The sequence below is a fragment of the Streptomyces sp. NPDC024698 genome, assembly GCF_055559015.1.
Genome location: NZ_JBVHLK010000004.1, coordinates 506863 through 563566, shown reverse-complemented (window position 1 = coordinate 563566; position 56704 = coordinate 506863). Strand labels below are relative to the sequence as shown.

Here is a 56704-nt window from a genome sequence, read left to right as displayed (position 1 = left end):
ACGGGAACATCACGGCCGACGACGACGCGGCGGCCGAGCTCGCCCGGTACGAGAAGGAGCGGCCCACCTCGCTGGTGCGCGACGCGCAGAACATCCTGCTGATCGGGTCCGACTCGCGCTCGGGTGCCGGGAACAGGAAGTACGGCCGGGACTCGGGGACGGAACGGTCGGACACCACGATCCTGCTGCACCTCTCGGCGAACCGGCGCAGCGCGACCGCCATGTCGCTGCCCCGCGACCTGATGGTGGACGTGCCGGGCTGCCGGCGCCCCGACGGGACCCGCACCCGCCCCATGCTCGCCATGTTCAACTACGCCTTCGAGGTGGGCGGTTCGGCCTGCACGATCCGGACGGTCGAAAAGCTCACGGACATCCGCGTCGACCATCACATGGTGGTGGACTTCCACGGATTCAAGGACATGGTCGACGCCGTCGACGGGGTCGAGGTGTGTCTGAGGAAGCCGATCCACGACAAGGCGGCGAAGCTGAACCTGCCCGCGGGCAAGGTCGTGCTGAACGGCGAACAGGCGCTCGGCTACGTACGGGCCCGCAAGAGCATCGGCAACGGCAGCGACACCGACCGCATGGACCGCCAGCAGAGGTTCCTCGGCGCGCTGATCAGCAAGGTGCGCAGCGACGACGTCCTGCTCAACCCGGCGAAGCTGTACCCGGTGCTGGACGCGGCCACCTCGTCGCTGACCACCGACCCGGACCTGGCGAGCCTGCGCGGTCTCTACGACCTGGTCCGCGGCATGCGCGACATCCCCACGGAGAACATCCGGTTCCTGACCGTGCCCCGGACGTCGTACGTCCTCGACCCCAACCGGGACCAGCTCGTCGAGCCCGACGCGGCCCGGCTCTTCGCGCGGCTGCGCGCGGACGAGCCGGTCGCGGTCGCGAAACGGCCGAGGGCGGCCCGGAGCCGGTCCCCGCATTCCGTAAGCCTGTACGGGAACACGGTGTACGGGAACTCCTCGCACGACTACGAAGAGGAGTCGAACAGCGACGGAATGTCGACGGGAATAGGGGTTGCCCTCCTCTCCGGCACTCCTGATCCGGCTCCGACTTTCCGCGGCAACACCGCCGCACAGGACGCCTGCGGGTAAAGCGCGGGCCAAGGCGGGGAACAGGCGAGCTAAGAAGTCTCTGAGAATGGGGCGGATTGCCCGGTTGTAGGGACGTCGAATTTGTCACGGCCGTCGCTCCGCGCTGAACTGGGCGGATAGTGTGAGCGATCCGGTGCACCCGGCCACGAGGTCCGTCCTGGGGGTCGCGCACTGTTTGACCGAGACCCGAGCGCCTTTTGAGGGGGAAAGGGCGCCGCGTGGCCCCGACGGAGGATTCAGACAACCGTGGACGCGCAAGGCCGTGGGCGGGCGGACGACATCGACCCCGCAGACCAGTGGGTACTCAACCCGAGCACTGGCGAATACGAACTGCGACTGCCCCCTTCCGGAGCGCAATCGGGAGTGCCGCGACCGCGGAGGGGCGCACCCTCCGCGGCGACGCGGACCCGGAGCGCGCCGGGCAGGGACCGCGCGGCACCGGGGCGGGAACGTGACGCACCGGGGCGGGACCGTGACGCGCCCAGGCGCGACCGTGATCCGTCCGGCCCCGACGTACCGGGGCCGCGCCGGCGGCGGGCCGAGCCGCCGGAGCCCCTTCCCGGGCGCAGGCGCGGACGCAAGGGCCCGCCCAAGAAGTCGAAGGCGAAGAAGATACTGCTGTGGACCGGCGGCACCATGGCGCTGGTCCTGGTGGCCGTCTCCGGCGCCGCGTACGCCTACCTCAAGCACCTCGAGGGCAACGTCACCACGACGGACGTCGGCAGTTCGGGCAAGAGCGGCTTCAGCAAGGACGAGGCCTTCAACCTGCTCATCATCGGCACCGACAAGCGCACCGGTGCGGGCAACACGGGTTACGGCGACAAGAACAGCCTCGGGCACGCCGACACGAACATCCTGCTGCACGTCTCCAAGGACCGGACGAACGCGACCGCGCTGAGCATCCCGCGCGACCTCATCGTCGACATCCCGGAGTGCAGGACCAAGAAGTCGGACGGCACCGAGGAGATCATCAAGGGCACGGACAACGTCCGCTTCAACACGAGCCTCGGCCAGGACGACCGCAATCCGGGCTGCACGATGGACACGGTCAAGGCGGTCACCGGCATCACGGTGGACCACTTCATGATGGCCGACTTCAACGCGGTGAAGACGCTGACCACGGCGGTCGGCGGTGTCGAGGTCTGTCTCGCCAAGAACGTCGACGACGCCAACTCGCACCTCAAGCTCTCCGCCGGCAAGCACGTGATCGAGGGCGAGCAGGCCCTCGCCTTCGTCCGCACCCGGCACAGCTTCGGCAACGCGGGCGACCTCGACCGCATCAAGGTGCAGCAGCAGTTCATCGGCTCCCTGATGCGCAAGATGAGTTCGAGCGACACCCTCACCAGCCCCACCAAGCTGGTCAAGCTGGCCGAGGCCGCCACCAAGGCGCTCACCGTGGACACCGGCATCGGCAGCGTCAGCACGCTCAAGGACATGGCCCTTGAGCTGAAGAAGGTGCCGCCGAAGAACATCACCTTCACCACGGTTCCGGTGATAGACAATCCGGCGGAGAAGGTGCACGCCACCGTCGTGGTCAACCCGACGACGGCCCAGCCGGTGTTCGACGCGATCAAGAACGACGTCTCCTTCAGCGCCGTGAAGCAGAAGGAGAAGAAGGAGAAGGCCGCGGTGGCCGCCCGGCTCAAGGGCTCCCGTTCCGCCGCGTCCGACATCCGCGTCGACATCTACAACGGCGGCGCCGAGGCCGGCTCCGCACAGGAAACTCTCAACTGGTTGCAGAATGATGAGGGCGTGCTCAAGTCCAGCCAACTGGGCAACGCCGACGCACCGCTGAGCAGGACGACCCTCGAGTACGCTCCCGACCAGGCCGACCAGGCACGCAAGCTGGCGGATCTCATGGGGCTGTCCGGTTCGGCGTTGAAGCCCGGCAAGAGCGAGAAGAACTCACAGGGGCTGCCCGCGATCGTGCTGACCCTGGGCAAGGACTTCAAGGGCGCAGGGGTGCCCTTGACCGCTCCGACGAAGGCGCCGGACGTGGAGAAGTCCACTGCGGACAAAACGGTGTGCGCGAAGTGACCTAACGGGTCCGTCAAGCGTCCTACAGGGCGCGAGCGGTGTCCGGCCGGGTGAAGCCCGGCCGGACGTCCGACGGACCCGTTTGTCAGGCGCAGGGTGGGGAGAGGCTGAGAGATGGCGCAAAGCAGTGTGCGCGGGGAGGGAGCACGGCCACGTGTCCCACGAGTCGGCGAACTGGGCTGGGACGACAGCATGTACGACGACGGCGGCCGTTCCGTTCAGACCGCGGACGACGACCGCACGCGGCCGAAGGGCGACGGCGCACAGCCGGCCGACGGCACCCCGCCGCTCGATCCGCAGGGGCGCGGCCCGCACGGCGGGGACGAGGACGGACACCACGGGACCAAGGACCGTCCCCGGCGCAGACGCCGAATACTTCGCTGGTCGGCGATGGTGCTGTCGGTCCTGATACTCGGCACCGCCGGAGCCGGCTATCTCTACTACCGGCACCTGAACAGCAACCTCAAACAGGGTGACCTGAACATCGGCGACGCGAAGGACCGCGCCGCGAAGACGAAACCGAACGCCGCGGGCCAGACCCCGCTGAACATTCTCCTGATCGGCTCGGACGCCCGGAACTCCACCGAGAACCAGAAGCTCGGCGGCGCGAAGGACACCTTCGACACCCCGCCCCGCGCGGACGTCCAGATGCTGCTGCACCTGTCCGCCGACCGCACCAACATGTCGGTCGTGAGCATGCCGCGCGACACCCTGCTGCGCATCCCCAACTGCACCGACCCGACGACCGGGAAGACCTACGCCGCGAGCACCTCGCTCACGATGACGAACGACTCGCTGGGCCGCGGCGGCCCCGGCTGCACGGTCGCCACCTGGGAGAAGACGACCGACATCCACATCGACCACTTCATCATGGTCGACTTCGCGGGTGTGGTCTCGATGGCCGACGCGATCGGCGGCGTCCCCGTCTGCGTGGACGCCAACATCTACTCGCACACCTCCACCGGCCACGGCTCCGGGCTGAAGCTGGAGCAGGGCACGACGTCCGTCAAGGGCAAGCAGGCCCTGCAATGGCTGCGAACCCGGTACGGCTTCGAGGACGGCAGCGACATCGGCCGGACCAAGGCCCAGCACCAGTACATGAACTCGATGGTGCGCCAGCTGCGGGAGAACGCCACCCTGAGCAACCCGGACAAGCTGCGCAACCTCGCCGAGACGGCCACCAGCGCGCTGACCGTCGACCGGGGCCTGGGCTCGGTGACCAAGCTCTACGACCTCAGCAAAGAGCTGAAGAAGGTCCCGACCAAGCGCATCACCATGACCACCATGCCGTGGGTGTACTCCAGCGACGGCAACCGGGTGCTGCCCAAGCCGACGGACGCCGACAAGGTCTGGCGGCTGCTGCGCGAGGACATCGCGCTGGACGGCAAGGACAAGAAGAAGCCCGCCGAGAAGACCACCTCGGACCCGGCCGCCGCGGACGACCGGATCGCCGTACAGGTGCAGAACGGCACCCGCACCGACGCACTGGCTCCGGTGCCCGGACGCGCGAGCGCGGTCAGCACGCTGCTCGTCGGCAAGGGGTTCACCCAGTCCAAGGCCGACCCCTCGACGGTGACCACCGAGGCCAGCACGGTGATCCGCTATCCGAGCGCCGATCTGGAGGGTGACGCCCTGCGGGTCGCCAAGGCCCTCGGGATGTCGACGCACGCGGTGGAGAAGTCGGCGGACGTCTCCGGGGTCACGCTGATCGTCGGCGCCGACTGGCGCGAGGGCACCACGTACAAGGCACCCGCGGACGACGACACGACGCCCGAGTCCGCGAAGCTCGACAAGGGTTCGGACACCGGCGCCTGCATGCACGTGGACCCGAACTACACCTGGTCGTAGAACCGGCCGGCGGACAACGGAAGTCGGGCCCCTCTCGCGTGCGAGAGGGGCCCGACTCCGTTACGGACAGGGTCAGTTGGCGCCGCTGAGCACCGCGGGACGCCGGGACGCGATGACCTTGCGGGCCAGCGCCTTCGGGCTGGTGAGGAAGCCCCAGCCCCACGACATGTGCATCGTCGCGAGGGCCACGGGGATCTGGAGCCGGGCCTTCGCCGGCAGCCCCTTGCCCGCGGGCAGCGAGCCGAGCCCGATCGCCGCGAGATAGCCGGCCGGGACGATGAGGCCCCAGGGCGTCAGCGCCGCGCCGACGACCAGGCCCGCCGCGATCGCGCAGACGGCGGCCGGCGGGGCGAGGTAGCGCAGGTTGATGGAGCCCTCGTGGTAGCGGGCGACGACGTGCCGCCAGCGGCCGTAGTCCTTGTACTGCTTGGCGAGCGCCCTGACGGTCGGGCGCGGCCGGTAGGACACCCGCAGCTCGGGCGAGAACCAGATGAGGCCGCCGGCCTCACGGATACGGAAGTTCAGCTCCCAGTCCTGGGCGCGGATGAACTCCTCGTTGTAACCGCCCTGCCGCTCCAGCGCCTCGCGCCGGAACACCCCGAGATACACGGTGTCGGCCGGTCCGGCCTCGCCACCCGTGTGGAAGGCCGCGTTGCCCACGCCGATCTTCGACGTCATGGCGGCGGCGACGGCGTGCTCCCAGTCGTTCTCGCCCTCGGCGTGCATGATGCCGCCGACGTTCTGCGCGCCGGTCTCCCCGAGGAGCCGTACGGCGGTGGCGATGTAGTTCGGGGAGAGGATGCCGTGCCCGTCGACCCGTACGACCACGGGGTGCCGGGACGCCTTGATCGCGGCGTTCAGCGCCGCGGGCGTACGGCCGGTCGGGTTCGGCACCGTATGGACCCTCGGGTCCTCACGGACGAGTTCGGCGGCGATCTCGTCCGTCCGGTCCGTTGAGGGACCGATGGCGATCACGACCTCCATCTCGCCGTCGTACTCCTGCGCCAGGATCGCTTGGACGGCCCCGCGCAGATGCCGCTCCTCGTTGAGGACGGGCATGATCACAGAAACGGCGGGGGACCGCACGTCAGACTTCTCGCTCATCGGAGCTCACGTTACCGCGAACGGGGGACACGGTCGCGCGCCGCCCGGCGTAAGGACCGGGCCGCAGATCGTATGGGCCTACCGTGCTCACGGATCCCCACGCCCAGCGGAACGCGGCTCCGTCCGGCCCGCGGAACGCTTCCCTCCCCCGTCCCGCCCAGTGGAGGTGTTCCCTTGCCCACGCCGCCCCGCTCCCCCGTCCGCCCCCAGCGCCCCCCACGGCCGTCCCCCGCGCGGCGGCCCGCCCGGCGCTCCGACGGGCGCCCCGTACGCCCCGTACGGCGCAGGAGGCCACGCTGGGCCGTACGGGCGCTGACCACCGTCTCCGTGGTCGTCCTCGCCTCGGCGGGCATCGGGCACGCGGTGCTCAGCGGCCTGGACGCGGGCATCGCCCGGGTCGACCCGTTCAAGGACATGAAGAACCGGCCCGAGGCCGGGCACGGCATGAACCTGCTGCTCGTCGGGACCGACGGCCGGGAGAAGATCACCGAGGCGGAGCGGCGGAGGTTCCGGCTCGGCGGGGCGCCCTGTCACTGCACCGACACCGTCATGATCGTGCACATCTCCGAGGACCGGGACCGGGCCAGCATCGTCAGCCTGCCGCGCGACTCCTACGCCGAGGCGCCCGCGCACACCGACGAGGTCACCGGACAGCGGCACGGCCCCCATCCGCTCAAGCTGAACGCGGCCTACGCGGAGGGCGGCCCGACCCTGACCGTGCGGACCGTGGAGAACATGACCCATGTGAAGATCGACCACTATCTGGAGGTCGACTTCACCAGCTTCATGAAGACGGTCGACGTGCTCGGCGGCGTACGGATCTGCACCGCGCAGCCGCTGAAGGACCGGTACACCGGCCTCGACCTGGCGGCCGGCCCGCATCTGCTGGGCGGCGGACAGGCGCTCCAGTACGTACGCTCCCGGCACACCGACGGCTCCTCCGACCTCGGCCGGATGAAGCGCCAGCAGCGCTTCCTGGCGGCGCTCGTCTCCCGCGCCACGTCGTCCGGAGTGCTGCTGAATCCGATGAAGTTCCGTGACGTGACCCGGGCCGTGCTGGGCTCCGTGCGGGCCGACAAGGGGTTCGGCACGGACGAGCTGCTGGACCTCGGCCGGGCGATGCGGAACTTCTCCCCGTCCTCGTCCGAGTTCACGACCGTGCCGATCGGACAGATGGCCTATGCCGTCAAGGGGATCGGATCGACCCTGAAATGGGACGAGCCGAAGGCGCGGGAGCTCTTCGCCGCGCTGCGCGAGGACAAGCCGCTCGCGAGGCCCCACGCCCCGCGGGCCCAGGCCGTCCGGGTCGCGGTGGCCCCGCAGCGGATCCAGGTCCAGATCGAGAACGGGACCGCCACGACGGGGCTGGGCAAGCGGGTCGACGGCGCGCTCGCCGCCGCCGGGTTCAGGACGACGGGTCGGCCCACGACGGCTCCCGACACCACGGCCCGGCACACCGTCGTCGCCTACGACCCCCGCTGGGACCGTTCGGCGAAGTCCCTCGCGGCCGCACTGCCCGGCGCCGAGCTGCGCGCGGTCCCCGGACAGGGCCCGCTCCTGAAGGTGATCGCCGGCGCCGATTTCAAGCAGGTGACACGGGTACGGGCCGAGGATCCCGTCAGGAACGAGCCGGGCGTGGTCACGGGGGACCAGGTCGTGTGCCCCTGACCGTGCCCCCGGCTCCGGGCGGCCGCGGGTGGCTCCGGGCCGCCGCGTGCCTCAGTCGTCGAGGCCTTCCGCCGCCCGCTTCTCGCGGAGGTCCATGATCGCCCGGCGGCGGGCCAGCCGGTGGGTGCGGCGGATCTGCGCCTCCTGGAAGCGGCGCTCGTCCCGCTCGGTCTCGGTGACGACCGGCGGCACCTGGCGGGGCTTGCCGTCGCCGTCGACGGCGGCGAAGACGAGATAGGCCGAGCCGACCTGCTGCGGCGGCGTGGACTCGTTCCAACGCTCGGCCAGGACCCGTACGCCGACCTCCATCGAGGTCCGTCCGGTCCAGTTGACCTGCGCCTTCACATGGACCAGGTCACCCACGCGGACGGGTTCGAGGAAGGCCATCTCGTCCATCGAGGCGGTGACGGCGGGCCCGCCGGAGTGCCGCCCCGCCACCGCGCCCGCCGCGTCGTCGACGAGCTTCATGATCACACCACCGTGCACCGAGCCCAGCAGGTTCGTGTCGTTGTGCGTCATGATGTGGCTGAGGGTGGTGCGGGACGCCGATGTCGGCTTGCCCGGGATGTCGTTTTCCGGGTGGGAGGCCTGGTCTGTCATGTCCTCCACCTTATGCCGAGCGGGCGGCCGTCTCTTTGCATCAGCTCTGCAACAGGCGTGACCCAGATCTCCCGGCTCTCTTGTAAGAGACCTGGTCGAGGGCGGCACACTGGTCCGCATGAATGAATGGCCCGAGGACAACCGCAGCAACGGCGGCAACCGCTACGGACGCGGCAGCGCGGGCTCGCAGCCCGAGAGCGCGCGCGTCATGCGACAGGTCCGTCGCGGCCCGTCCGCACCCCCTCCGGGCCAGGGCGCGCCGCCGTACGGCGGCGGGGTGCCCCGTCAGCCCTCGTACGTCGACGGGCAGGGCCACGAGGGTCAGGGCTACGACAACGGCTACGACTCCGGTTACAACACGGGCCAGGTGTACGGGAGCCCGGGCGGTCCCGGCGGCCCGCAGGGCCCCGGCGACGGCGGCGCGTACCCGCGGCGCCCCGCGCCGAACTGGCGCAAGCGGATCAAGTGGACCGCGATCACGCTGGTCACCGCGCTGGTCGTGGTCTCCGTCGGCACGTACTTCTGGGCGGACTCCAAGCTCCACCGTGACGTGGATCTCTCCAAGGTCATAGACCGGCCGGAGACCGGCTCGGGCACGAACTACCTGATCGTCGGTTCCGACAGCCGTGCCGGCCTGACGTCCGCGGACAAGAAGAAGCTGCACACGGGCTCCGCCGAGGGCAAGCGCACGGACTCGATGATGATCCTGCACACCGGCAGCAACGGCTCCACGCTGCTGTCGCTGCCGCGTGACTCGAACGTCACGATCCCGAAGTTCCAGGGCTCCGAGTCCGGCAAGATCAAGGGCCCGCTGGGCCAGAACAAGCTGAACGCCGCCTACGCCTACGACGGCCCCACGCTCCTGGTCAGGACCATCGAGTACAACACCGGTCTGCACATCGACCACTACGTGGAGATCGGCTTCGCCGGGTTCGCGGGCATCGTCGACGCGGTCGGCGGTGTCGACATGACCCTCGACCAGGGCTTCAAGGACAAGTACTCCGGCGCCGACTTCAAGGCGGGCAAGCAGACGCTGAACGGCGAGCAGGCCCTCGCCTTCGTCCGCACCCGGCACGCCTTCGCCGCCTCGGACCTTCAGCGCACCAAGAACCAGCAGAAGTTCCTGGCCGCCCTGGCCCACCAGGTCGCGACCCCCTCGACGGTCCTGAACCCGTTCAAGCTCTACCCGACGATGGGCGCGGGCCTCGACTCACTGGTCGTCGACAAGGACATGAGCCTGTGGGACCTGGCCGACATGTTCTGGGCCATGAAGGGCGTCACCAGCGGCGACGGCAAGTCCATGAACATGCCGATCTCCGGTTCCGTCGGCGGCAACCTCGTCTGGGACAAGGCGAAGATGAAGACGCTGGTGAACGAGCTCAAGAACGACGAGACGGTCACGGTCTCGGGCAACTGACCCGGTCCCGCACACCGTCGCCGGCGGCCCGACCGGGCATCGCCCGAGGCCGCCGGCCCCTGACCCACCGCCACCGCGAAGCGCGGCAGCGGTGGGTCAGTTGTGTGAGGGGCGCAGGGTGATGCGGCCCCGGGTGCGGGGACCGTCGAACTTCGAACGGTCGACGACGGGCCTGGGGGCGGGTTCCGCGGCCATGAGACGGATGGTGTCCCGGCCCGCCAGGGCGGTGCACCACTGGGCCAGATGCGGGCGCGTGCCCCGGGGCCCCGACGCCTCCTCCCACAGGTCCCGCACGGCGTCGGCCCGCCGGTCGTCGAGCACACCGGACAGCGGCCGCAGGGGCGTGCCGGGGGTCACGTAGGCGTCCTGGCTCACGACGCGGCCCACCACCAGGGCCGCCTTGTAGCGGTCGCTGTCCACCGTGGCGGTGCCCGCGGCGGCCAGCGGGTCGTGCCAGTCGGGGGTGTCCGCCTGTTCCAGGACCGGGGGCCGCCCGGCCATGCGCACTCCGTCGCAGTCCAGGAGGTACGGGGCGGGCGCGGGCCGGACGGTCCACAGCACGTTCGCATGGGACACGTCACCGACGACCAGACCCAGCGTGTGCAGCCAGTGGAGGAGTCCGAGGACGGCGACCACCAGCGCGAACCGCTCGGCCGGCGAGGGCTGGGCGACGCCCTGCCAGGCGGCCCTCGGCGGCCTGAGCAGATACGACAGGTCGGTCAGCCGGGCCTCGCCGCGCGAGGTCCGCCAGGTCAGGGCGTCCGGCGCCCGGCGCATCAGGAACCCGGTCGCCCGGCCGCCGTCCATGACCCGGCACAGCGGCCAGGCCGTCTCCCGGTCCAGACGCTCCCGGTCGGCCGGGGTGAGCCCCTGGCGCAGGGCCACGAGCGCCGCCAGTTCCCTGCCGTCGGCCTTCCCCGGCTCGCGGTAGCTCTTGTACAGCAGGCGGCCGGGACCGGCGACCTCGTACACCTCGCCCTGGCCGCCGTCGCCGACCCGGGTGCCGAGGGCGAGCGAGCCGAGCGCCACGTCGGCGCCGTCGTCGGCGCTCACGGCCCGGCCTCCCACAGGACGACGGCGGTGCGGTCGTCGTCGTACGACTTCACCCGGTACTGGAGCTGCCACAGGAAGTCGGCCGGTGCCGGCGCGGCCCCCCGGCCCCAGCCGGACGCCAGGAAGTCCCGCATCCCCGCCTCCCCGGCGAGCGGCGTGGACAGGCCGTCCGTGCACAGCACGAGGACGTCGCCGGGCAGGGCCGGGGCGAGCAGCAGGGCGCGGGCGCGGTGGCCGTGCGGCAGGGCGGCGGTGCGGGTGTCGATCATTCCGTCGCCGTCGTGCTCGGGGTCCGTCAGCGACAGGTTCCACTCCCCCGCGCGCAGCAGCGCCGTGCCGCCGTCGCCGACGGCAAGGAAGCCGCGGGTGCGCACGCGGGGATCGAGCGACACGAGCAGCGCGCGCAGGGTGGTGGCGTACGCGGCGGGGTCGTCGCCGCGTTCGCGGGCGCGGTGCGCGAGCAGGGTCGCCACCCGGCCCACGGCGGTGTCCACCAGTGCGGCGAACCCGGCCCTGTCGCCCGAGCGCAGGCTCTCGGAGAGCTCCTCGGCGACGCCGTCCAGCTCCATCGCCGCGAGACGGCAGGCCTCCTGGGAGCCGATGTGCGAGCGGGCCGCCGATCCCACGCCGTCGGCCACGGCGAGCAGCAGCAGCCCGTCCGTGCCGGGTGCCCCGAGGCGGACCACGGCCAGGGAGTCCTGGCGCGGCTCGCCCTGATAGCGGTGCGAGTCGCCGCGCACCGACGCCGCCCGGACCGTCAGGGGGCCGTATCCGGCGCCGTCCACCACCATGTCGGGGGTCAGCGCCGCGGTCGGGTCCTCGCGGACGGAGGGAAGCTCCCGGGGTTCCGGGGCGTACAGCGGGGGCTTGGGTCCCGAGTGGGGCGGGGCCCCGAGCACCGGGAGCGCCCCGATCCGCGGGGCGGGGTCGTCGGACACGGGAGCGGGACCGTTCGGCGAGGGCTGCCCCACCGGCCGCTGGTCCGGTCGCTGCTCCGGCCGCTGGGCGAAGCCGGGCTGGGGGTACGGAGCCGTCGGCGTCGGCTCGTACGGGGTGGGGGACGGGGGCGATGGTTGCGGGAGGGGCCCGTAGGACAGGGGCGGGTTCGGGCCGGTGGCCTGCGCGGTGGGCGGGTCGGCGACGGTGAGGGGCGCGGACTCGGGCTGGTCGTTGAAGAACTGGTCGACGCTCTGCCAGGTCGCGTCCAGCGGGTCGGGCTCGCGTGCGTCCGGCCAGCTGAACTCGGTTCTCCGCAGCTCGTGTCGACGTCCTCCGGGATGTCCGGCGTCCGGCTGTCCGGCGTGGGGGCCTGGCTGGTGCGAGGCCGATTGCTGGGGGCCGGGTTGATGCGAGGCCGATTGCTGGGGGCCGGGTTGATGCGAGGCCGGTTGATGCGAGGCCGGTTGCTGGGGGCCGGGGTGATGCGGGTTCGTCCGGGACGGTCCGGTGGCGTTCATGTCGTTCTCCATCGGCGCGACCTCACAGCTTGTCGAGAGAGACGATGGAGAAGCCGGGCACGGTGTCGTCCACGGCCAGCGTGAATCCGTTGCCGCCGTCCGCGCCGATGCTCCCGGCGGACCGGACGATCGAGCGGGTCAGGCTGGAGGCGAACTCGCGCAGCGCCTGCGCCGGCGACACCGACGAATCCTTCTGCATGAACGCCCGGAAGTTCGCGACCCGGGCGATCGTCGACTCCTGCGCCTCCCCGATGCCGAAGGCGATGATCTTCGGGCAGAACCGCGACTGGGTGACCTCCTTGTACGCCTGGTCCCAGTCCGGGTCCGTGGGAATGCCGTCGGAGAGGAAGAAGACCACGGGCCGGTACACCTCGTGGCCCTCCGCCTTCAGCCCCGCCACGTCGGCCTCGACACAGCGCAGCAGGGTGCGGAACGCGTCGCCGTACGAGGTGAGCCCGCCCGCGGCGAGCGCCGGGACGGAGTCGATGTCACTGAGGTCGACGAGCGGTTGGAGCACGGTGGCCGTGTCGGAGAAGCCGATCAGGCAGAAGCGTGTCTTGTCGGCGACGGTCGGGTTGGTGCTGATCTCGTGGTGCAGGTCCGGGAGCGCGCCGTTGATGGCGTCGATCGGCTCGCCGATCATCGACCCGGACTCGTCGCAGAGCAGGTAGAAGGGCAGGATCTGCAAGGTCTCGTACCTCCGGGTCAGTACGTGTAGAAGTAGATCTCGATGTCGGCGTGGCCCGGCAGGGCTCCGCCTTTCCAGAAGTCGCGGGTGGTCGCGGCGCGGAACATGTCCGGACGGGCCTTCCCCAGCAGGGAGTTGACCTCGTGGGCGTACGCGCCCCCGGCGCCCGGGTCCGTGTGGCGTCCGAAGGTCAGCACGAAGGCGGCCTGCCGGCCCCGGTAGCGCGCGGTCGCGGCGCGCAGTGCGCGCACGATGCCCGTGTCGTCGCCGGCGGCCGCGTCGACGGCCACCTTGACCGGGGTGCGGACCACCGCCCGCGGGCCGGTGTGCCGGGACTTCTTCCCGGCGGCCGGGGACGAGGAGGCGGGGCGCTTGTCGGCGGCCTGCGGATCGCCCTGGTCCCCCATGGCCACCAGGGCGAGGACGAGCAGCATGTCCGCGAACAGCCAGCCGGCCAGGTGCAGCGGCTGGAACCTTCCGCCGCGCTTCATCGGGCCTCGGTCAGCGACGGGGGAGGCAGCTGCGGGGGCTCACGACGGGGATCGGGCCGGTCCATGGGAACGCCGAACCGGTCCGTGGGGCCGTCCGCCCGCTCCACGCCCGTACCGAACCCGTCGGTGGGAGCGCCGGGGCGGTCCGCGGGGGCGTGGCCCGCGTCGGTGGAGGGCGCGTGGCCCGCGTCGGTGGAGGGCGCGTGGCCCGCGTCGGCGGATCGGCTGTGGCCGTGGGTCCGGCCTTGGGGCTGGCCCTGGGGCTGGCCCTGGGTGGGACCGCCCGCCGAACCGGCGCGGTCCGGTCGGCCCGTGGGGTCCATCAGAGCCGTGGGGTCCATCAGGGCCGTGGGCTCCGTCAGGCTCCCGTCGGGCCGGCCCGTCAGACCTCCACCGCTCGCCCTCCTGTCGGCACGCAACTCGGCGACCAGTCGCGCGAATTCCTCGGCCACCGCCCTCAACGCATCGCCCTGGGAACCCAGTTCACGTACGGCCTGCTGGGACTCCTCGACGGCGCGGGCCGTGTTCTCCGCCACCTCGCCGAACCGGCCCAGGAGTTGGGCCGAGATGTCCGAGGTCACCTCGATACCGGTGGCGTACGCCCGCTGGGACGCGGCCAGCACGGTCACGGAGTCCTCGACGCGGTCACCGGCGCCCCGCACGGCGAGCCGCACCTCGCCGTTCGCGTCGCGTACCTCGTCGAGCGCCTTGCCGACCCGGTCCCCGCCGGCACTGACGGCGGCCTCGACCCGGCCCACCGCGGCCTCCAGCGGCTTGACGGAGGTGTCGACGCCGGCCAGCGCGCGTTCGGCGCCCCGCACCGCGTCACCGACGGCCGAGGCCGCCGACGTCAGATCCTTCTGGACCCGGACCGCCTTGTCACCCAGCCGCCCGAGCGTCGCCGCGGCCTCGGTGAGCTCGGCCGCGAAGCGCTGCGGGGAACTCGACCGCCGTCCGTTCAGCACGAGTTGGGCGCGGGTCAGCGCCGGGACGAGCGCCGCCATCAGCTCCTCGGAGCCGCGGTCGGCGGCCTCCTCCCGGCGGGCGACGGCGGACCGCCGCAGGCCGTGCGTCAGGACGAGCGTGAAGAGCAGCGCGATGGCGACGGTGGCGCTCATCGCGACATGGCCGAACGTGAAGGCGCCGGTCAGGTGTCCCTCGAATCCGGACTGCCACAGCTGGAGGAAGGGCCGGGAGGCGGCCCCCGGGTCCGCGCCCGTCAGCGCCCCGTACGCGCTCGACGCCCGCGTCAGCCCGTACCAGGTGAGCATCAGCGGTACGAAGACCAGCGCGCCCAGCACCCCTTCGGCGTAGGACCACAGCGGGTGCTCGGCGCCCCGGACGCCGGTCGCCCGAAGGCTCTCGGGGCGGGCGTAGGCGGCGAGGAGATCGAGCTCGGACCACGGTTCGAGACCGGCGGGATCCTGGTCCCGCAGCGCCGCCGCGAGCGCGGTCAGCTCTTCCTTCCGGGTTCCGAGCGCCGGCCGCCGGGCAAGCTCCTCGACACTCTGCGCGATCACATGACGGTCCACCAGGGCGCCTGACGGCATGCCCACCCCCACAACACGACGGACGCGGAGGCGTGCCGGGGCGACCCTGGATCCCCACCCGTGTCATGTGCCGCCCTGCCCCCGCCGGTTCACACGCACCAGACGCGTGACCGAGGGCACAGAGGGTACTCCAGCGGACACGCTCCGCGCATAAACTCCCGGCACCCGCCACTCTCCACCGACGGCGGCGCGAGGGGGAACCGTTGAGCAACGACGACCGTCCACGGGCGACCATCCGCCTGACGCCCGCGCCGGGCACCCGGCCCGGGACCGGTGCCCTGCGCGCGGCCCCGCCGCCCCGCGAGGTGCCGCGGCTTCCCGCCGCGCGCGCCGAGACGATGCTGACCAGGTCGGCGCCGCGGGCCCGTGTCACGGGGCGCGGGGTCCTCCAGGTGAACCTCAACCGGCCGCCGGGGACCGGCGCCGACCTCGACCTCGGCTGCATGGCCGCGTTCCGGGACGGCGGCCGCGCGGCCGTGCAGCCGCTGGGGAACAACTTCGGCTCGCTGACGGAGTGGCCGTACATGCAACTCGACCAGGACGACCGCACCGGGGCGTCCTCCGACGGGGAGACGGTCCGGGTGGACCTGGAGCGGCGCGAGCTGTTCCGGCAGCTGCTCTTCCACGTCTACGTGTACAGCGGCGCCGTGGATTTCCGGAGCCTGGGCGCCACGGCCACCGTGACGGCCCCTTCCGGCGGATTCCGTATCGCCCTCGACGCCTCCCCCGAGGGAGCGACGGGCTGCGCCATCGCCCTGGCCACGCCCGGGAAGGACGGCCTCACGGTCACCCGCGAGGTCCGCTGGTTCACCGGCACCCCGCGCCACTCGGTCCAGGAGCAGATGGACAGCGCCTACGGTTTCGGCCTCACATGGGTCCGGACGCGCAAGGACCGCCCCTGAAACGCGAGAGGTGAGAGGCGCCCCGGGCGCCTCTCACCTCTCCTGCCGCCTCCCGCCGGTCGATTCCCGGCGGGAGGCGTACTACGGCAGGTTCCTCGCCATGACGATGCGCTGGACCTGGTTCGTGCCTTCGTAGATCTGCGTGATCTTCGCATCGCGCATCATGCGCTCGACCGGGTAGTCGCGGGTGTAGCCGTAGCCGCCGAGGAGCTGGACGGCGTCGGTGGTGACCTCCATGGCCACGTCCGAGGCGAAGCACTTGGCGGCGGCGCCCTGGAAGGTGAGGTCCTTGTCGCCGCGCTCCGACTTGGCGGCGGCCGCGTACGTCAGCTGGCGGGCGGCCTCGATCTTCATGGCCATGTCGGCGAGCATGAACTGGATGCCCTGGAAGTCGGCGATCGACTTGCCGAACTGCTTGCGCTCCTTGACATAGCCCTTGGCGTAGTCGAGGGCGCCCTGGGCGACACCGAGGGCCTGGGCCGCGATGGTGATGCGGGTGTGGTCCAGGGTCTTCATGGCGGTCGCAAAGCCGGTGCCCTCCTCGCCGATCATGCGGTCGGCGGGGATACGGACGTTGTCGAGGTAGACCTCGCGGGTCGGGCTGCCCTTGATGCCGAGCTTGCGCTCCGGAGCACCGAAGGAGACGCCCTCGTCGGACTTCTCGACGACGAACGCGCTGATGCCCTTGGAGCGCTTCGTCGAGTCGGTCACCGCCATGACCGTGTAGTACTCGGAGACGCCCGCGTTGGTGATCCAGCGCTTCACGCCGTTCAGGACCCAGAAGTCCCCGTCACGGACGGCCTTCGTCTTCATGCCGGCCGCGTCGGATCCGGCGTCCGGCTCGGAGAGGCAGTACGAGAACATGCCGTCGCCCTTGGCGAGCGGGCTCAGGTACTTCTTCTTCAGGTCCTCGGAGCCGGAGAGGATCACCGGCAGCGAGCCCAGCTTGTTCACGGCGGGGATCAGCGAGGAGGACACGCAGACGCGGGCCACCTCCTCGATCACGATGACCGTCGCGAGGGCGTCGGCGCCGGCGCCGCCGAACTCCTCGGGGACGTGCACGGCGTGCAGGTCGTTCGCGACCAGGGCGTCCAGCGCCTCCTGCGGGAAGCGGGCTTCCTCGTCCACCGCGGCGGCGTACGGCGCGATCTTCGCCTCGGCCAGCGAGCGGATCGCGTCCCGGAGCATGTCGTGCTCCTCGGACGGGCGGTACAGGTCGAAATCAGCCGATCCGGCCAAGGTCTCTCACGCTCCAAAAGGTGCTGTGCTGGCGGCGCTAACTACCGTTAAGTAACACAATTTTAGAGTCCCGCTCGTGAGAACGGATACGTGAGCTTGGCGACAGGGGGAAAACCGCCGGTGAAAGCGCTCCCCGGTGCCCCGACTATGCTCGGGCGCGCACCTACGCGCCGCACACCTCAGGAGCACCCATGGCCCTCAAGATCACCGTGATCGGCACCGGCTACCTCGGCGCCACCCACGCCGCGGCCATGGCCGAGCTCGGCTTCGAGGTCCTCGGGCTCGACGTGGTGCCGGAGAAGATCGAGATGCTCCAGCGGGGCGAGGTCCCGATGTTCGAACCCGGTCTCGAAGAGCTGCTGCGCAAGCACGTGGCCGGGATCGAGGGTTCCACGGGCCGGCTCCGCTTCACCATGGACTGGGCCGAGGTCGGCGCCTTCGGCGATGTCCACTTCGTCTGTGTGAACACTCCGCAGAAGCACGGCGAGTACGCCTGCGACATGTCGTACGTGGACGCGGCGTTCGAGGCGCTGGCGCCCCATCTGCACGGTCCCGCCCTCGTCGTCGGCAAGTCCACCGTGCCGGTCGGCTCGGCGGAGCGGCTGGCCGCCCGGCTCGCCGAGCTCGCGCCCGCGGGCGCGGACGCCGAGCTGGCCTGGAACCCGGAGTTCCTGCGCGAGGGCTTCGCCGTGAACGACACCCTGCACCCCGACCGCATCGTGGTGGGCGTGCGCGGCGAGCGCTCCGAGAAGCTGCTGCGCGAGGTGTACGTGACGCCGGTCGCCGAGGGCACGCCGTTCGTCGTCACCGACTTCCCCACCGCCGAGCTGGTGAAGACGTCCGCGAACTCCTTCCTCGCCACCAAGATCTCCTTCATCAACGCGATGGCCGAGGTCTGCGAGGCCGCCGACGGTGACGTGGCCAAGCTGGCCGAGGCCATAGGGCACGACGAGCGGATCGGGAAGAAGTTCCTGCGGGCCGGGATCGGCTTCGGCGGCGGCTGTCTGCCCAAGGACATCCGCGCCTTCATGGCACGCGCCGGTGAGCTGGGCGCGGACCAGGCGCTGACCTTCCTGCGCGAGGTCGACACCATCAACATGCGGCGCCGTGGCCAGATGGTGGAGATGGCCCGTGAGGCGCTCGGTGGCGGTTCGTTCCTCGGCAAGCGGGTCGCCGTGCTCGGCGCGACGTTCAAGCCGGACTCGGACGACGTGCGCGACTCCCCGGCGCTGAACGTGGCCGGGCAGATCCATCTCCAGGGCGGTCAGGTCACCGTCTACGACCCGAAGGGCATGGAGAACGCCAAGCGGCTCTTCCCGACGCTCGGCTACGCGGACTCCGCCGTGCAGGCCGTACGGGGCGCCGATGTCGTCCTGCACCTGACGGAGTGGCGCGAGTTCCGCGAGCTGGACCCGACGGTGCTGGGCGAGGCGGTCACGTCCCGGGTGCTCCTCGACGGGCGCAACGCGCTGGACCCCGAGGTGTGGCGCAAGGCGGGCTGGACGTACCGGGCGATGGGCCGCCCCACCGCCTGAGGCCTCTTGCCCGGCCGGTCGCGGCCGGGGCCGTGGCGGGTGGCACCGCTCCGGCCGAGGCTCAGTCGGCCGGAGCGGCGCCGCTTGCATTCTGCACCACTTTGCTGTGCCACCGCCGGAGACCGCCGGACCGTGTCCGGCCTCCGGTCCCGCCGCCCGCAAGATCTTCCGCCGCGCGGGGCCTACTTGGCGCGGTAGCGGCGCATCTTGGCGCGCGCCCCGCACACCGACATCGAGCACCAGCGGCCGCGGCCGGCCGGTGAGCGGTCGTAGTACGCCCAGTGGCAGGCCGGGGCCTCACAGGCCTTGAGCCGCGGCCAGGTGCCCTCGATCAGCGACTCGGCGATCGCGGCGGCGACACGGAAGGCCAGGGGGGCTGGAGGGGCCGCGGGGTCCGGAGGGGCCGAAGGGACCCGGGGAGCCGGTGCGGCCGGGGAAGGCGAGAAGGCAGGGGAAGCCGGAGCGGAGGCCGGGGCGGAGGCCTTGGCCGGTTGCTCGTCGGCGGGGACCAGGCGTGCGGCGCCCGTGTGCTCGTCCAGCGTCACCCGCAGGGGCGCGCGGGCGAGCAGCTCCCCGAGCGGGGTCACCTCCCGGTGCGCCGGATGGCCCGCGTGCGCCAGGCACACCGCCCGCAGCGACTCGCGCAGCTCACGGGCCCCGTCCGCCTCGCCCGCCGTCAGCCCGAACCGCGCCAGGCCCTCCGGCGTGTCCAGGAGGTCGGCGCCCGACTCGATGTCCAGGGTGTTCACCAGCGCCTGGACGAGGGCCAGACCGCCGGGTGCGGGCGCTCGGTCATTCATGGTTGCGACGTTACCTCCTATGCGGGAGCATGCAGTAACCGTTACCCGCAAGAACCGTTTGCGGGTAACGCATCGGTACTGCCGGAGATCCCACGGAGGAAGTCATGGCTCTCGCCACACTGGACGTCGTCGTCCTGGACTGTCCCGACCCGCGCGCGCTCGCCGCGTTCTACGCGGGGGTGCTGGGCGGCACCATCACGGAGGAGACCGACTGGATCGACCTGGACCTGCCCGGCGGCCGCAAGCTCGCGTTCCAGGCCGCGCCCGGGTACGTACCGCCGCGCTGGCCCTCGCCCGACGGCTCGCAGCAGCTGCATCTGGACCTGAACGTCGAGGACCTGGACGTGGCGGAGAAGGGCGTGCTGGAGCTCGGCGCGACCCCGCTGGACACGGAGGACAGGTCGCGCTCGTTCCGGGTGTACGCGGACCCGGCCGGGCACCCGTTCTGCCTCTGCGCCTGCTGAAGGCACCGAGGCACCCGGCGGGACGGCGGGCCCGTACCGGGGGCCGGGGGGTTCGGGCGTCCCGCCGGACTCCTCAGCCGTCCAGTTGTTCCAGCGTCGCGTTCGACGGGGCCCGGCGGGCACGGAGGTCGCGGGAGACGTCCTCCGCGGCGCCCAGCACGCGCACGGCGTTCCGCCAGGTCAGCTTGGCCACGTCCGGGGACGACCAGCCGCGGTCCAGGAGCTCGGCGATCAGGTTCGGATAGCCGGACACGTCGTCGAGACCGGCCGGGGTGAACGCCGTGCCGTCGTAGTCGCCGCCGATGCCGAGGTGGTCGATGCCCGCGACCTCGCGCATGTGGTCGAGGTGGTCGGCGACCGTCGACACCGTCGCGATGGGGCGCGGGTGGTCCTCCTCGAAGGCACGGTGGACCTTCATGGCCTCGGCGGTGGTGTCGAGGTGGTGGAAGCCGTTCGCGCGCATGTTGTCGTCGGCCGCGGCCGTCCAGTCGACCGCCGCCTGGAGAACGAACTTCGGTACGAACGTCACCATCGCCACTCCCCCGTTGGCGGGCAGCCGCTCCAGCACGTCGTCCGGGATGTTGCGCGGGTGGTCGCACACGGCGCGGGCCGAGGAGTGGGAGAAGATCACCGGCGCGACGGAGGTGTCGAGCGCGTCGCGCATCGTCGTCGCGGCCACGTGCGAGAGGTCCACGAGCATGCCCTCGCGGTTCATCTCCCGTACGACCTCACGGCCGAAGGCGGACAGGCCGCCCACCACGGGGACGTCCGTCGCCGAGTCCGCCCAGGCGATGTTGTCGTTGTGGGTGAGGGTCATGTAGCGGACGCCGAGCGCGGACAGCCCGCGCAGGGCGGCGAGGGAGTTGTCGATCGAGTGACCGCCCTCGGCGCCCATGAGGGAGGCGATACGGCCCTCGGCGCGGGCCGCCTCCATGTCGGCGGCGGTCAGCGCGGCCCGCAGGTCGGCGGGATACCGGTCGATCAACTGCCGTACGCAGTCGATCTGTTCCAGCGTCGCGGTGAGGGCGCCGGGCAGGTCCGAGCGGACGTACACCGACCAGTACTGCGCGCCGACACCGCCCGCGCGCAGCCGGGCCAGGTCCGTGTGCAGGTGGGCGCTCTGGTCGGTGGCGATGTCACGGGCACCGAGGTCGTAGCGGACCTGCTCCCGCAGCGCGTAGGGCAGGTCGTTGTGTCCGTCGACGACAGGGAACTCGTCGAGCAGGGCGCGGGCACGGTCGATCGAGGGCAGGGAGGACGAGGGCATCCGCGTCACTTCCCGAAGCCGAAGCCGGCGCCGGCGCCCTCGGCCTTGGCGCGCAGCCGCTTGCCCTTCTCGGTGGCCTGGTCGTTCAGCTCCTGCTGGAACTCCCGCATCCGGGCGAGGAGTTCCTCGTCGTGGGCGGCGAGCATCCGGGCGGCCAGCAGACCGGCGTTGCGGGCGCCGCCGACGGAGACGGTCGCCACCGGCACACCGGCCGGCATCTGCACGATGGAGAGCAGCGAGTCCATGCCGTCGAGGTACTTGAGCGGGACGGGCACACCGATGACGGGCAGCGGGGTGACGGAGGCCAGCATCCCCGGAAGATGGGCCGCGCCGCCGGCGCCGGCGATGATCGCCTTGAGCCCGCGCTCCGCGGCATGCTCGCCGTACGCGATCATCTCGCGCGGCATGCGGTGCGCGGAGACGACGTCCACCTCGTAGGGGATCTCGAACTCGTCCAGCGCCTGCGCCGCGGCCTCCATGACCGGCCAGTCGGAGTCCGAACCCATGACGATGCCTACAACGGGGCTCATTCGGTGATCGTGCCTCTCAGGTAGCCGGCTGCGTGCCGGGCGCGATCGAGGACATCGTCCAGGTCGTCGCCGTAGGTGTTGACATGGCCGACCTTACGGCCGGGCTTCACGTCCTTGCCGTACATGTGGATCTTCAGCTGCGGGTCGCGGGCCATGCAGTGCAGGTACGCGGAGTACATGTCGGGGAAGTCGCCGCCGAGGACGTTCGCCATGACCGTCCAGCGGGCGCGCGGACGCGGGTCGCCGAGCGGGAGGTCGAGGACCGCGCGGACGTGGTTGGCGAACTGCGAGGTGACCGCGCCGTCCTGGGTCCAGTGGCCCGAGTTGTGCGGGCGCATGGCCAGTTCGTTGACGAGGATGCGTCCGTCGCGGGTCTCGAAGAGCTCGACGGCCAGGTGGCCGACGACTCCGAGTTCCTTGGCGACGCGCAGCGCCAGTTCCTGGGCCTGAAAGGCCAGCTCCTCGGCGATGCCGGGTGCCGGGGCGATCACGGTGTCGCAGACGCCGCCGACCTGCTGGGACTCGACGACGGGGTACGCGACGGCCTGGCCGTGCGGGGAGCGGACGACGTTCGCGGCGAGCTCGCGCGCGAAGTCGACCTTCTCCTCGGCGAGGACGGGAACGCCGGCACGGAACGGGTCGGCGGCCTCCTCCAGGGAGCGGACGAACCAGACGCCCTTGCCGTCGTAGCCGCCGCGGACGGTCTTGAGGATGACGGGGAAGCCGTCGCCCTCCTCGCCCTGCGCGAGGCCTTCCGCCGCGAACGCGGCCACGTCCGCGACGTCCGTCACGATGCGGTGCCGCGGGCACGGCACACCGAGCTGGTCGAGCTTCGCGCGCATGACGCCCTTGTCCTGGGCGTGCACGAGCGCGTCGGGGCCGGGCCGGACGGGGATGCCGTCCGCCTCCAGGGCCCGCAGGTGCTCGGTGGGGACGTGCTCGTGATCGAAGGTGATCACGTCGCAGCCCCGCGCGAAGTCGCGCAGCGTGTCGAGGTCGCGGTAGTCGCCGATGACGACTTCGCCGACGACCTGCGCCGCGGAATCCTGTGGAGTGTCACTGAGGAGCTTGAACTTGATGCCGAGCGGGATGCCCGCCTCGTGTGTCATACGAGCGAGCTGGCCACCGCCGACCATGCCGACTACCGGGAACGTCACGCTCCAAGAGTATCGGCCACGCCAGAGTGGCCGATTTGCGCGGTGATACGCCCCGATTTTCCCTGCCTCTGACCGCCTCTTTTCTTACCTGTGAGCACATGCACAAGCAGCGTGCGGGGGCGCTGGTTAGCATGGGCTGGTTGGCGCATTCCACCGCGCGTTCACCGGCGCGGCCGACCACGAGACCCACCGACAGGGGCTGGCGACACCATGGGCAGTGCTTCATCGGGGCCTCACGAGGGGCCCCGCAGCGCGGTTCGGCAGCGCTTCGACCTGCTCTTCCGTGAGGTCGCCAAGTTCGGCGCGGTGGGCGGTGCGGGGCTGCTCGTCAACCTGCTCGTGTTCAACCTCGTACGCCATCTCACGGGCCTCCAGGTCGTGAGGGCCAGCGTCATCGCGACGGTCGTGTCGATCGTCTTCAACTACGTCGGGTTCCGCTACTTCACCTACCGGGACCGTGACAAGGGCGGGCGCACCAAGGAACTGACGCTCTTCCTGCTGTTCAGCGTGGTGGGCCTGGTCATCGAGAACGGCGTGCTGTACGCGGCGACGTACGGCTTCGGCTGGGACAGCCCGCTCCAGAGCAACGTCTTCAAGTTCCTGGGCATCGGCATCGCGACGCTCTTCCGCTTCTGGTCCTACCGCACCTGGGTGTTCCAGGCGCTTCCGGCCCGCGAGGCGGTGGCCAGCGCCGAGGCGTTCCTGGGCGAGGTGCCCGAGCCGGGGACGCGCCGTCCGCGGGCCCGCGTGAACTGAGCCGCCCCGACCCGGCGTCTCTCCCCTACCTGACCGTGCGCTCCTCGTCGTCCTCGGGGAGCCGGGGCGAGCGCTTGAGCGGGGTGCGGGACAGGAACATGCCGAAGACGGGCGGCTGTGCCTGGAGCATGTCCAGACGCCCTCCGTCGGCCTCCGCGAGGTCGCGGGCGACGGCGAGACCGATGCCGGTGGAGTTGCGGCCGCTGATGGTGCGCTCGAAGATGCGGGCGCCGAGGTCGGTGGGGACGCCGGGGCCCTCGTCGGTGACCTCGATGACGGCCTGGTTGCCGGTCACGCGGGTGCGCAGCGCGACGGTGCCGCCGCCGTGCATGAGGGAGTTCTCGATCAGTGCCGCGAGGACCTGGGCGACCGCGCCCGGGGTGCCCACCGCCTGGAGATGGCGCTTGCCCGAGCTGACGATCGCGCGGCCGGCGCTGCGGTAGGCGGGCCGCCATTCCTCCAGCTGCTGCTTGATGACCTCGTCGAGGTCGAAGGAGACGGCGGAGCCGGTGCGCGGGTCCCGGGCGTTGGTGAGCAGGCGCTCGACCACGTCGGTGAGGCGCTCCACCTGCGTCAGCGCGATCGTCGCCTCCTCCTTGACCGTGTCGGGGTCGTCGGTGAGGGTGATCTCCTCCAGGCGCATGGACAGCGCCGTCAGCGGTGTCCGCAGCTGGTGGGAGGCGTCGGCGGCGAGGCGGCGCTCGGCGGTGAGCATGCGGCCGATGCGCTCGGCACTGCTGTCCAGCACGTCGGCGACCCGGTCGAGCTCGGGGACGCCGTAGCGCTTGTGGCGCGGTCGCGGGTCGCCCGAGCCCAGCCGTTCCGCCGTCTCGGCGAGGTCGGTGAGCGGGGAGGCGAGACGGTTGGCCTGGCGTACGGCGAGCAGGACGGCGGCGATGATCGCGAGCAGGGCGACGGCGCCGATGACCAGCAGGGTGCGGCCGACTTCCTTGGTCACCGAGGAGCGGGGCTCCTGGACGGTGACGGTCTCGCCCGACTCACCCCTGGCGGTGTACTGGATGACGTCGCCGGTGGGCTGGGTGCCGGCCTCGATGGGATCGCGGCCCGGAATCCTGATCACGGCGTAGCGCCGGTCGGTGACCTGGTTCTTGAACGTCTCGCCGGTGATGTTCTCGTCGCCGAGGATGCGGCTGTCCACGATGCTGGCCAGCCGCAGCGCCTCGGAGTCCACACGCTCCTGGGCGCTGTTGCTGATCGTACGGGTCTCGACGATGACGAGGGAGACCCCGAAGACGGCGATCACCACGAGGACGACGGCGAGGGTGGACTGGATCAGACGGCGACGCACGGGGCCCTCCGGGCAGATGGCTGTACGGGGACCAGTGTGCACGTTCGCCGCTCCGGCCCGGGCTCGCCGCCGGTCCGGCGGCGCGGGATTCCCCCCGCCGCCCGGACCGGTCGGGCCTCAGCCGCTCCCGTGAGTCCTCCGCCGCGCCGTGCTTCCCGGCGAGGCGGAGGCCGCCGGCTCAGCTCTTCTCGAAGCGGAAGCCGACGCCTCGTACCGTCGCGATGTAGCGGGGGTTGGCCGCGTCGTCGCCGAGCTTCTTGCGGAGCCAGGAGATGTGCATGTCGAGGGTCTTGGTGGAGGACCACCACGTGGTGTCCCAGACCTCGCGCATGAGCTGGTCGCGGGTGACGACACGGCCCGCGTCCCGGACCAGGACCCGCAGGAGGTCGAACTCCTTCGCCGTGAGCTGGAGTTCCTCGTCGCCCATCCAGGCACGGTGCGACTCGACGTCGATGCGTACGCCGTGGGTGGCGGGCGGCTGCTGGGGCTCGGCGGCGCCGCGCCTGAGCAGCGCCCGTACCCGGGCGAGGAGTTCCGCGAGCCGGAACGGCTTGGTGACGTAGTCGTCGGCGCCGGCGTCGAGGCCGACGACGGTGTCCACCTCGTCGGCGCGCGCGGTGAGGATGAGGATGGGCACGGTGTGGCCCTCGGCGCGAAGCCGGCGGGCGACTTCCAGGCCGTCCATGCCGGGCAGTCCGAGGTCCAGGACGACCAGGTCGACGCCGCCCTGCATTCCGGCGTCGAGCGCGGTGGGTCCGTCCTCGCGGACTTCGACCTCGTAACCCTCCCGGCGCAGGGCACGGGCCAGCGGCTCCGAGATGGACGCGTCGTCCTCGGCGAGCAGTACACGGGTCATGGGGTGATGGTAGTCCGCCATCAAGGGCGCCCGGGCAGTGATCCGCCTCCGTGATTCACACCCGCCGTCCGGGTGTTTCTTACCTGTGGGTTCGGGATGAGATCCTTACTGACACCTTCGAATGATCGTCCGCGGTTCCACGATCGCCTGTGATCCATATCTCAAGTCCTTCCATATGGGGCATTGTGATGTCGTATGGTGACCGGACGCCTGATGCACTCCTTCGGGACCTTTGGCTGGAACTTGATGCTGAAGGTCTCTTCTGTGTGCGGGCTGGTGTCAGCCAGCCTTGAAGGAAAGACCTGTGGCCGGGCCCGGACGCGCTGATGCGCGACGGGCGTGGATCCCGGTGGTCGCCGTCCATCGCTCCCGGACTCCGGGGCGGATTCCCCATGGGCGTGGGGAAGGACGCCGAGCCCCGCCGGTGCCGGCCGCCCCCCATGGGCGCGTACTTCCCCCGGACTCTCGGTTTCCACCTGAGCGAGGGGACCCCCCAACAGCGCGTCCCGACCAGCAAGGATCGACCATGGCGTCCAGCCTGACGAAGGACTCGGCGACTCCGGGAATCTCCGGTTCCTCCGAGAAGACCTTCTTCGGCCACCCCCGCGGACTGGCCACTCTCTTCATGACCGAGATGTGGGAGCGTTTCTCCTACTACGGGATGAAGGCACTGCTCCCGCTGTACCTGGTGGCACCGGGCGGTCTGCACCTCAGCGCGGCCACCGCGACCGCGATCTACTCGGTGTACCTCTCCCTCGTGTACCTGCTCGCCCTGCCGGGCGGCTGGTTCGCCGACCGTGTCCTCGGCCCCCGTAAGACGGTCGCCGTCGCGGGTGTGATCATCATGCTGGGCCACCTCACGCTGGCTCTCCCCTCCTCCGGCACCTTCTACGGCGGCCTCGGCCTCGTGGCGATCGGTTCCGGTCTGCTGAAGGCCAACATCTCCACGATGGTGGGCCACCTCTACGACGGCCCGGACGACGCGCGCCGCGACGGTGGCTTCACGCTGTTCTACGTCGGCATCAACCTCGGCGCCTTCGCCGCTCCGCTGATCATCGGCACCGTCGGCGAGAACGTGAACTGGCACCTGGGCTTCGCCCTCGCCGCGCTCGGCATGGCGCTGGGTCTCATCCAGTACCTGCTCGGCGGCCGTCACCTCAGCGCCCGCTCGCACGAGGTCCCCACGCCCCTGACCGCCGAGGAGAAGTCCTCGACCCTGCGCAAGTCCGCGCTGTGGGCCGCTGTCGCCGTCGTCTTCTACGCGATCGTCGGCTTCTCCGGCCACTACACGCTGAACTGGCTGCTGGTCCCGATCACGATCGCCGGTCTGCTCATCCCCGTCATGGTCATCGGACGCATCAAGCGGGACAAGTCCCTGGACCGTGCCGACCAGTCGAAGATGTCCGCGTACATCTGGTTCTTCGTCGCCGCGGCCGTCTTCTGGATGATCTACGACCAGGGCGGCTCGACGATGTCGATCTTCGCTGACGAGTCGGCGAAGAACACGATCTTCGGCTGGGAGTTCCCGGTCTCCTGGTACCAGTCGGTCAACCCGGTCATGATCATGGCGCTCGCCCCGGTCTTCGCCTGGGCGTGGCTGTGGATGAACAAGCGCGGCAAGGAGCCGAGCACGGCGACGAAGTTCGCCTCGGGCCTGATCCTGATCGGCGCCTCGTTCTTCCTCTTCCTGGCCCCGCTGACGATCGCCGAGGGCGGTCACAAGGCGGCCGCGATGTGGCTGGTGGCGATCTACTTCGTGCAGACCGTCGGTGAGCTGACGCTCTCCCCGGTCGGCCTCTCGGTCACCACGAAGATGGCTCCGGCGAAGTACGCCTCCCAGATGATGGGTGTCTGGTTCCTGGCCGTCACCGCCGGTGACGCCACGACCGGTCTGCTCTCCATCGCCAACGTCGACCTCAACAAGACGGGCATCGTCGCGCTGGAGGCCACGCTCGCCGTGATCGCCGGTGCCGCGGTGTGGATGTACCGCAAGAAGGTCAAGGCGCTCATGGGCGACGTCCACTGACGTCCGCTCCGGCATCCGGCGAAGGGCCGTCGCACCGTTCGGTGCGGCGGCCCTTCGCCGTTCCCGCGGCCGGCCCGTGGCCGCACCGCCTCGGTCACCGGCCGCGGCGGCCCGGCATGAACGTGAAGACCGCGCCGCCCAGCAGGACGACCGTGCCGGCCACCAGGGCGAGCGCCTCCAGGGCTCCGTGGCTGTCGGAGCCCGTCTCCGCGAGCCCGCCGGAGGACGTACCGGCGGAGCCGGAGCCGGACGAGGTGGACCCGCCGCCCGAGGCGCCGCTCGCCTGCTGTGCGGTGTCCAGGGTCAGCGAGACCTCGGACGTGGTCGGGGTGCAGGTCGTCGTCGTGCCCAGGGCCATCACCGTCAGCACGCCCGGGGACAGGGTCGACGATCCGGTGGCGCCCGGTTTGTAGGTGCCCGTCAGATCGGGGATCTCGATCGGGTCGCCGGACTTGATCGCCGCGGAGTTGGCCGGGCCCTCGACGTGCACGGTGCCCTTGTCGGCGCCGCCGAGCACGACCTCCATCGACGGCTTGACCGAGTTGGCGGGGATGTCGGCCGGGCTGTCCATCACGGACCCCTTGAACCGCACGGTGAGGTCGTAGCTCCCGCCGTTCCTCCGGGCGTCGATCCGCACCGGCGAGGTGGCGTTCTTGTCTCCGATAGGCGTCTTGCACGCGTACGGGACGGCGACCTCCTTGCCCGTGAAGTCGCTCTGCCCGCCGCCGGAACCGCCGGTGTCGCTTCCGCCGGTCGCGCTGCCGCTCGGCGACGGGGTGAGGGACCCGCTCGGCGTCGGGGTGGGAGTCGGGGTCGGAGTCGGGGTCGGGGTGCCGCCCGTCCCGCCACCGCTCGTCACCTTGATGGTCGCCGAGGGGTGCACCGTCTCCTTGGGCGTGCACTTGGTGTCGGTGGAGATCGGCTTGCTGACATTGATGTCGTACGCGTCCGGGGTGAGCGTGACGTCCCCCACCGCCGTCAGTTTCAGCTTGCCCGTCATGTCGGACAGCTTCATGTCGCTGTTCTTGGGGATCGCCGGGTTCGTCCGCGGCCCCTCCATCGCGATGCCGGCCGTCTGCGCGCCGCCCGCCTTCAGCGTCCCGGTGGGCTTGACGGTGTTCGCGTCGAGATCGAGGACGTCGGGGTTCTTCGAGGCGGCCTGGGTGAACTTCCAGGTGATGGTGACCTCGTCCCCCACCTTCGCCTCGGCGGGCGCGGTGATCTCCACCTTCGTGGTGCCCTCCACGGCGGGCAGCCCGGAGATCGCGGGCGGAATGCACTCCGTGCTGTACGACACCTCGGCGGCCTGCGCCGGAACGGCGGCCACCCCCAGCAGGACGCCCGCACCGCCGAGCATCAGCGCGACCCCGGCCGCGCCCGCTCTGCGGCCTCGGGCCGGTACCACTCTCCGTAGCGTGCTCACGTATGCCCCTTCCTCGTCTGCGTCGTCGGACCGTTCTCGTGCGGTGCGGAGAGCTGACGGTTCGCCCCGGTCCCCGGATCGCTGCCGGGGGTGAACCAGGGCAGGGCCGGAACCCCGGAGGCCGAGGGGTCCTCCGACGGGCGCGGGGCGGGGCTCGTCCAGGGCAGGCGCAGGGTGAGCTCGGCCGGCCTCAGCCCCCGGTGCCGCCCGGCCCGCCCGGCCGGCCCGCGGGGACGCACCCGGTCCACCACGGCCATGCCGATCCGGAACAGCGCGGCCGGGACGACCACGCAGAGCAGGATCCAGAAGAGGGTGACGCCCCAGGGGCGGCCCACGCCCCACGGCTGCTCGGCGATCACCTTCCCGCCGTACCGCAGCGAGACCGTGTAGTCGCCGTGCGCCCCGGCCGACAGTTCGACCGGGATCCTGATCTGCGCCTTGCGGCCGGGCGCGACGGTGCCGCGCCACTGCTGTTCCTCCCACTGCGGGGCGAACACCCCGTGGGCGGTGCCGATCTGGAAGACCGGGTTCTTCGCGGGGGCGGTGCCCACGTTGCCCACGGTGAGCACGAGGGTGCGCGAGGGCGGCGAGCCGAACCAGGTCAGCAGACCGCTCGATCCGTCGAGCCGGGTGTCGGTCAGCACCGCGATCCGGCCGCCGCCCACCTGCTTCGGCAGCGGCTCCACCGCGTGGCCGGCCACCATGAACACGGCGTCGGCCTCGGCCTTCTCACCGGTGACGGTGGCGACGTGCACCACGCAGGGACAGGGCACGGGCGGCTCGGTCACCGGCAGCTTCCTGCTGAAGCCGCCCTTCGCGTCGGTGGTGACGGCCCGTCCGTCGGCGTTGGCGCAGGAGTTGGTGCCGCCGATCACCCCGCGCGAGGGCACGGACTGCCCGCAGACCAGCATCATCAGCAGGGTCCCGGGCCGCCATCCGCTGCCGGTGACGGTGACCGAACCGCCCGTCCCCGCCTCGGACCTGGACAGGGTGACACCCGGCTTCCCGGCGGCGGACGCCGGGAACGCCGAGGCCACCCCCGCCAAGGGGACCAGGACGAGCACCAGCACCGCCGCCGACACCACCGCCCGCAGCTTGCCGCCCAGGACGCTCACGACACCGCTCCCGTCAACTCGACCTCCGTGCCGGGCTGTTCACCGGCCCCGCCGTCTCGCGCCCGGCGCTCGCGACGCCACCGCCCACGCACCCCGGCCCGCCTCCGCCGTCGTACGGCGAACAGGGCCGCCGGCGCCACCAGGGCACCGCCCGCCCCGGCCACCGCCCCCCACGGCACGAACCGGACCGACGCGGTCCCCGTCGAGCGCACGCCGCCCGCCGCCGTCACCGTCAGCCGCACATCGGCCGCGTCCAGGGCCGGCGGCCCGGTCCACGCCTCGTGGAGCGTGACCCGGCCGCCCGGCGGCAGCTCGACGGGCAGGGCACGCGGGCCCCGGTCGAGCAGGGTCCCGAAGACCCCGTCGGCGTGCACGGCGAGAGAGGGTGCGAGGACCGTGGTGCCGCGGTTGACCAGTTCGTACGAGATCCGCCCGCCGCCCACCCTGATGTGCTCGACCGTCAGCGCCGGCAACGCAGGTCCCGGAACCCGGAGCCGGACCCGGACCTCCGAGGTGCGCCCGCCGCCGCTCGCGAGGATCGCGCCGGGATGGTCACCGGGCGCCACCCCGGCCGGGACGCCGATGGTGAACGGCACGTCGGCACGGGTGTGCGCCGGCACCCGTACGGACAGTTCCCGCACCGCGGTCCTGCGGCCGTGCGCGTGTGCGGCGAAGGCGATCCAGGCGCCCGCGTCCGCCGGCCGTTCCCGCACGGTGAAGGCGCCGTGGACGGTGTCGTCCGCGTCCGCGTCGGCGCCGCGCAGCCGGACGGTGAGCGGCCGCGCCCCCGGGTTGAGCACGGACACCGCGTCCTGGAGGACCGCGCCGGGCGCGCCCTCCGCGTAGACGGAGGGCCGTCCGTCCACCGCGCCGTCCGCGGCCGGCACGACGGACCAGCCCTCGGCGGCCAGGGCCGTCGGTGCCGCGCTCAGCAGCACCAGGGTCAGGCCCAGCACGCGGGCGGCGGGGAGTGCGTACGGCATGCGGCGGCTCCAGGTCGTGGTGCTGGGACGGTCAGCGGCGTACCGCCTGATGCCTGCGCGTCAGCCACAGCACGCCGGCCGCTCCGGCGAGGAGCACCGTGCCGCCGAGGGTGCCGAGGGCGATCACGGAGTCCTCGGGGCCGGTCTGCGGGAGGGAGCCGCCGGAGCCGGAACCGCTGGAGCCGGAACCGGAGGAGGAGCCCGAGGTCGACGAGCCCGAGGTGGAGCCCGAACCGCCGGCCGCCGTGACGTCGAGGGTCAGCGAGGGTCCTGGGCTGTTCGAGGGCGTGCACGTGGTCGTGGTGCCGAGGGCCTTGATGGTCAGGACACCCGCGGTGAAGGTGACCTTGCCGGACTTCCTCGGCGTGTAGGTCCCGCTCAGGTCATTGATCTTTATGGGGGTGTTGGCGGGGATGGCGGCCGCGTTCGCCGCACCGCTGACCGCCACCGTGCCGCTGTCCGCGCCGCCCACCTTGATGACGGCGCTCGGTGTCATCGCGCCCTTGCCGAGTTCGACCGGGCTGGAGGAGACGCCCTTCTGCCAGGACATGGTGAGCTTGTAGGAGCCGCCGCTCTTGACGCCCTTGATGTCGATGGGAGAGACGGCGCTCTTGTCGCCGATCGGCGTCTTGCACTGGTAGTTGACGTCCACCACGTCGGCCTGGGCTGCGGGGGCGGCCGTCAGCACCGCCGAGCCGGCCAGGGCCGCGGCGAACGCGAGCGCGGCGGTTCGTTTCTGGTACGTCCGGTACGACACGGGCCTGCCCCTCATTCCTGACGGCGTCCTCGCCGATTTCTGACGGAACATCAGATCGGCCGTCAAGGTACGCCCGGGGCCTTGTGGAGGGAAGACACAGTGCGCCCCGGATCCACGAGGACCCGGTACACGGCCGGCGCCACACGAGGAAGCATCCGAACCGCGGGCGGCCGAAGGAGGGCGGCCGGGGGCTATGGGGGGCCGGGGACGCCCGGGGCGGGGCGAGGCTGGGGGCACCAGGGCGGCGGCCGCGGCTGGACACCCGGGAGCGGCCGGATGGGCCGGACCCCCGCCCCGTGGAGCCGGCGGACGGGCCGACCCGGTGCATCCGAGCGGCCGGCAGGTCAGAGCGGGGCGACGGGCCGGGCTCGGGGCCCGGGCGCGTCAGGGCGCGCCGTTACGCGGGTGCACCCAGTTCCGCCCAGACCGTCTTGCCCGTCACTCCGGGCAGCCGGACGACCCCCCAGTCCAGGCAGAGCCGCTGCACGATGAACATGCCGTGGCCGCCGGGACGCCCCGCGCGGTGCGGGGTGCGCGGGGCGGGCTGGCCGGATCCCCGGTCGGAGACCTCGATGCGCAGCACCTTGTTGTCACAGGAGATCCGGAGTTCGTCCGGGCCCTCGGCGTGCAGACAGGCGTTGGTGACCAGCTCGGAGACGACCAGCAGGACGTCCTCGGCGGCCGCCCGCAAGTCGGCGCTCGGCGCGGGCAGCCAGCCCCACGCGTACAGCGCCTGCCGGGCGAAGTCGCGGGCGAGCGGCACGACGCCGCTCTCGCCGACGAGGCCCAGCGTGCGGACCTGGCGGCCGGCGGACGCGGGGGCCGGGCCGGCGTCGTCGACGGGCGTCATGCTGTCCACGGGCGCCCCGCTCCGCGCGGGCACCGCGGAAGCGCCGCCGTCGCCCGACTCCGGGCCGCGGTCGCCCGGCGAGCAGGGCCGGGTGGTGCTCATCAGCGCTTCACCTCACCGATTCACCGGTTCACGATTCAAGACTCAGTACGCAGTACTCAGTACGGATGGATCAACGGCTTTCGCCGCTCGTGGATCAACAACTTCCGCCGCGTCGGTCCCTGGACCACCGACCCGCCCAGGATGTCTCCTGCCCGACGGAACCGTGCGAACACCCACGTATTCGCCACGGAGCCTGTGACGCGGGCAACGCGCCGGACACGCGGGGGGACCTGGGACGGAGGCCGGGACATGACCGAGAGCCCGCGGATCAGCCGGAGAGGGCCGCTTCGAGCGTGTCGTGGACGGTGAAGACGGCCTCCGCCCCGGTGATCTCGAAGACGCGCGCGACCACCGGCTGCATCGCGGCCAGATGCACCCCGCCGCCCGCGGTCTCGGCCTTCAGCCGGGCGCCGAGCAGCACATTGAGCCCGGTGGAGTCACAGAACTCCAGCCGGGAGCAGTCGATGACCAATCGCGCGTATCCCTTGTCGAGGCACTCATCGAGTGGCTCACGCAACAGATCCGCCGTGTGGTGATCGAGCTCACCCGCGGGGGTCACGACAGCACTCGCGCCCTCTTCCCGCACCTCGACAAGAAGCCGGCCAGATTGTGTGCTGCCGACCGTCCCGCGGTCCATGCCGTCTGTCTCCCGAGTGTCGCGACTACTGACGTACGCACTCGAACACTACGCCTTCTCTACGGCACCCGACACCCGAACAACCCTATCGAAAGGGACATTTCACCCGGTATGACACTTGCGGTGAGTTCGGGAAACCGGATAGGGCTAGAAGAGACACCTATCCGACCCGGCCGGCTTTGGAGGCGCCGCACACCGCAGTGCACGTATTGGCATCGGCGGCCATATGCCGAGAACGATGGAGGACACATGTCACCCCGGCTCGACGCATCGCAGACCCTGACGGCGACGTCGGCACCTTCTCCGCGAAACCCGGAGCACGTCGACGGACCCGGAACCGACGGAACCGACGCACTCACCGGACTCGCCGGCCTCCCGGAGATCCCCCCGTTCGACAAGGTGGGGCCGGTGGACGCGCGGGCTCTGTCCAAGACGCTCTTCGCGCGGCTGGAGTCCCTCGAAGAGGGCACGCACGACTACGCGTACGTCCGCAACACGCTCGTCGAACTCAACCTCGCGCTGGTGAAGTTCGCCGCCTCCCGCTTCCGCTCCCGCAGCGAGCCGATGGAGGACATCATCCAGGTCGGCACCATCGGCCTGATCAAGGCGATCGACCGCTTCGAGCTGAGCCGGGGCGTCGAGTTCCCCACCTTCGCCATGCCGACGATCATCGGCGAGATCAAGCGCTTCTTCCGCGACACCTCCTGGTCGGTACGGGTCCCCCGCAGGCTCCAGGAGCTCCGGCTCGACCTGGCCAAGGCCGGCGACGAACTGGCCCAGCGCCTCGACCGCGCCCCGACCGTGAACGAGCTCGCGGAACGGCTCGGCATCAGCCGCGACGAGGTCGTCGAGGGCATGGCCGCGTCGAACGCCTACACGGCCAGTTCACTGGACGCCCAGCCCGAGGAGGACGACTCCGAGGGCGCGCTCGCGGACCGCATCGGCTACGAGGACAACGGACTGGAGGGCATCGAGTACGTGGAGTCCCTCAAGCCGCTCATCGCGGAACTCCCGCAGCGCGACCGGCAGATCCTCTCGCTGCGGTTCGTGGCGAACATGACCCAGTCCGAGATCGGCGACGAACTCGGCATCTCCCAGATGCATGTCTCCCGACTGCTGTCGCGCACCCTCGTGCGACTCCGGAAGGGCCTGACCGTCGAGGAGTGAACGGACTTCGCGGTCCACGAGGCCGCGTATCCGGGCGGTCCGGCGCCGAGAGCGCCGGGCCGCTCCGTCTTTCCCGCCCCCGCCGGACCCCACAGCGGCCTCCGCACGTCGGCGCGCTCCGCACATCGGCGCCCTCCGCACATCACGGACAACTCCCCTGGTGCGGCGGCTGGTTGAGAGCGCTCCCATGGAATCTTTGTCCGACACCTCTTTCCCCACACGACCGATCCCGTCACTATGGGCATCCCAAACTGGCCGGTACGTCAGGACGGGACGAGCGTGCACCAAGGGCGGGGAGGCGGACGGACATGGCGCAGGACGACCCTGCCGGCGGAGGAACCGCGGCCGAGGGGGAAGGCCGGGCCGCGGAGGCGTCCGACGCACGGCTGACCGAGCTGCTGCGCGGCGGAACCTCGACGGCGTACACGGCACTCCAGGAACTCCGCGCGCGCCACCGCGACCCGGTCCTCGCCTACGCCCGGCTGTGCACCACCGGCGAGTCCGGAGCAGGACAGCTCGCCGCGCAGACCTTCACCCTCGCGGCCCGCGAGACCGCGCGCGGCATCGACCCGAACGTTCCCTGGCGGCACCAGCTCCTGCTGCTGGCGGGGCGGACGGCCGCCTCGTGGGCCCGGGACCAGCGGGCCGCGGGCCTCGACCCCGGACTGCTCCTCGTCCTCAGCACCGCGGGCGCCTCGGGCCCGGTCCCCTCCCTGCTCCCCGCCTTCCAGTCCCTCCCCTCCCGCGCCCAGGGCCTCATCTGGTACGCCGTCGTGGAGCGCGAGCCCGCACGGCGGACGGCGGTCCTGCTCGGCCTCACCCCCGAGGACGTCACGTACGGCACCGACCAGGCGCTCCAGTCCCTGGGCCAGGCCTGTCTGAGACATCGGCTGGCCGCGTCGGACGATCCGCGCTGCGGGGACTTCCGCCGGCTGATCGAGGAGTCGGTGCGACCCGACAACCCCCGCTCCAGCACGGACCTCAACACCCACATGGCGCACTGCGCGCACTGTTCGGCCGCGTACGAGGAACTGACCGCCCTGCGCGACCATCCCCGCACGGCCCTGGCCGAGGGTCTGCTGCCCTGGGCGGGCACCGCGTACGTCACGAACGACCTGCCGGAGGCGGGAGCTGTACCGCCCGTACTCACCGTCGGCCCCCGGTCGTCGATGCTGCCCCGGCCGCTCTCCCGACGGGTCGTCCTGACCTCGGCGGCGGCGCTCGGTGTGGCCCTGGCGCCGGTCCTGTTCCTGCTGCTGTCCTCGGGCGGGTCGCCGTCCACGGGCGCGGCGGGCTCGGTCGGCACGCCCTCGGGCCCGCCCGCGGTGACCGTCACGGCGACGGTTCCGGTCACCCCTTCGGCCCCCACGCCCTCGGCCTCGCCCTCTCCTTCGGCTACCTCCGCGTCGCCCTCGCCGTCCCCCAGTTCGGCGCCGCCGAGGTCACCGGGCCCGAAGCCGACCCCGACCGTCGTCCCGCGTCCGCCGGGCGGCGCCTCCACACAGGTGGTGAACGTCGCCTCGGGCCTGTGTCTGGACGTCCGCGACGGCGACTTCGAGAAGGGCACCGACGTGGTCACGGCGCCCTGCACGTCCTCCTCCACCCAGCGCTGGCGCGTGGACAACGGCAGCGGTTCCCTGCGGTCGGCCGCCGACGACGACTTCTGCCTCGACAGCCGCGGCTCCGTCGACAAGGGGGTGGGGATCTGGGAGTGCTCCTCGCTCGACGGCGACCACGGCGACAACCTCCGCTTCACCGTCGACGGGGACGGGGTGATCCGCCCGGCCGTGGCCATCGAGACGGCGGTGACGCCGGACGGGGACGGCGGGCTGTCCCTGGTGCCGCTGAACGGGGGCACGGGCCAGCGCTGGCGCGCCGGCAAGGCCTGAGGCGGCCGTGGACCCGCCCGCCCCCGTCGGCGGGCTCAGATCTCGCGGACTCCGCGCCGCCAGACGCCGGTGACCAGCGGGACGCCCGGACGGTAGGCGAGGTGGACGTGGCTGGGCGCGTCCAGCAGGGTCAGGTCGGCGTAGGCGCCCGGCGCGATCCGGCCGACGTCGTCCCGGCGCAGTGCCCGCGCGCCGCCCGCCGTCGCGGACCACACGGCCTCGTCCGGGGTCATCCGCATGTCCCGTACCGCGAGCGCGATGCAGAAGGGCACGGACGAGGTGAAGGACGAGCCGGGGTTGCAGTCGGTGGACAGGGCCACGGTGACACCGGCGTCGATCAGCCAGCGGGCGTCGGGCCACTCGGCGCGGGTGGAGAACTCGGCGCCGGGCAGGAGCGTCGCCACGGTGTCGCCGCTCGCCAGGGCGTCCACGTCCGCGTCCGTCAGATGCGTGCAGTGGTCGGCGCTCGCCGCGTCCAGTTCGACGGCGAGCTGGACGCCGGGGCCGTACGAGAGCTGGTTGGCGTGTACGCGCGGGTGCAGGCCCTTGGCCTTGCCGGCCGTGAGGATCGCGCGGGCCTGGTCGCCGTCGAAGGCGCCCTTCTCGCAGAAGACGTCCACCCAACGGGCGTACGGGGCACAGGCGTCGAGCATCTCACCGGTCACCAGGGCGACGTAGCCGGCCGGGTCGTCGGCGTAGTCCGGCGAGACGATGTGGGCGCCGAGGTAGGTGACCTCGTCGGTGTGCGAGGCGGCGATGCGCAGGGCGCGGGCCTCGTCCCGGACGGTCAGTCCGTAGCCCGACTTGGTCTCGAACGTGGTGGTGCCCTGGCGGAGGGCCTCGCGAAGGTACCGGGTGAGGTTGCGCTCCAGTTCCTCGTCGGAGGCGGCGCGGGTGGCGGCGACGGTGGTGCGGATGCCGCCGGCGCTGTAGGCGCGGCCGGACATGCGGGCGTTGAACTCCTGGGTGCGGTCGCCCGCGAAGACCAGGTGGGAGTGGGAGTCGACGAAGCCCGGGATCACCGCGCGGCCGCCGGCGTCGACCCGGTTGTCAGTGGCGGGTGCTTTGCTTGATTCACCGGTCCACGCGACACGGTCGCCGTCGATGACGACGGCCGCGTCCTGGATCAGACCGAGCGGGGATCCGTCACCTTGGGAGGGATCGTTGGTGACCAGACTGGCGATGTTGGTGATGACGGTCGTGCTGCTCATGGCGTCCTCCGGGGTGGCGGGACTGCTGGTGGGGGGCGTCGGGCGGGCGGTGTCTCCCGCCCGCCCGGGAGTCAGGAGCGCAGTGCCTGGACGGCGTCCGCGAGCGCTTCCGGCACATCGGGGACGAGTGTGTGCGCGCCGTCGCGCACGACGTGCCTGCCCGCCACGACCGTGTGCCGGACGTCGGCGGCCGTGGCCGCGAATACGGCTGTCTCCGCGCCGAGGCGTGGCACCGGTCCCGCTGTTCTGACCGAGTCGAGGGCGATCGTCGTGAAGTCGGCGAGGGCGCCCGTCTCGATGGTGCCGGCGTCGTCCCAGCCGAGGGCCGCGTGGCCGTCGGCGGAGGCGGCGCGCAGCAGGGCGGCGGCCGTCCAGTGGCCGCGGGTGCGGGTGCGCAGCCGTTCGTTCAGCTCCATCGCGCGTGCCTCTTCGAGGAGATCGATGACGGCGTGGCTGTCGGAGCCGAGCGAGAGGGGTGAGCCCGCGCGCTGGAGGGCGACGGCGGGGCCGATGCCGTCGGCGAGGTCGCGTTCGGTGGTGGGGCACATGCAGGTGCCGGTGCCGGATCCGCCGAGCAGGGCGATGTCCTCGTCGGTGAGGTGGGTGTTGTGGACGCCGGTGGTGCGCGGTCCGAGGACGCCGTGGTCGGCGAGCAGCCGGGTGGGCGTGCGGCCGTGCGCGGCCTGGCAGGCCTCGTTCTCCGCGGTCTGCTCCGACAGGTGGACATGGAGCGGGGCGCGCCGCTCCTCGGCCCAGCGGGCCACGGTGGCGAGCTGTCCGGCGGGCACGGCCCGTACGGAGTGGATCGCCGCGCCGATCCGCGCGTGATCCCGGTCCTTGAGAAGTGAACAGCGTTCCGCCCAGGCCTCCGCTGTGCCGTCGGAGAAGCGGCGCTGGTGCGGGTTGGGCGGCTGCCCGAAGCCGGAGGAGAGGTAGGCCGTGTCGAGCAGGGTGATGCGGATGCCCGCGTCGGAGGCGGCGGCGATGAGGGCCTCGCCCATGGCGTTGGGGTCGGCGTAGGGGGTGCCGTCGTGGGCGTGGTGCACGTAGTGGAACTCGCCGACGGCGGTGACTCCGGCGAGCGCCATCTCCGCGTACACCGCGCGGGCCAGCGCGTGGTAGGTCTCCGGGGTCAGCCGGTCCGCGAAGGAGTACATGATCTCGCGCCAGGTCCAGAAGGTGCCGGAGCCGACCTGGACGGTGCCGCGCAGGGCGCGGTGGAAGGCGTGGGAGTGGGCGTTGGCGAGGCCGGGGAGGGTGAGTCCGCGCAGGATCTCGGCGCCCGGCGGAGGGGTGTCGACGCCGGTGCGGACGTCGGTGACACGGCCGTCGGCCCCGGAGCCGTCGGCCGACACGGTCACCGCGACGCCCGGCTCGACGTGGGTGTCGAGCCAGGCGTGTTCCAGCCAGTACGTCTGCGTCACCTGCATGCCAGCCCTTCGAGTACGTCGGCGAGTGCGGTCACCCCGGCCACGCAGTCGTCCTCGGCGGCGTACTCGGCCGGGGAGTGCGAGACACCGGTGGGGTTGCGTACGAACAGCATGGCGGTCGGGACGGTGCCGGAGAGGATTCCGGCGTCGTGTCCGGCCCCGGTCCCGAGGACGGGGACGTTCAGGACGGCCTCCCGGTCCTTGCCCAGGATCCGGGCGAGTTCGTCGCGCAGGGCGTGCTCGAACTCGACGACGGGGGTGAACGACTCGCGGATCACATCGAGTTCGACGCCCTGCGCCTCGGCGTACTCGCGGGCCGCCTTCTCGACTCCGCCCACGACGGTGTCGAGGGTGGCCTGGTCGGCGGCGCGGGAGTCGAGCCAGCCGCGTACCAGGGAGGGGATGGCGTTCACGCCGTTGGGCTCGACGGAGATCTTGCCGAAGGTGGCGACGGCGCCCGCGAGCCGGGCCTCGCGGCGAGCGGCGAGGACGGTCTCGGCGTAGGGCAGCATCGGGTCGTGGCGGTCCACGAGCCGGGTGGTGCCGGCGTGGTTGGCCTCGCCGCGGAAGTCGAAGCGCCAGCGGCCGTGCGGCCAGATGGCGCTGGCGATGCCGACCTGGTCGCCGCTGAGGTCCAGGGCGCGGCCCTGCTCGACGTGGAGTTCGACGAAGGCGCCGATGCGGCCGAGGCGTTCGGGGTCGGGGCCGATGGCGGCGGGGTCGTGTCCGGCGCGCTCCATGGCCTGCGGCAGGGTGATGCCGTCGCCGTCGGTGAGGCGGTGCGCCTGCTCGACGGTGAGCTGTCCTGCGGCGAGCCGGGATCCGACGCAGGCGAGGCCGAACCGGGCGCCCTCCTCGTCGCCGAAGTTGACGATGGCGAGGGGCTTGGTGAACTCCGCTCCCCGGGCGCTGAGTTCGTCGAGGGCGGCGAAGGAGGAGACGACACCGAGGGGTCCGTCGAAGGCGCCTCCGTCGGGCACGGAGTCCAGGTGGGACCCGGTGACCACGGCGTCGCCCGCGGTGGGGTCGCCGAGCCAGGCCCACTGGTTGCCGTTGCGGTCGAGCTCGTAGGTGAGCCCGCGGGACTCGGCCTGCTGCCGGAACCAGGCGCGGCAGTCGGTGTCGGCGCCGGTCCAGGCGAACCGGCGGTAGCCGCCGGAGGCGGAGCTGCGGCCGATCGGCAGCAGCTCCGCCCACATGCTGTGGAACGTCACGCGTCGCCGCCCTCGTGGCTCTCGCGCATCGGGATGCGCACGCCGCGCTCGTCCGCGACGGACTCGGCGATGTCGTAGCCGGCGTCGACGTGACGGATGACGCCCATGCCGGGGTCGTTCGTCAGGACGCGGCGGATCTTCTCGCCGGCGAGCTTGGTGCCGTCGGCGACGGACACCTGGCCGGCGTGGATGGAGCGGCCCATGCCGACGCCGCCTCCGTGGTGGATGGAGACCCAGGAGGCGCCGGAGGCGACGTTCACCATGGCGTTGAGCAGCGGCCAGTCGGCGATCGCGTCGGAGCCGTCGAGCATGGCCTCGGTCTCGCGGTACGGGGAGGCGACGGAGCCGCAGTCGAGGTGGTCGCGGCCGATGGCCAGCGGGGCCGCCAGCTCGCCCGAGGCCACCATGTCGTTGAAGCGCTCGCCCGCCTTGTCGCGCTCGCCGTAGCCGAGCCAGCAGATACGGGCGGGCAGGCCCTGGAAGTGGACGCGCTCGCCGGCCAGCTTGATCCAGCGGTGCAGCGACTCGTTCTCCGGGAAGAGGTCGAGGATCGCCTTGTCCGTCTTGTGGATGTCGGAGGCCTCGCCGGACAGGGCCGCCCAGCGGAAGGGGCCCTTGCCCTCGGAGAAGAGCGGGCGGATGTAGGCGGGGACGAAGCCGGGGAAGGCGAAGGCGCGGTCGTACCCGGCGAGCTGGGCCTCGCCGCGGATGGAGTTGCCGTAGTCGAAGACCTCGGCGCCCGCGTCCATGAAGCCGACCATGGCCTCGACGTGCTTGGCCATGGACTCGCGGGCGCGGGTGGTGAAGCCGGCCGGGTCCTTGGCGGCCGCGTCGGCCATGTCGTCGAAGTCGACGCCGACGGGGAGGTAGGCGAGCGGGTCGTGGGCCGAGGTCTGGTCGGTCACGATGTCGATGGGCGCGCCCTCGGCGAGCATGCGGGGCAGCAGCTCCGCCGCGTTGCCGAGCAGGCCGATGGACAGCGGCTTGCGCTGGTCGCGGGCCTCGACGGCGAGCTGGAGGGCGTGCTCCAGGGAGTCGGCCCGCACGTCCAGGTAGCGGTGCTCGATACGGCGCTCGATGGCGCGCGGGTCCACGTCGATGCAGATCGCGACGCCGTCGTTCATCGTCACGGCGAGCGGCTGGGCGCCGCCCATGCCGCCGAGACCGGCGGTCAGCGTGATGGTGCCGGCCAGCGTGCCGCCGAACTTCTTCGCGGCGACGGCGGAGAAGGTCTCGTAGGTGCCCTGGAGGATGCCCTGGGTGCCGATGTAGATCCAGGAACCGGCGGTCATCTGGCCGTACATGGTCAGGCCGAGCTGCTCAAGGCGGCGGAACTCCTCCCAGTTGGCCCAGTCGCCGACCAGGTTGGAGTTGGCGATGAGGACGCGCGGGGCCCACTCGTGGGTCTGCATGACACCGACGGGGCGGCCGGACTGGACCAGCATGGTCTCGTCCTGCTTGAGGGTCCGCAGCGTGCGGACCATGGCGTCGAAGGAGCGCCAGTCACGGGCGGCCTTGCCGGTGCCGCCGTAGACGACGAGCTTGTCGGGGTGCTCGGCGACCTCGGGGTCGAGGTTGTTCTGGAGCATCCGCAGGGCGGCTTCCTGCTGCCATCCCAGGGCGCTCAGTTCCGTACCGCGCGGCGCTCGGACGGGGCGGGGTCCTGACATGGTCTGCCTCCTAGCGGACTGTTTCAGTAGATATTCACATCCTCACCCCTTGAATAAGGCTAGTCAATAGGCGCGCGGCCCCGCACGCGCTCCCGCCGGATGTTTGGCTGGGACGCATGGGCGCAGACATGGACAGGGCAGGGGATCGGGACGACGGCGACAGGGCGGGCGGGGCTGCGATGCCTTCGGCGCAGGACACGGACGCGACACGGGTGGCACGGCGGGACGACGCCGTGCGGGCCGCCGTGGAACAGGGGCTCCTCACCGCGGACCACCCCGTCGTCGCGCTCCTCGACGTGACCGGCATCCGGGCCTCGGCCGCCGCGCTGCACTCCGCGTTCGCCGCGGTGGCCGCTCCCGGCACCCCGGTACTGCACGCCTTCGCGGTGAAGGCGACCCCCCTGGTGCCGGTACTGCGGCTGCTGCGCGAGCAGGGCGTCGGCGCGGAGGTCGCGAGCCCCGGAGAGCTCGCGCTCGCCGCGGCGGCCGGTGTCCCGCCGGAGCGGACCGTGCTCGACTCGCCGGCCAAGACGCCCGCCGAGCTGCGCGAGGCGCTGGCACTGGGCGTCGCGGTCAACGCGGACAGCCCACAGGAACTGGACCGCATCGACGCCCTGGTCCGCTCGGCGGCCTTCGGCTCCCCCCTCGCCTCCCCTGTCGGAATCCGGGTGAACCCGCAGGTCGGCGGGGGTTCGATCGAGGCGCTGTCCACGGCGACGGCCACGTCCAAGTTCGGGGTCGCGCTACGGGACGAGGGAGCCCGCGTCTGGATCGTGCGGGCGTTCGCCGACCGCCCGTGGCTGACCCGGCTGCATGTCCACTCGGGCTCGCAGGGCATGCCGCTCTCACTGATGGCGCGGGGTGTGGCGGAGACGTACGCGCTGGCGGAGGAGATCAACCGGCACGTCGGGCGACGGCAGGTCGACACGATCGACATCGGCGGCGGACTGCCGGTCGACTTCGGCTCCGACACCCTGTCCCCGACGTACGCGCAGTACGCGCGGCTGCTCGCCGAGACGGCACCGGGACTGTTCGACGGGCGGTACGGACTGGTCACCGAGTTCGGGCGGTCGCTGCTGGCCAAGCACGGGACGGTCCTGGCGCGGGTCGAGTACACGAAGTCCGCCGGGGGCCGGGCCGTCGCGGTCACCCACGCCGGGGTCCAGGTGGCGACTCGCACGGTGTACGCGCCGGGGTCGTGGCCGCTGCGGATCACCGCGTACGACGCCAAGGGCCGGCCCAAGACGGGGCCGGACGTCGTCCAGGACGTCGCGGGCCCGGCCTGCTTCGCCGGCGACCTGCTCGCCGAGGGCCGCCCGCTGCCGCTGCTCGAACCGGGCGACCACGTGGCCGCGCTGGACACCGGCGCGTACTACTTCGCCCACCACTACGCCTACAACTCCCTGGCCCGCCCCGGCGTCTACGGCTTCGCCCCGGACCCCGCCACGAACGGCACACGCTTCGCGGTCGTACGAACCCCACAGACCCTGCCCGAGATCGTCACCGAATCAGGCGGCCCCCACACCCACTCACTCACCGCACTGTAGAGATCCGGACCCCGTGGTAGTCCAGCCCCTCCGGCGTTCGAAGAGCGGGGTCCGGGGCGGAGCCCCGTGTACGTGACCGGCAGGGCCGTCGGGGCGAGTCCGAGGGGGCGGCACCAGCCGACCGGTACCCCCGGAGCGCACGTGAACCGCGTGCGCCCGATCGCACCCTTGCACGCCCCCACCGCACCGCCCCAGGGCAGCACGAAACGCCCCCGGCAGGTTTGAGACCGCCTAAGAATGTGGTCAGTCGACCCACCTTAGTCATCGCGGGCATTTTCCACAGGAAAATGCCGGATCACTCCCTTCCCGTGCACACAGTGCGTAACTTCGGCGTCACTCGGCCGAACCCTTTGGCGGGAGGGAGACACGGTGCCCGGTATCGACGAGTGCCTGCTGGAGGCCATGACACTGCCCGGTGCCCGGGGCGCCTCGGTGGTCGACTGGACCAGCGGCCTGGCTCTGGGCACGGTCGGCGACGCTCCGGGCGACGACCACGAGACGACCGCGGCGGAGGCAGCCGAGCTGGCCCGGCTCGCCGCGGAGAATCGCTCGTTCGCCCCCAAGGGCGGCTCCGACTGGTCCGAGTGGTCCGACCAGGAGACCCCGATCGAGGACCTGATCATCAGCAACCGCGACAGCTACCACGTCCTGCGGTTCGTCCGGACCGCCTTCGACAGCAGCGTGTTCCTGCATCTGTGGCTGGCCCGCTCCGACGGCAATCTCGCCCTGGCCCGTATCCGGCTGGGCGAGATGGCCGGACGGCTGGTGCTCGTATGACCACCGTCAGGACACCTCCCCCTCCCCGGCTCCCGATACGGGACACGGCACCGGGCGCCGCCGGAGGCGCCTCACCGATGCTCGGCCGGCTCGCCGAAGAGCGGGCCACCGGCGTCCTCATCCGCGAGCGCGGCACCCTCTACCTCGCCGACGGCGAGGTGGTGCACGCCGAGAGCCCCGCCACACCCGGGCTCGACGTGCTGTTCTCCGTCCACGGCGTGCTGGCCCCCGAGGTGTGGAGGGAGGCGGTCGCCGCCGCCGGGGCGCGCCGCCGGGTGGGCCGGTTCCTGATCGACAGCGGCCGCATCGCGGAGGGCGCGCTGGAACTGTGCCACCTCGGCTCCCTGTACGACGCCGCCTACTTCGTCCTCGGGCCGAGCAGTACCCCGAGCCGCTTCCGGTACGGGGCCGCGCACTGGTTCGGCCCGCTCCGGCCCGTCCCGGTCGCCGCACTGGAGCGCGAGACGGTGCGCCGGCGGGAACTGCTGCACCGGATCTGGCCCGACCCGGCGACCGACACCGCGCCGCTGCGACGCGCCCCGCTCGCCGCGGGACCGAGCGTGTCGGTGCGCCAGGAGGCCGTGCTCGACCGGGTGGACGGCGTCCGCACGGCGGCGGAGGTGTCCCTCGCCCTGGGACGGCCCGCCTTCCACACGCTCGTCGACCTGCGCCGGCTCGCCGCCGCCGGACTGGTGACGGCCGCGCCCGAACCGCAGCCGCTTCCCCCGCCCAGCGTGCTCACCCAGACCTCCTCCGATCCCGACGTCGCGCTGCTGCGACGCCTCAGAGACGCGCTGGAGGCCTTGTGAGTCCCAACCCCGCGGGAGGCCTTGTGATCCGCGCGCTACGACAGCGTGCCGAGAGGAGACTGCTGATGGCGGCGGAGGCCGAAGTCCTGGACGAACTCCATCGGCTGAGGGCCCGGGTGCCCCAGCTGACGGGAGCGCTCGCGGCCAGCGCCGACGGTCTCGTCCTCGCCCACGACACACCCGGCGTCGAACCGGACGGCCTGGCCGCGCTCACCGCGGCCGCCCTGGGGGTCGCCATCCGCATGGCCGACTCCACCGGCCACGGCGACCTGCGCGAGCTGCTGGTGCGCGGAGTGCACGGCTATGTCGCGACGTACGCGGCGGGCGGCTCCGCCGTCCTGACACTGCTCGCCCAGGACCGGGTCAACGTCGGTCGGCTGCACCTGGAGGGGCGGCGCTCCGGCACCCGGATCGGCGAACTCGTCGACGCCGCCACGGCTCGCGGGGAGCCGGCCGCCGAACCGGCCAAGCCCTCCGCCAAGCCCTCCGCGAAGACACCGCTGCGCACGCGCACCCCCCGCGGCACCACCCCGCGGTCCACATCCACTCCTGCCACCAACCACCCGAGAACATCAGAGAGCTGAAGGAGCACCCCATCATGACGAACACCGAGACCGCCCTCAAAGAGGCCCTGGCATCCATCGAGGGCGCGACCGGAGCCGCCCTCGTCGACTACACGAGCGGCATGGCGCTGGGCACCATCGGTGGCAGCAAGAGCTTCGACCTCACCGTCGCGGCCGCCGGCAACACCGATGTCGTCCGCGCCAAACTGCGCACGATGGAACACCTGGGCCTGAAGGGCGACATCGAGGACATCCTGATCACGCTCTCGGACCAGTACCACCTGATCCGGCTGATGAAGGGCCGCGGCGGGAACGGTCTGTTCCTGTACCTGGTCCTCGACCAGAAGCGGGCCAACCTGGCGATGGCCCGGCACCAGCTCAAGCGGATCGAGAACGACCTCGAGGTCTAGTACCCCTCAGTCGGCACCCGCTCCGGTCGATGACGCCGCGCCCCACCGGGCGCGGCGTCACCCGCTGCCACTCCGGTGGCCCGTACGGCCCGGACCGGCTTGCCCACGGGGGCACCGGCGCGCGGGCCGAGCCAGTCGACGCGCACCCAGATCAGTGCCTGCTCGGCACGCTCCAGGCGCCCGAGCCGGCCGGCCTTCAACCACAGTCCGACGCCCGCCCCGGCGAGCAGCATGCCGCCCGCGGCGGGCACGGCGAGCGAGCAGAGCAGTGCGGCGACGAAGGCGAGCAGCAGCCACCAGCGGTGCCCCCGGCGCCAGTTGCGCACGGTCACGGCACGGTCCTGGAGCACATCGTGCTTGCCGGCGCGGGCGGCCGAGCGGACCAGGGCGTCGTACCTCTTCCCGTGCCGGTACGCCACCACGGCCGCCGTGACGAGGAACAGCGCGGCCCCCGCCATGACGCCGATCCTGCGTCCGGTCAGTCCGGGGAGCACCACGCCGATCCCGGCGGCCGTCACCCCGCACCACCACAGCGGCGCGGCTCCCGCCCGCACCACGACGGCCACCCGGGCAAGTCCTTGTCCTCCGCGCGCCACGATCCGCCTCCCTTATCAGCGCCTTCACCTCCACGGGCGCGCCGACGACGGCCGTCACGCCCGTGTGCCTTGGGCGGGCAGGCTAACCACGGAAGGTGAGACGCGTCTGAGAAACACCCGACGCGGCGCCGGGCCCCTCGGGGGCGGGGCTCTCTACTCCACGAACAGTCCGCGGACGGCGGCCCGCGCGTCGAACTGCTCCAGTCGTGCCTGCGCGTCCGGCAGGTCGTCGCACATGGCCTCCAGCAGGACCCGGCCGAGGAGCATCGGCGCGCAGGCCGTGTCGAAGGCGAGGCCGGTGCCGACGGCGGCGGGGAGCAGCAGGTCGGACACCTTCGCCACCGGCGCGAACGCGGAGTCCGCGACCGTGACGACAGTCAGCCCGGCCTCCTTGGCGTAGCCGAGGGCGTCGACGACCTCGCGCGGGTGCCTCGGCAGCGCGAAGCACAGCAGGGCCGTGGCCCCGGCCCGGACGGCGGCGTCGACGCGGTCCTGGAGCATCGTGCCGCCCTCGTGCAGCAGCCGGACGTCGGGGTGCACCTTGGCGGCGAAGTAGGCGAAGCCGTAGGCCTGGGAGGCGGCGGCGCGCAGTCCGAGGACGGGCAGCGGGCGCGAGGCCGCCAGCAGACGCCCGGCCCTGGCGACCGGACGCGGGTCGGCGAGCACGGCCGCGAGATGGCGCAGGTTCTCGATCTCGGCCTCGACGGCCTGCTGGTACTCGTTGTACGAGGCGGTGTCGGTGGCCGGTTCGGCGGGCGCGACCTCACGCAGGTGCTTGCGCAGCGCCGGGTAGCCGTCGAAGCCGAGCGCGACCGCGAAGCGGGTGACGGAGGGCTGGCTGACTCCGGCGAGTTCGGCGAGTTCGACACTGGACAGGAACGGCACCTCGGCGGCGCTGCGCACCATGCTGTGGGCGATGCGCCGCTGGGTCGGGGTGAGCCGGCGTCCTTCGAAGAGGGCCTGGAGCCGTCCGGCGGGGCTGTCGCTCACCTGCGTGTCGCTCTCCACGCCGCCGTCCCCCGTCGTCCCGCCGGCCGTCATCGCCCCGCCGTTCCCGTTCCTGTCACCGCCGGCCCTGTCGCTGCCCGTGCTCATGACGTGGTCCCCCTCCAGATGTCCGTGAACCGGTCGAGCAGCGCGGCGGCCGCTGTCACATCGTCCGTGAGCGGCCGGTCGGCCTGCTCCGCGTCGAGCACCGCCTCGGCCAGTTCCAGCGCCCGCGCGGCCGGCAGCTCCGGGTCGGGCCGCAGGTCGCGCTGGCGCAGCGCCCGTACCGCGGCGACCAGTTCGCAGCCGACGACGAGACGGTACGCGCCACACGCGCGCAGCGTCTGGCGTGCGGCGAGCGAGGCGAAGCTCGCCTGTTCCTCGACGCCCCGGGAGAGTACAGCGTGGCCGAGCGAGGCGGGTGCGGAGAAGGCCCGCAGGTCACCGAGCGCGGCACCGGCGGCGTACTCCAGGATCATCACCCCCGAGGCCGCGGGTTCGTGGTCGGCGAGGAAGGGGCGCAGCCGGGTGTAGGCGGGTTCGTTGAGGGTGGAGAGGCGGGAGGTCGACAGGCGTGCCACCTGGGTGACGGCGAGTCTGAAGTGGTCCAGTGCGAGGGCGAGTTGAGCCTGGTAGAAGCCGCCGTGGTGGTAGGCGGCCATGTCCTTGGGGGAGATGAGGGGGTTCTCGGCGGCGGCGTTGATCTCCACCGTGAGGACCGCCTCCAGCGCGTCCGCCGCGTCGTGGGCGGGGCCGTGTATCTGCGGCAGGCAGCGGAAGCCGTACGGGTCCTGGATCCGCCCGAGCGGTGCCGCGGGGCGGTCGGCGGCGCCGATCAACTCCCGCATCCGGCGTGCCACTTCGACGGAGCCCCGGTGCGGCCGGGCGGCGTGCACGGGTGCGGCGTAGGCCTCGTGGGACCCGTCGACCGCCAGCAGCGACAGGGCCGCGACGACCTGGGTGGCGCCGATCAGTCCGCGCAGCTCGTGCAGCGCGAGGGCGGACTGTCCGAGGGTGAGCGCGTTGCTGCTGATGAGCGCGAGGGCGTCGTTGTTGTCGAGCGCGAGCGGCTCGGGGGCGCTGGTGGGTGAGCCGTCCGGGCCCCGCCACGGGTGTTCGCCCGCGAGGGCCAGGCCCACCTGGGCCAGGGCGGCGATGTCACCGGTCCCGACCGAGCCGAACTCGTTGACGGCCGGGTGGGCGCCGCTCTCCAGTGCCGCGCACAGCGCGGTCACGACGGTGGGCCGCAGTCCCGCGCCGCCCGCGAGGAGCTGGTTCGCGCGGACGGCGAGCATCGCCCGGATCTGCCGGGCGGGCAGCTCCGCGCCGATGGCACCGGCGTGGCTGCGCAGCAGGCGCAGTCCGTGGCCGACGGCCGCCTCGGAGGGCACGTCCTCGTTCCGGTTGGCGCCGACGCCGGTGGAGCGGCCGTAGACGCGGCCGGTGGCGGCGATCCGCCGGGCGGCGCACCAGGACTCCTCGGCCCGCTTCATCGCGTCCGTGCCGGGAACGGGCCGCGCGGTCCCGTCCGCGAGCCGGACGACGTCGTCGGCGCCGGTGCTCCGGCCGTCCAGGACCACGAGCGCGACGGCCGCGGGGGGCGTCACCGCGCACGGCGTGTCCACGGTCCCGGACGACATCACGTACACACCCTTCTATTCAGGTACCGAGAACTCTGCATGACGATATGCAGCCGGGCAAGGGGCGTCTTACGGGGGTTCGGCCCAGCCGCGATCGGGGGGCTATCCCCAGTGCCAGGCGCGCCCCGGCTGCCTAACGTGGTCGTCATGACCGGTATGAACGCCCGCCATGACGACGCGGAGCTGAAGAAGGAACTCGACGCCACCCTGCGCGCGCGCAGGGAACTCGGCGAGGAGTACGAGTCCGCGCTGGTCGACTCCTTCCTGGAGAAGGTCGAGCAGCGCCTCGACGGGGCGGTCGACCGCCGGGTGCGGCGCCGGCTCGCCGAACAGCAGATGGTGGTGGCGCGCGGCGCGCGTTCCCCACAGTCGGCCGACTCCTGGGGCGAACGCTTCGGTTTCGGGATCGTCTCGCTCGTCCTCGCGATCCCGCTGTCCGCGATCGGGGTGGCGAACGCGCACCTGCCGGGTCTGCTGGTGGCCTGGGCCGGCATCGTCGGGGTGAACGTGGTCCAGGCGGCCCGGCTCTCCCCCGGCTTCTTCCGCCGCCGCGGGGCCCGGACGGAGTCGGACTGGGAGGAGTAGCCGTCGCGGGACGGCGGACGGCATACGAAAGGGCCCATCACTCGCGGGGAGTGCCGGGCCCTTCGACGTATTGCGCGGGGACCGCCGCACCCCCGGTGAAGGGGGGCGGGACGACGGCGGTCCCCGCGAGGGACGCGAGCCGGGTCAGGACCGGGCTGTGCGTCCGTGGCGTCCATGGAGGTCCGGGAGCCGCTCCGGAGGTCCTTGGCGCCGTTCGGCGTCGGCCGGGGCGGGGAGCCGCTCCCGCCCTGCCGACACCCACTAATGTGCCGGACCCGTGTTAAGCGGGTGCTGCGCGGACGTGTCGCGCTCGTACCACTTCCGCGAAGTTCACCCCGGCCGGAGCCGGAAGATCCACACGGATCCGACACTTCGAGCGAAAATCCTGCTCAGGCCCCCGGACGGGGTCAGGCCCTGGTGCCGCCCTTGGCCAGGAAGGACAGCAGGTCCTGCCGGCTGACGACCCCGGTGGGCTTGCCCTCGACGAGCACGATCGCCGCGTCGGCCCTGCCGAGCACGGACATCAGGTCGGCGACGGGCTCGCCGGAACCGACCTGGGGGAGCGGCGAGGACATGTGCTTCTCCAACGGGTCCTCCAGGGAGGCCCGCTTGGTGAACAGCGCGTCCAGGAGCTCGCGCTCCACGACCGACCCGATGACCTCGGCGGCCATCACGTCCGGGTGACCGGCGCCCGGCTTGACGATCGGCATCTGCGAGACGCCGTACTCGCGCAGCACCTCGATGGCCTCGCCGACGGTCTCCTCCGGGTGCATGTGCACCAGCGAGGGGATCGAGGCGCCCGCCTTGTCGTTCAGGACGTCGGCGACACGGGCGCTCGGGCCGGTGTCCTCCAGGAAGCCGTAGTCGGCCATCCACTCGTCGTTGAAGATCTTGCTGAGGTAGCCGCGGCCGCTGTCGGGGAGCAGCACGACCACGACGTCGTCGGGGCCGAGGCGCTCGGCGACCCGCAGCGCGGCCACGACGGCCATGCCGCAGGAGCCGCCGACGAGCAGCCCCTCCTCCTTGGCCAGCCGGCGCGTCATCTGGAAGGAGTCCTTGTCGGACACCGCGACGATCTCGTCCGCGACCGTACGGTCGTACGCGGTCGGCCAGAAGTCCTCACCGACGCCCTCGACGAGGTAGGGCCGGCCCGAGCCGCCGGAGTACACGGAGCCCTCGGGGTCCGCGCCGACGACCTGCACCTTGCCGTCGCTGGCGTCCTTCAGATACCGGCCGGTGCCGGAGATCGTGCCGCCGGTGCCCACACCCGCGACGAAGTGCGTGATCCTCCCCTCCGTCTGCTCCCACAGCTCGGGGCCGGTGGAGTGATAGTGCGAGAGGGGATTGTTCGGGTTGGAGTACTGGTCGGGCTTCCAGGCCCCCGGGGTGTCCCTGACCAGCCGGTCGGAGACGTTGTAGTACGAGTCCGGGTGCTCCGGGTCGACGGCGGTGGGGCAGACCACGACCTCGGCCCCGTACGCGCGCATCACGTTGATCTTGTCGGTGGAGACCTTGTCGGGGCACACGAAGATGCACTTGTACCCCTTCTGCTGCGCCACGATGGCGAGGCCCACACCGGTGTTGCCGCTGGTGGGCTCGACGATCGTGCCGCCGGGCTTGAGCGCGCCGCTCTCCTCCGCGGCCTCGATCATGCGCAGGGCGATGCGGTCCTTCACGGATCCGCCGGGATTGAAGTACTCGACCTTCGCCAGGACGGTCGCCTGGATGCCCGCGGTCACGTTGTTGAGCCTCAACAGCGGGGTGTTGCCGACGAGACTGATCATCGAGTCGTGGAATTGCACCGTTGTCTCCGGAGCTGCGTTTTCAACAGGAATGGTCTCGTCAGCCTACGGCCCTGAGCAGCCGTTCACCCTCAGTTGCGATTGGCCCACCCGCTCTTCGGGGCAAGCAGTGGTTGTACGGCTACAGGAGGTGGCGGCGAGGAATGACGAGCATGTCGAGGGCGAGGGTGGCCCGGCGGATCGCCGCGGGCGCGGCGTACGGCGGGGGCGGCGTCGGGCTGGTGGGTGCGGCGGCCGTCGGTCTGGTGCTGGCCGAGGTGCAGTTCGTGAAGCGGCACGTGAACAACGGACACGCTCCCTACGCCCCACGCGCCGACGGTCTGTACGGGTACGACTACACCGGCGCCTCCCCGGACGAGCCCCCGCTGCGGCTGACGATGCTCGGCGACTCGACGGCCGCGGGGCAAGGGGTCCGCCGGGCCCGGCAGACGCCGGGGGCGCTGCTCTCCTCGGGGCTCGCGGCGGTGGCCGAGCGGCCGGTGGAGCTGTGCAACGTGGCGCTGCCGGGCGCCCAGTCGGACGATCTGGACCGTCAGGTCGCGCTCGCCCTCACGGACACCGCACGGCTCCCCGACGTCTGCGTGATCATGATCGGAGCGAACGACGTGACGCACCGGATGCCGCCGACGCGCTCGGTGCGTCATCTGTCCGCGGCGGTACGGCGGCTGCGCACGGCCGGTGCGGAGGTGGTCGTCGGCACGTGTCCCGACCTGGGCACGGTCGAGCAGGTCCAGCAGCCGCTGCGCTGGCTGGCGCGGCGCGCGTCCCGGCAGCTGGCCGCCGCCCAGACGATCGGGACGGTCGAGCAGGGCGGGCGCACGGTGTCGCTGGGCGACCTGCTGGGCCCCGAGTTCGCGGCGAATCCCCGGGAGCTGTTCGGCCCGGACCACTACCACCCCTCGGCCGAGGGGTACGCCACCGCGGCGATGGCGATCCTGCCCACGGTCTGCGCGGCGCTGGGCCTCTGGCCGGCGGAGGAGGAGCGGCCTGACGTGTCGCGCAACGAGGGGTTCCTGCCGGTGGCACGGGCGGCGGCGGAGGCCGCGTCCGAGCCCGGCACCGAGGTCGCGGCCGCGATGCCCACCGGCCCTCGCGGCCCCTGGGCCCTCCTCAAACGCCGCCGCCGCCAACGCCTCCCCTCAACAGACCCGACCCCGACCCCGTCCCCCTGACTCCGGGTGCAAGGCGGGGGCCAGGTGCGGCTGCGGATGCGCGGGGGCTGATCGCGCAGTCCCCCGCGCCCCTGAACACCCCCGGCCGGGGCCCATACCCGGCTGCGGATGCGTCGTGCCTGATCGCGCAGTTCCCCGCGCCCCCGGACACCCCCGGCCGGGGCCCATACCCGGCTGCGGATGCGTCGTGCCTGATCGCGCAGTTCCCCGCGCCCCTGAACACCCCCGGCCGGGGCCCATACCCGGCTGCGGGTGCGTGGGGGCCGGGCGCGCAGTTCCTCGCGCCCCTGGCCCCGTCGCCCTGCCCTGTGCATGAAAGGCGGGGCACGAATTTTCAGCCCCTCCGGCGATTGAGGAGCGGGGTCCGGGGCGGAGCCCCGCGGGGGGCACCCCTACGCGGGGGACCTATCCAACACCTCCGGGGAAGCACCCCCCAAGGCGCCCCCGCCAGGAAAAAGCAAGCGCTTAGAAAAGTGCGTCCGGTGTCACACCCCCGCACCGGTGACCTCGACGGTACGTACGGGTAACTTCCCAAGCAGCCCTGCACACTTCCCGTACGCCAATGGAGCCGTGATGCCCGAAGCCGTGATCGTCTCAGCCGCCCGCTCCCCGATCGGCCGCGCCTTCAAGGGTTCCCTGAAGGACGTGCGCCCCGACGACCTGACCGCCACGATCATCCAGGCCGCCCTGGCCAAGGTCCCCGAGCTCGACCCGAAGCTCATCGAGGACCTGATGCTCGGCTGCGGCCTCCCCGGCGGCGAGCAGGGCCACAACCTCGCCCGCATCGTGGCCGTGCAGATGGGGATGGACCACCTCCCGGGCTGCACCATCACCCGCTACTGTTCCTCCTCGCTCCAGACCTCCCGCATGGCCCTGCACGCCATCAAGGCGGGCGAGGGCGACATCTTCATCTCGGCGGGCGTCGAGATGGTCTCGCGGTCCGTCAAGGGCACCTCCGACGGAATGCCGGACACCCACAACGCCCTCTTCGCCGACGCCGAGGCCCGCACGGCCGAGGTCGCGCAGTCGGAGGGCTCGGCCTGGCACGACCCGCGCGAGGACGGCCTGATCCCGGACGCGTACATCTCGATGGGCCAGACCGCCGAGAACCTGGCCCGCCTCAAGGGCGTCACCCGCCAGGACATGGACGAGTTCGGCGTCCGCTCGCAGAACCTCGCCGAGGAAGCCATCAAGAACGGCTTCTGGGAGCGCGAGATCACCCCGATCACGACCCCGGACGGAACGGTCGTCAGCAAGGACGACGGCCCGCGTGCCGGCGTGACGCTGGAGGCGGTCCAGGGCCTCAAGCCGGTCTTCCGCCCCGACGGCCTGGTCACCGCCGGCAACTGCTGCCCGCTGAACGACGGCGCCGCCGCCCTGGTGATCATGTCGGACACGAAGGCCCGCGAGCTCGGCCTGACCCCGCTCGCCCGCATCGTCTCGACCGGCGTCACCGGCCTGTCCCCCGAGATCATGGGCCTCGGCCCGGTGGAGGCCAGCAAGCAGGCGCTCAGCCGCGCCGGCCTCACCGTCGACGACATCGACCTGTTCGAGATCAACGAGGCCTTCGCCGCCCAGGTGATCCCGAGCGCCCGCGACCTGGACATCCCGCTGGACAAGCTGAACGTGAACGGCGGCGCCATCGCCATCGGCCACCCCTTCGGCATGACCGGCGCCCGCATCACCGGCACGCTGATCAACAGCCTCCAGTTCCACGACAAGCAGTTCGGCCTGGAGACCATGTGCGTCGGCGGCGGCCAGGGCATGGCGATGGTCATCGAGCGCCTCAGCTGACCACGGCGACCCGTTCCCGTGACGGGTTTTGAACCCAGCGTGAACGAATCGGCCCAGAAGCCCGGAACCACCGGGCCTCTGGGCCGATTTGTGATCCAATCCCTTCCAAGATGTGACCTATGTCCCCTCGGAAGGGCATTCCCGCAGGTCAGATGCGTGCAGGGTTAAACCTGGGACCCAAAGTCCTGTCCTGTTCGTGACGTTACGCACTGACAGTTTGATGGTTCGCCCTTCAAGCTGATGTAGGAAGTCGGGGGCCGACTTTGAACCGGGAGTACGTCAGTGAGCGCCATGCCGATTGCTCTGCTGCTCACCACCGCCGCGAGCGCGGCCGTGGGCGTCGCCGTTCTGCACACCCTGAGAGGTGTGCGTCGGCAGGTCGCAGCCCTGCACAGTGAACTCGTCGCGACCCGCGCCGGCGCGGCGCGGGCTCTCGTGCCCGCCGCGCGCGGAAGCGCCGACGCGGACGAGATACGTACCGCCGTGGCCGAGGCACTGGCCGACGAGCGGGAGCGGGAGCTCGCCGAGGCGCGGGCCTTCTGGGCCGCCCAGGAGGCGCGTGACGTCTCCGACGCGCCCTCGCTGCTCGGGCTGCCCGACAGCGAACTGTTCCTGCCGCGCCACTCCGACTTCGCGGGTCTCGACCACCTGGAGCCGGCGGCCGAGACCGGCACGGACCTGGAGGAGTTCCTCCAGACCGGCACCGCGGGCGACTCCCCGGAGCTCGCCGCGGCCCGCCGCCGGCACCCCTCGCACCCGGACTTCGTTCCCGTCCAGTCACCGGTGGTCAACGACCACGAACGCACGGTGGCCCGCCTGGAGGAGCTCGCCGAGTCCCGTACGGAACTGGCGGACGTGCGTCCCGGCCCGCTCGGCACCCTCGACGTGTATGTCTTCGCCGACGGCACGACGCTGTGCATGACGCCCGGCCACCGTGAGACCGCGCAGCGGCTCGCCGCCGCCCTGACGGCCGGCCAGGCCCCGTTCCTGCTCGGCGGTTCCGGCGTCTCGGGCGCGTACGCCCTGACCTTCGCCTTCGGCGAGGAGAACGTCTACATCCTGGCGGACCGCGTCATAGCGTCGCTCTAGCGTCCGCCCCGGAGGCGGGCAGCACGGACCATCGCGCCGGAGTCGACCGAGAGGTCAGACCCCGGCGCGTTTCTGTGCCTCGGCCACGAGCGTGACGGCTTCGGCCAGTTCCTCCTCGGTCTTCAGTACGAGGGCCAAGTCGTGCGCGGCGACCGTGATTTGGTCGGCAGCGGCGAACATCCCGGCGTCGGGCATCTCCCGGGGCTCCCCCGACGGGTCCTCGACCCGCTGGGCGCGTACCGCGAACTCCCTGGCCAGCCCCAGCGCCTCGGCCGCGCCGCTGCGTTGCAGGCGGCTCTGCGGAGCGGCCCGCAACCGGTCGGCGAATTGGTCCACGGCTCGGGTCAACGGCGTCGTATCCAGCACGCCGCGAGACTACGCGCAGCGGCGGGACTGTTGCCAACAACCCAACCCTCAGGCACGGTGGCGTGAAGGACCGGCTTACATCCCCTTTGCGTTCGGAGGCGCCGATGTCCCAAGTCTTCTCCGAGGAGACCCATCGCAACCTGCTCGCCCGCATTCCCCATTGCACCGGTCGTGAGATCTCCGACTGGCTTCGCACCGTCGACGAAGGCCCCGCCCTCTTCCGCTTCGAGGAGAAGGTCAGCTGGCTCCGCTCCGAGCA

The 56704-nt window shown here is 71.9% G+C and carries 51 protein-coding genes (2 of these 51 running past the window's edge); 22 read left to right on the top strand and 29 right to left on the bottom strand.

From position 1 onward, the window contains the following. From ACZ4AA_RS13425 to ACZ4AA_RS13415, 3 genes are all read left to right on the top strand, one after another. Positions 1-1106: the 3' portion of an LCP family protein gene (locus ACZ4AA_RS13425; protein ID WP_467600238.1), read on the top strand. It extends 178 nt beyond the left edge of the window; the window shows 1106 of its 1284 coding nt (coding positions 179-1284); the start codon falls outside the window, past its left edge; it ends in the stop codon at positions 1104-1106. Positions 1107-1352: 246 nt separating this feature from the next. Beyond that, entirely contained in the window at positions 1353-3143 is a 1791-nt protein-coding gene (locus ACZ4AA_RS13420; RefSeq protein WP_467600235.1) for an LCP family protein, read from the top strand. A gap of 114 nt (positions 3144-3257) precedes the next feature. Then, entirely contained in the window at positions 3258-4991 is a 1734-nt protein-coding gene (locus ACZ4AA_RS13415) for an LCP family protein (RefSeq protein WP_467600232.1), read from the top strand. 72 nt (positions 4992-5063) lie between these two features. On the opposite strand, the gene ACZ4AA_RS13410 is transcribed toward ACZ4AA_RS13415, so the two are convergent. After that, positions 5064-6095, bottom strand: coding sequence for a glycosyltransferase family 2 protein (locus tag ACZ4AA_RS13410; protein WP_467600229.1), 1032 nt, complete (start codon positions 6093-6095; stop codon positions 5064-5066). 174 nt (positions 6096-6269) lie between these two features. Here ACZ4AA_RS13410 and ACZ4AA_RS13405 point away from each other — a divergent pair, with 174 nt between their 5' ends. Further along, a complete protein-coding gene (locus tag ACZ4AA_RS13405) occupies positions 6270-7763 on the top strand; it encodes an LCP family protein (protein ID WP_467600226.1) in 1494 nt (497 codons plus the stop codon). A gap of 51 nt (positions 7764-7814) precedes the next feature. Here the strand turns inward: ACZ4AA_RS13405 and ACZ4AA_RS13400 are convergent, their stop codons facing one another. After that, the gene (locus ACZ4AA_RS13400) at positions 7815-8363 is read right to left on the bottom strand and encodes an acyl-CoA thioesterase (RefSeq protein WP_467600224.1); all 549 of its coding nucleotides are present in this window, start codon (positions 8361-8363) and stop codon (positions 7815-7817) included. Between the two features lie 118 nt (positions 8364-8481). Between ACZ4AA_RS13400 and ACZ4AA_RS13395 the strand changes: the two genes are divergently transcribed. Then, the gene (locus ACZ4AA_RS13395; RefSeq protein WP_467600222.1) at positions 8482-9780 is read left to right on the top strand and encodes an LCP family protein; all 1299 of its coding nucleotides are present in this window, start codon (positions 8482-8484) and stop codon (positions 9778-9780) included. A gap of 96 nt (positions 9781-9876) precedes the next feature. Here ACZ4AA_RS13395 and ACZ4AA_RS13390 read toward each other — a convergent pair whose 3' ends face one another. The 5 genes from ACZ4AA_RS13390 to ACZ4AA_RS13370 are packed head-to-tail and all read right to left on the bottom strand — an operon-like array spanning position 9877 to position 15019. Then, on the bottom strand, positions 9877-10833 hold the full coding sequence (locus ACZ4AA_RS13390) for a hypothetical protein (RefSeq protein ID WP_467600219.1): 957 nt from the start codon (positions 10831-10833) through the stop codon (positions 9877-9879). Beyond that, positions 10830-12290 carry a PP2C family serine/threonine-protein phosphatase gene (locus tag ACZ4AA_RS13385; RefSeq protein WP_467600216.1) on the bottom strand — a complete coding sequence of 487 codons (1461 nt, stop codon included), beginning with the start codon at positions 12288-12290 and terminating at the stop codon, positions 10830-10832. Before ACZ4AA_RS13385 ends, ACZ4AA_RS13390 begins: the two co-directional genes overlap by 4 nt. A 22-nt stretch (positions 12291-12312) precedes the next feature. Beyond that, complete coding sequence (locus ACZ4AA_RS13380) at positions 12313-12978, bottom strand: vWA domain-containing protein (protein ID WP_385399958.1); 666 nt, start codon at positions 12976-12978, stop codon at positions 12313-12315. Between the two features lie 17 nt (positions 12979-12995). Then, positions 12996-13469, bottom strand: coding sequence for a hypothetical protein (locus ACZ4AA_RS13375; protein WP_467600212.1), 474 nt, complete (start codon positions 13467-13469; stop codon positions 12996-12998). Next, positions 13466-15019, bottom strand: coding sequence for a methyl-accepting chemotaxis protein (locus ACZ4AA_RS13370; protein WP_467600209.1), 1554 nt, complete (start codon positions 15017-15019; stop codon positions 13466-13468). The genes ACZ4AA_RS13375 and ACZ4AA_RS13370 overlap by 4 nt, the downstream gene beginning before the upstream one ends. Before the next feature lie 203 nt (positions 15020-15222). Here ACZ4AA_RS13370 and ACZ4AA_RS13365 point away from each other — a divergent pair, with 203 nt between their 5' ends. After that, positions 15223-15921 carry a tellurium resistance protein gene (locus ACZ4AA_RS13365; protein ID WP_467600206.1) on the top strand — a complete coding sequence of 233 codons (699 nt, stop codon included), beginning with the start codon at positions 15223-15225 and terminating at the stop codon, positions 15919-15921. Between the two features lie 81 nt (positions 15922-16002). Here the strand turns inward: ACZ4AA_RS13365 and ACZ4AA_RS13360 are convergent, their stop codons facing one another. After that, positions 16003-17160 carry an acyl-CoA dehydrogenase family protein gene (locus ACZ4AA_RS13360; protein WP_467600203.1) on the bottom strand — a complete coding sequence of 386 codons (1158 nt, stop codon included), beginning with the start codon at positions 17158-17160 and terminating at the stop codon, positions 16003-16005. Between the two features lie 191 nt (positions 17161-17351). On the opposite strand from ACZ4AA_RS13360, the gene ACZ4AA_RS13355 reads away from it, so the two are divergent. Next, on the top strand, positions 17352-18695 hold the full coding sequence (locus tag ACZ4AA_RS13355; protein ID WP_467600200.1) for a UDP-glucose dehydrogenase family protein: 1344 nt from the start codon (positions 17352-17354) through the stop codon (positions 18693-18695). Between the two features lie 182 nt (positions 18696-18877). Here ACZ4AA_RS13355 and ACZ4AA_RS13350 read toward each other — a convergent pair whose 3' ends face one another. Continuing rightward, positions 18878-19495 carry a CGNR zinc finger domain-containing protein gene (locus tag ACZ4AA_RS13350; protein ID WP_467600197.1) on the bottom strand — a complete coding sequence of 206 codons (618 nt, stop codon included), beginning with the start codon at positions 19493-19495 and terminating at the stop codon, positions 18878-18880. Between the two features lie 104 nt (positions 19496-19599). On the opposite strand from ACZ4AA_RS13350, the gene ACZ4AA_RS13345 reads away from it, so the two are divergent. Next, complete coding sequence (locus tag ACZ4AA_RS13345; protein WP_467600194.1) at positions 19600-19959, top strand: VOC family protein; 360 nt, start codon at positions 19600-19602, stop codon at positions 19957-19959. Between the two features lie 73 nt (positions 19960-20032). Here ACZ4AA_RS13345 and ACZ4AA_RS13340 read toward each other — a convergent pair whose 3' ends face one another. From ACZ4AA_RS13340 to ACZ4AA_RS13330, 3 genes are read right to left on the bottom strand one after another with little or no spacing between them, the layout of a single operon-like run. Continuing rightward, positions 20033-21226 (bottom strand): dipeptidase, encoded by a 1194-nt coding sequence (locus ACZ4AA_RS13340; protein ID WP_467600192.1) that lies wholly within the window; start codon positions 21224-21226, stop codon positions 20033-20035. A 5-nt stretch (positions 21227-21231) separates the two neighbouring features. Continuing rightward, positions 21232-21756: a 5-(carboxyamino)imidazole ribonucleotide mutase gene (gene purE / locus ACZ4AA_RS13335; RefSeq protein ID WP_467600189.1), complete on the bottom strand. Its 525-nt coding sequence runs from the start codon at positions 21754-21756 to the stop codon at positions 21232-21234. Further along, the gene (locus ACZ4AA_RS13330) at positions 21753-22913 is read right to left on the bottom strand and encodes a 5-(carboxyamino)imidazole ribonucleotide synthase (RefSeq protein ID WP_467600186.1); all 1161 of its coding nucleotides are present in this window, start codon (positions 22911-22913) and stop codon (positions 21753-21755) included. The genes purE and ACZ4AA_RS13330 overlap by 4 nt, the downstream gene beginning before the upstream one ends. A 210-nt stretch (positions 22914-23123) precedes the next feature. On the opposite strand from ACZ4AA_RS13330, the gene ACZ4AA_RS13325 reads away from it, so the two are divergent. Beyond that, a complete protein-coding gene (locus tag ACZ4AA_RS13325) occupies positions 23124-23669 on the top strand; it encodes a GtrA family protein (RefSeq protein WP_467600183.1) in 546 nt (181 codons plus the stop codon). Between the two features lie 25 nt (positions 23670-23694). Here the strand turns inward: ACZ4AA_RS13325 and ACZ4AA_RS13320 are convergent, their stop codons facing one another. Continuing rightward, complete coding sequence (locus ACZ4AA_RS13320; protein ID WP_467600180.1) at positions 23695-24978, bottom strand: ATP-binding protein; 1284 nt, start codon at positions 24976-24978, stop codon at positions 23695-23697. 178 nt (positions 24979-25156) lie between these two features. Next, positions 25157-25834: a response regulator transcription factor gene (locus ACZ4AA_RS13315; RefSeq protein ID WP_018566970.1), complete on the bottom strand. Its 678-nt coding sequence runs from the start codon at positions 25832-25834 to the stop codon at positions 25157-25159. 526 nt (positions 25835-26360) lie between these two features. On the opposite strand from ACZ4AA_RS13315, the gene ACZ4AA_RS13310 reads away from it, so the two are divergent. Next, complete coding sequence (locus tag ACZ4AA_RS13310; protein ID WP_467600177.1) at positions 26361-27860, top strand: oligopeptide:H+ symporter; 1500 nt, start codon at positions 26361-26363, stop codon at positions 27858-27860. Between the two features lie 94 nt (positions 27861-27954). On the opposite strand, the gene ACZ4AA_RS13305 is transcribed toward ACZ4AA_RS13310, so the two are convergent. The 6 genes from ACZ4AA_RS13305 to ACZ4AA_RS13280 all read right to left on the bottom strand — a co-directional run bounded on the left by ACZ4AA_RS13305 (position 27955) and on the right by ACZ4AA_RS13280 (position 33727). Continuing rightward, entirely contained in the window at positions 27955-29217 is a 1263-nt protein-coding gene (locus tag ACZ4AA_RS13305; protein WP_467600379.1) for a hypothetical protein, read from the bottom strand. Between the two features lie 62 nt (positions 29218-29279). Continuing rightward, the gene (locus tag ACZ4AA_RS13300) at positions 29280-30389 is read right to left on the bottom strand and encodes a hypothetical protein (protein ID WP_467600376.1); all 1110 of its coding nucleotides are present in this window, start codon (positions 30387-30389) and stop codon (positions 29280-29282) included. Between the two features lie 5 nt (positions 30390-30394). Further along, complete coding sequence (locus tag ACZ4AA_RS13295) at positions 30395-31381, bottom strand: COG1470 family protein (RefSeq protein WP_467600173.1); 987 nt, start codon at positions 31379-31381, stop codon at positions 30395-30397. Between the two features lie 31 nt (positions 31382-31412). Continuing rightward, positions 31413-32153 (bottom strand): LPXTG cell wall anchor domain-containing protein, encoded by a 741-nt coding sequence (locus tag ACZ4AA_RS13290; RefSeq protein WP_467600170.1) that lies wholly within the window; start codon positions 32151-32153, stop codon positions 31413-31415. Positions 32154-32535: 382 nt separating this feature from the next. Continuing rightward, a complete protein-coding gene (locus ACZ4AA_RS13285) occupies positions 32536-33090 on the bottom strand; it encodes an ATP-binding protein (RefSeq protein ID WP_467600167.1) in 555 nt (184 codons plus the stop codon). Positions 33091-33358: 268 nt separating this feature from the next. Beyond that, the gene (locus ACZ4AA_RS13280; protein ID WP_467600164.1) at positions 33359-33727 is read right to left on the bottom strand and encodes an STAS domain-containing protein; all 369 of its coding nucleotides are present in this window, start codon (positions 33725-33727) and stop codon (positions 33359-33361) included. A 249-nt stretch (positions 33728-33976) separates the two neighbouring features. Between ACZ4AA_RS13280 and ACZ4AA_RS13275 the strand changes: the two genes are divergently transcribed. After that, the gene (locus tag ACZ4AA_RS13275; protein ID WP_467600161.1) at positions 33977-34894 is read left to right on the top strand and encodes an RNA polymerase sigma factor SigF; all 918 of its coding nucleotides are present in this window, start codon (positions 33977-33979) and stop codon (positions 34892-34894) included. 308 nt (positions 34895-35202) lie between these two features. Further along, entirely contained in the window at positions 35203-36783 is a 1581-nt protein-coding gene (locus ACZ4AA_RS13270; protein WP_467600158.1) for a ricin-type beta-trefoil lectin domain protein, read from the top strand. Positions 36784-36818: 35 nt separating this feature from the next. Here ACZ4AA_RS13270 and hutI read toward each other — a convergent pair whose 3' ends face one another. The 4 genes from hutI to hutU form a co-directional block, all read right to left on the bottom strand. Then, entirely contained in the window at positions 36819-37994 is a 1176-nt protein-coding gene (gene hutI / locus ACZ4AA_RS13265; protein WP_467600155.1) for an imidazolonepropionase, read from the bottom strand. Positions 37995-38065: 71 nt separating this feature from the next. Then, positions 38066-39424, bottom strand: coding sequence for a formimidoylglutamate deiminase (locus ACZ4AA_RS13260; protein WP_467600152.1), 1359 nt, complete (start codon positions 39422-39424; stop codon positions 38066-38068). Next, the gene (locus tag ACZ4AA_RS13255) at positions 39415-40638 is read right to left on the bottom strand and encodes an allantoate amidohydrolase (RefSeq protein ID WP_467600149.1); all 1224 of its coding nucleotides are present in this window, start codon (positions 40636-40638) and stop codon (positions 39415-39417) included. Before ACZ4AA_RS13255 ends, ACZ4AA_RS13260 begins: the two co-directional genes overlap by 10 nt. Beyond that, positions 40635-42308, bottom strand: a complete 1674-nt coding sequence (gene hutU / locus ACZ4AA_RS13250; protein WP_467600146.1) for a urocanate hydratase — start codon at positions 42306-42308, stop codon at positions 40635-40637. Before hutU ends, ACZ4AA_RS13255 begins: the two co-directional genes overlap by 4 nt. A gap of 179 nt (positions 42309-42487) precedes the next feature. Between hutU and ACZ4AA_RS13245 the strand changes: the two genes are divergently transcribed. From ACZ4AA_RS13245 to ACZ4AA_RS13225, 5 genes are all read left to right on the top strand, one after another. After that, positions 42488-43855: a type III PLP-dependent enzyme domain-containing protein gene (locus tag ACZ4AA_RS13245; RefSeq protein ID WP_467600143.1), complete on the top strand. Its 1368-nt coding sequence runs from the start codon at positions 42488-42490 to the stop codon at positions 43853-43855. Positions 43856-44224: 369 nt separating this feature from the next. Then, the gene (locus ACZ4AA_RS13240; RefSeq protein ID WP_037628227.1) at positions 44225-44632 is read left to right on the top strand and encodes a hypothetical protein; all 408 of its coding nucleotides are present in this window, start codon (positions 44225-44227) and stop codon (positions 44630-44632) included. Beyond that, positions 44629-45441, top strand: a complete 813-nt coding sequence (locus ACZ4AA_RS13235; protein ID WP_467600140.1) for a transcriptional regulator — start codon at positions 44629-44631, stop codon at positions 45439-45441. Before ACZ4AA_RS13240 ends, ACZ4AA_RS13235 begins: the two co-directional genes overlap by 4 nt. A gap of 65 nt (positions 45442-45506) precedes the next feature. Further along, entirely contained in the window at positions 45507-46025 is a 519-nt protein-coding gene (locus tag ACZ4AA_RS13230; RefSeq protein WP_467600137.1) for a roadblock/LC7 domain-containing protein, read from the top strand. Between the two features lie 14 nt (positions 46026-46039). After that, positions 46040-46414 carry a roadblock/LC7 domain-containing protein gene (locus ACZ4AA_RS13225; protein ID WP_339129766.1) on the top strand — a complete coding sequence of 125 codons (375 nt, stop codon included), beginning with the start codon at positions 46040-46042 and terminating at the stop codon, positions 46412-46414. Here ACZ4AA_RS13225 and ACZ4AA_RS13220 read toward each other — a convergent pair. The 3 genes from ACZ4AA_RS13220 to ACZ4AA_RS13210 form a co-directional block, all read right to left on the bottom strand. After that, complete coding sequence (locus ACZ4AA_RS13220; RefSeq protein ID WP_467600135.1) at positions 46411-47010, bottom strand: hypothetical protein; 600 nt, start codon at positions 47008-47010, stop codon at positions 46411-46413. The genes ACZ4AA_RS13225 and ACZ4AA_RS13220 overlap by 4 nt on opposite strands. Positions 47011-47163: 153 nt before the next feature. Further along, positions 47164-48051, bottom strand: a complete 888-nt coding sequence (locus ACZ4AA_RS13215; RefSeq protein WP_467600373.1) for a MurR/RpiR family transcriptional regulator — start codon at positions 48049-48051, stop codon at positions 47164-47166. A gap of 50 nt (positions 48052-48101) precedes the next feature. Continuing rightward, entirely contained in the window at positions 48102-49637 is a 1536-nt protein-coding gene (locus ACZ4AA_RS13210) for an aromatic amino acid ammonia-lyase (RefSeq protein WP_467600132.1), read from the bottom strand. Positions 49638-49784: 147 nt separating this feature from the next. Between ACZ4AA_RS13210 and ACZ4AA_RS13205 the strand changes: the two genes are divergently transcribed. After that, positions 49785-50222 carry a hypothetical protein gene (locus tag ACZ4AA_RS13205; protein WP_467600129.1) on the top strand — a complete coding sequence of 146 codons (438 nt, stop codon included), beginning with the start codon at positions 49785-49787 and terminating at the stop codon, positions 50220-50222. A 407-nt stretch (positions 50223-50629) separates the two neighbouring features. Here the strand turns inward: ACZ4AA_RS13205 and ACZ4AA_RS13200 are convergent, their stop codons facing one another. Continuing rightward, entirely contained in the window at positions 50630-52024 is a 1395-nt protein-coding gene (locus ACZ4AA_RS13200) for a cystathionine beta-synthase (protein ID WP_467600126.1), read from the bottom strand. A gap of 143 nt (positions 52025-52167) precedes the next feature. Between ACZ4AA_RS13200 and ACZ4AA_RS13195 the strand changes: the two genes are divergently transcribed. The 3 genes from ACZ4AA_RS13195 (at position 52168) to ACZ4AA_RS13185 (ending at position 56079) form a co-directional block, all read left to right on the top strand. Next, the gene (locus tag ACZ4AA_RS13195; protein ID WP_467600123.1) at positions 52168-53196 is read left to right on the top strand and encodes an SGNH/GDSL hydrolase family protein; all 1029 of its coding nucleotides are present in this window, start codon (positions 52168-52170) and stop codon (positions 53194-53196) included. Between the two features lie 573 nt (positions 53197-53769). Continuing rightward, entirely contained in the window at positions 53770-54990 is a 1221-nt protein-coding gene (locus tag ACZ4AA_RS13190) for an acetyl-CoA C-acetyltransferase (RefSeq protein ID WP_467600120.1), read from the top strand. A 291-nt stretch (positions 54991-55281) separates the two neighbouring features. Then, a complete protein-coding gene (locus ACZ4AA_RS13185; protein ID WP_467600117.1) occupies positions 55282-56079 on the top strand; it encodes a hypothetical protein in 798 nt (265 codons plus the stop codon). Between the two features lie 54 nt (positions 56080-56133). Here the strand turns inward: ACZ4AA_RS13185 and ACZ4AA_RS13180 are convergent, their stop codons facing one another. After that, positions 56134-56445: a hypothetical protein gene (locus ACZ4AA_RS13180; RefSeq protein WP_467600114.1), complete on the bottom strand. Its 312-nt coding sequence runs from the start codon at positions 56443-56445 to the stop codon at positions 56134-56136. 104 nt (positions 56446-56549) lie between these two features. On the opposite strand from ACZ4AA_RS13180, the gene ACZ4AA_RS13175 reads away from it, so the two are divergent. Next, on the top strand, positions 56550-56704 hold the 5' portion of the coding sequence (locus ACZ4AA_RS13175; protein ID WP_467600111.1) for a DUF4287 domain-containing protein. It continues 76 nt past the right edge of the window; the window shows 155 of its 231 coding nt (coding positions 1-155); the start codon lies at positions 56550-56552; its stop codon lies beyond the right edge, outside the window.

Excerpts from the sequence above, each read along its gene's own strand:
- ACZ4AA_RS13305 (WP_467600379.1), bottom strand. The coding sequence starts at position 29,217 with ATGCTCGGCGGTGCGGGCGTCCTGCTGGGGGTGGCCGCCGTTCCGGCG.
- ACZ4AA_RS13270 (WP_467600158.1), top strand. The coding sequence starts at position 35,203 with ATGGCGCAGGACGACCCTGCCGGCGGAGGAACCGCGGCCGAGGGGGAA.
- ACZ4AA_RS13280 (WP_467600164.1), bottom strand. The coding sequence starts at position 33,727 with ATGGACCGCGGGACGGTCGGCAGCACACAATCTGGCCGGCTTCTTGTC.
- purE (WP_467600189.1), bottom strand. The coding sequence starts at position 21,756 with ATGAGCCCCGTTGTAGGCATCGTCATGGGTTCGGACTCCGACTGGCCG.
- ACZ4AA_RS13340 (WP_467600192.1), bottom strand. The coding sequence starts at position 21,226 with ATGCCCTCGTCCTCCCTGCCCTCGATCGACCGTGCCCGCGCCCTGCTC.
- ACZ4AA_RS13400 (WP_467600224.1), bottom strand. The coding sequence starts at position 8,363 with ATGACAGACCAGGCCTCCCACCCGGAAAACGACATCCCGGGCAAGCCG.
- ACZ4AA_RS13260 (WP_467600152.1), bottom strand. The coding sequence starts at position 39,424 with ATGCAGGTGACGCAGACGTACTGGCTGGAACACGCCTGGCTCGACACC.
- ACZ4AA_RS13385 (WP_467600216.1), bottom strand. The coding sequence starts at position 12,290 with ATGAACGCCACCGGACCGTCCCGGACGAACCCGCATCACCCCGGCCCC.
- ACZ4AA_RS13370 (WP_467600209.1), bottom strand. The coding sequence starts at position 15,019 with ATGCCGTCAGGCGCCCTGGTGGACCGTCATGTGATCGCGCAGAGTGTC.
- ACZ4AA_RS13225 (WP_339129766.1), top strand. The coding sequence starts at position 46,040 with ATGACGAACACCGAGACCGCCCTCAAAGAGGCCCTGGCATCCATCGAG.
- ACZ4AA_RS13315 (WP_018566970.1), bottom strand. The coding sequence starts at position 25,834 with ATGACCCGTGTACTGCTCGCCGAGGACGACGCGTCCATCTCGGAGCCG.
- ACZ4AA_RS13290 (WP_467600170.1), bottom strand. The coding sequence starts at position 32,153 with ATGAGGGGCAGGCCCGTGTCGTACCGGACGTACCAGAAACGAACCGCC.
- ACZ4AA_RS13245 (WP_467600143.1), top strand. The coding sequence starts at position 42,488 with ATGCCTTCGGCGCAGGACACGGACGCGACACGGGTGGCACGGCGGGAC.
- ACZ4AA_RS13285 (WP_467600167.1), bottom strand. The coding sequence starts at position 33,090 with ATGAGCACCACCCGGCCCTGCTCGCCGGGCGACCGCGGCCCGGAGTCG.
- ACZ4AA_RS13375 (WP_467600212.1), bottom strand. The coding sequence starts at position 13,469 with ATGAAGCGCGGCGGAAGGTTCCAGCCGCTGCACCTGGCCGGCTGGCTG.
- ACZ4AA_RS13230 (WP_467600137.1), top strand. The coding sequence starts at position 45,507 with ATGGCGGCGGAGGCCGAAGTCCTGGACGAACTCCATCGGCTGAGGGCC.
- ACZ4AA_RS13185 (WP_467600117.1), top strand. The coding sequence starts at position 55,282 with ATGCCGATTGCTCTGCTGCTCACCACCGCCGCGAGCGCGGCCGTGGGC.
- hutU (WP_467600146.1), bottom strand. The coding sequence starts at position 42,308 with ATGTCAGGACCCCGCCCCGTCCGAGCGCCGCGCGGTACGGAACTGAGC.
- ACZ4AA_RS13395 (WP_467600222.1), top strand. The coding sequence starts at position 8,482 with ATGAATGAATGGCCCGAGGACAACCGCAGCAACGGCGGCAACCGCTAC.
- ACZ4AA_RS13210 (WP_467600132.1), bottom strand. The coding sequence starts at position 49,637 with ATGTCGTCCGGGACCGTGGACACGCCGTGCGCGGTGACGCCCCCCGCG.
- ACZ4AA_RS13345 (WP_467600194.1), top strand. The coding sequence starts at position 19,600 with ATGGCTCTCGCCACACTGGACGTCGTCGTCCTGGACTGTCCCGACCCG.
- ACZ4AA_RS13350 (WP_467600197.1), bottom strand. The coding sequence starts at position 19,495 with ATGAATGACCGAGCGCCCGCACCCGGCGGTCTGGCCCTCGTCCAGGCG.
- ACZ4AA_RS13325 (WP_467600183.1), top strand. The coding sequence starts at position 23,124 with ATGGGCAGTGCTTCATCGGGGCCTCACGAGGGGCCCCGCAGCGCGGTT.
- ACZ4AA_RS13195 (WP_467600123.1), top strand. The coding sequence starts at position 52,168 with ATGACGAGCATGTCGAGGGCGAGGGTGGCCCGGCGGATCGCCGCGGGC.
- ACZ4AA_RS13410 (WP_467600229.1), bottom strand. The coding sequence starts at position 6,095 with ATGAGCGAGAAGTCTGACGTGCGGTCCCCCGCCGTTTCTGTGATCATG.
- ACZ4AA_RS13310 (WP_467600177.1), top strand. The coding sequence starts at position 26,361 with ATGGCGTCCAGCCTGACGAAGGACTCGGCGACTCCGGGAATCTCCGGT.
- ACZ4AA_RS13190 (WP_467600120.1), top strand. The coding sequence starts at position 53,770 with ATGCCCGAAGCCGTGATCGTCTCAGCCGCCCGCTCCCCGATCGGCCGC.
- hutI (WP_467600155.1), bottom strand. The coding sequence starts at position 37,994 with ATGAGCAGCACGACCGTCATCACCAACATCGCCAGTCTGGTCACCAAC.
- ACZ4AA_RS13205 (WP_467600129.1), top strand. The coding sequence starts at position 49,785 with ATGACCGGTATGAACGCCCGCCATGACGACGCGGAGCTGAAGAAGGAA.
- ACZ4AA_RS13275 (WP_467600161.1), top strand. The coding sequence starts at position 33,977 with ATGTCACCCCGGCTCGACGCATCGCAGACCCTGACGGCGACGTCGGCA.
- ACZ4AA_RS13355 (WP_467600200.1), top strand. The coding sequence starts at position 17,352 with ATGGCCCTCAAGATCACCGTGATCGGCACCGGCTACCTCGGCGCCACC.
- ACZ4AA_RS13215 (WP_467600373.1), bottom strand. The coding sequence starts at position 48,051 with ATGACGGCCGGCGGGACGACGGGGGACGGCGGCGTGGAGAGCGACACG.
- ACZ4AA_RS13235 (WP_467600140.1), top strand. The coding sequence starts at position 44,629 with ATGACCACCGTCAGGACACCTCCCCCTCCCCGGCTCCCGATACGGGAC.
- ACZ4AA_RS13415 (WP_467600232.1), top strand. The coding sequence starts at position 3,258 with ATGGCGCAAAGCAGTGTGCGCGGGGAGGGAGCACGGCCACGTGTCCCA.
- ACZ4AA_RS13295 (WP_467600173.1), bottom strand. The coding sequence starts at position 31,381 with ATGCCGTACGCACTCCCCGCCGCCCGCGTGCTGGGCCTGACCCTGGTG.